Consider the following 57,671-nt stretch of genomic DNA (forward strand, 5'->3'; position numbering starts at 1 on the left):
CCGGTGTCGCAGACCACCAGTTCCTCCGAGGCGAGCGTGACGTGGCAGCCCTCCTGGTGGTGCCAGGACAGGTCCTGACGGGCGTCCGCCGGGTCCGGCCGGACCGGGACGTCGGCCAGGACCGCGGCCAGATCGGGATCCGCGACCACCCGGGCCCCGGGGTAGCTGTCGGCGTTGGCCAGTTCCTGGGCGCGCTCGGCCTGTTCCCGGTCGATGTGGCCGGTCCACAGCAGCGAGGCGGCCAGCACCGGAACGATCAGCGCCGCGGCGACCCCCGACGACCACGCGGGGGTGCGTCGGGCGACCGGGCGGGTGAAGCGGTCCAGGCCGCCCTCCACGAAGCGGTGGGTCAGCCAGGCCAGGAACAGGGAAGCCCCGAAGACGCCGAGGCCGCCGAGCGGTGTGGCCAGGGAACGCCCGGTGGCCTCCAGGTAGCAGACCAGGACCGGCCAGTGCCACAGGTAGAGGGAGTAGGAGAGCCTGCCGATCGCGGTGAGCGGTCCCCAGGTGAGCAGGCGGTCGGCGCCGTGCGGGCTGCCGGTGGTCCCGGCGAGGATCACCAACACGCCGGCACCGGTCGGCCACAGGGCGACGTAGCCGGGGAAGAGCGTGGACACCGAGAGGAGCAACCCGCAGGAGACCAGGGCGACCAGGCCGAACCACCCCAGGAACACCCGCAGGCGCAGCGGCAGCTTCACCCGGTGGACGACCAGGGCCAGGATCCCTCCCAGGGCCAGTTCCCAGAGGCGGGCGCCCGTGTCGAAGTAGGCCCAGGCCTGGTCGCGGGCGGTGACGGAGACCGAGTAGCTCAGGGACAGCGCGAACACCGCCGTGACCAGGGCCAGGACCGTCACACGGAACGGCAGCCGCAGCCGTGTGGCCGCCAACACCGCGAGGGTGACCAGGAGCGGCCACAGCAGGTAGAACTGCCCCTGGATGGACAGCGACCAGAAGTGCTGGACCGGACTGGGCGCCGCCTCCCTGGCCAGGTAGTCCACCGCCGCGTGGGCCAGGGCCCAGTTCTCGTGGTAGAGCGCGGCCGCGCGGACCTCGTCGAGGACGTCGCCCCAGCGGGAGCGGGGCAGCCACAGGTACGCCGCCGCCATGGTCGCCGCCAGGACCACCGCCATGGCGGGGACGAGGCGCCGGAACAGCCGGGCCCAGAAGGCCGCGAACCTGACGTGTCCCTCCCGTTCGACGCTCCGGACCAGGGAACCGGTGATCAGGAACCCGGTGAGCATCAGGAAGACGTCGACGCCTCCGGAGACCCGGCCGAGCCAGATGTGGTAGACGACCACCAGGAGGACGGCGACCGCGCGCAACCCCTCGATCTCGGGCCGGAACACACCGGCGCGGCCCTTGGCGCGCATGTCGTCGGGAAGGGACGGGAAGGAGGCGGCCCTCGCGGCGAGAGCCTTGGAAATGGACGTGTGCATGAGCGGCGGCGGCCTCGGAGTGCTAGGGAGACTGTGCGCCGAACGAGGCGTCTGAACGGGTTCCGTCACTCGAATTCGGCGCTGCATTTTCGCCGTTCCCGATGCCCGCCCGGTGAATGGCGGGCCAACTCCCGAACAACGTCCTCCGGCACACCCGTCGAGCGGGTCTCGGACAGCCCGGCCAGGTTAGGACGGTCGGATGCCGAACCCCGCCTCCGGCGCATTTCGGGAGGTTCATGAACAAGCGTGATGGTTTGTGCTTCGGGCGCGCGGGAAGGCTGGGGGAAGGCCTGAGCGGACGGGGGTGCGCCGGGCCCGTGTGTGTCGGCCCGGGCGGAGTCCGGGCCGTTCCACGGGACCTTCGGCGGTAGGCCCTCGGCGGCCGTTTATTCCCGGCGCCGAGTGTAAAGAGCCTGACATCGGGTGCTCGGCCGCCTGGCTGATAGCTTGCTGACTAGAGCGATCCCATCGCTGTAAGCCCGAAGATTCGCGTCATTTGGAAAGGTGCGTCAGAGATGTCTGCGCCATACTCGCTTCCCGAACTGCCCTACGACTACGCGGCCCTGGAGCCGTGGATCTCCGGTCAGATCATGGAGCTGCACCACGACAAGCACCACGCCAACTACGTCTCCGGCGCCAACACCGCGCTGGACAAGATGGCGGAAGCCCGTGAGGCCGGCGACTTCGGCACCGTGAACCTGCTCCAGAAGAACCTCGCGTTCAACCTGGGCGGCCACGTCAACCACTCGGTGTTCTGGAAGAACCTCTCCCCCGAGGGCGGCGACAAGCCCGAGGGCGAGCTGGGCGCGGCCATCGACGACCAGTTCGGTTCCTTCGACGCCTTCCGCGCGCACTTCAACGCCGCGGCCACCGGCATCCAGGGTTCGGGCTGGGCGATCCTGGCCTGGGACGCCCTGGGTCAGCGTCTGATCATCGAGCAGCTGTACGACCAGCAGGCCAACATCGCCATCGGCACGCAGCCGCTGCTCATGCTGGACATGTGGGAGCACGCCTTCTACCTCCAGTACAAGAACGTCAAGGGCGAGTACGTCAAGGCATTCTGGAACGTCGTCAACTGGGCCGACGTCCAGGAGCGCTTCGCCGAGGCCCGCAAGGTCCAGCTGGGCTAGTCATCCGTGCCCGCCGGTCGTCGACCGGTCGGGTGGGAACGGCGGAGGGCGGCACCGTGAGGTGCCGCCCTCGCTGCTGTCCGGGGTCCTCCAGCAGGTCAGACCACCAGGGCGTCGGGGTGGACCTGGACCGGCCCGTGCCGGTCCAGCTCTCGCCACGAGCGGACCAGGCGCCACACCAGTTCCTCCCGGGTGGCGCGGTCGTAGGCGAAGGGAAGCCGGAAGTACTCGTCGTGGCGGCCGTTCTCCGACGCCGACATCGCTGGTCCGGGGACCAGCTCCACACCGTGGGAGAGCGCGACCTGCGCGAAGGCGCGGGCACTGGTCCCGGGCAGGTGGACCCACAGTGCCGCGCCGCCCTCGGGGGTCCGCCACCGCCAGTCGGGCAGGTCCCGCCGCAGCAGGTGTTCCACGTGGGTCAGCGCCTCGCGGAGCTGGTCGGACCTCTCCTGGGCGAGCTGGGCGTACCGGTCGACCAGGCGTACGCCGACCGCCTGGTCGAGCAGAGGGCTCGCGAGGTCGGCCAGCACCTTGCGGCGGCTGAGCCGGAGCGCCATCTCGGCGGGGGCGCGCAGCCAGCCCAGGCGAAGACCCGCCCAACCCACCTTGGACAGGGAGTCGACGGTCACGACCTCCGCCCCGCGCGGGGCGTGGGCCGCCAGCGGCGCCGGCTCGTCGTCGGCCCGCAGCCCCGTGTACGCGCTGTCCTCCAGGATCGGCACCCCGTGGCGGGCCGACAGCTCCCCCAGTTCCCGACGGCGGGCCGCGGACATGAGTGTTCCGGTGGGGTTGTGGTACGAGGGCATCACGTAGAGCAGGTGCGGTGAGGTCTCCGCGAAGGCGCGGCGCACCCCGTTGGGGTCGATCCCCTGGTCATCCAGGGGGACGGGGTGGATCCGAGCGCCCCGGTCCCGGATGAGGTCGAGGCAGCCCGCGAAGCTGGGGTCCTCGGCCACCACCGGGGAACCCTGGCGCAGGTACAGCTGGGCGACCAGGGCGACGGCCTGGTGGGCGCCGGTGGTGACCACGATCTGGTCGGGGTGGGTGGGCAGGCCCTGCCGCTCGTAGTAGCGGGCGATCGCCTCGCGGAGGGCCGGGAGTCCGCGCGGGTGGTAGTTGCCCTCGGCCATGAGGGCGGGCAGGTCCTCGGCGGTGACCTCGCGGATGGCCCGTTCGACACCGGCCAGGCCGGGGGTGCGCAGGCACGAGGCGGAGATGAGGTTCTCGTCGGTGTGGAGGAGGTTGCGGTACACGGGGTTGCCGGTGCCGTTGGAGCTCCACCCGTCCGAGCGCACCGGCGCTCTCGACCCGCACACCCGGGTACCGCTGCCCTGACGACTCTCCAGGACCCCATCCGCTCGCAGGTGGTCGTAGGCGGAGACCACGGTGGTGCGGCTGACGCGCAGCGCGGAGGCCAGGCCGCGTTCGGAGGGCAGGCGCTCGCCGGGGACCAGGGTGCCCTGGTCGACCAGCCCGCGCAGGGCGTCGGACAACCGCCGGTGGAGGGCACCGTTCCCGGTGGACCAGGCGCCCAGGGAGTCCACCAGCTCGTCCGTGCGTCGAACAGGGTCCATTTTCGGCTCCATTGGCTCTCCTCGCTCACGCGTCGGACTTCGATACTGGCATCAGTTGCACCGAGTCCACCAGAGCCGGAGTGGACCTCGCTTCCGGGGTCCAGTGAGTCGGGAGGTCCCATGCGTACCCTCTTTCCCACCCAAACCGTCCACCGCACGGCCGCGCCCGTGAGAACCCGGAGGCACCGTGTGTCCCCGGCCCAGGGCGGGCGCGGTGCGGTCCTGGTGGAGTCCCGCACGCTGATCGGCGACCCCCGCCACCTGCCGGTGCTGGTCGCGGCGCTCCGCACCCTGGCCGAGGACCACTCGGGCCATCTCGGCGAGGTCCACTTCTCCGACGAGGGGACCGCCGTGCGCGTGGTGAACCGCTGGCGCTCCGCGGCCGACCTGCGCTCCTTCGTGGAGCGGGCCCACGACGACCTCCTCGTCCACCGGGCGGCGACCGGTCGTTTCCCCGAGGTGGAGCGGGCACTGTGGTGGTCCTGCTCCGCCACCGTGATCACGCCGGAGCAGGTCGAGGCGCGCACGGCCCACCTGCGCTCCCACGGCCCCGGGCCGCGGGCCTTCACCCTGGGCTCGCCGGTCCCCGCGCCCGAGCCGGACCCACGGGTCTGAGGGTGTCGGATGAGCGGTCGGGCCCGGGTGTGGGCCTTCGGGTCAGCCGAACCACCGACGAGACCGGGCCCGGCTGTCACGGTTGACGGCCGGGCCCGGTGATCCCTCCCGCGCGCCCCTCGTGGCGCGGGATCAGGCCGGGGTGGGGCCCGGGGTCGGAGCGAGCGGGGCGCCCATGGCGTGGTAGCCGCCGTCCACGTGCATGACCGTGCCGGTGACGGCGCGGGCGGCGGGCGACATCAGGAAGAGCGCGGGGCCCGCCACCACGGTGGTGTCCTTGGTGTCCCAGCCCAGCGGGGCGTGGCCCGACCAGGAGTCGGCGATCTGCGAGAAGCCCGGGATGGAACCGCCCGCGAGGGACTTGATCGGACCCGCGGAGATGGTGTTCACGCGGATGCCCTGCGGGCCCAGGTCGCGGGCGAGGTAGCGGGCGGAGTTCTCCAGGACCGCCTTGGCCGACCCCATCCAGTCGTAGACGGGCCAGGCGACGCTGGCGTCGAAGGTCAGGGAGACCACTCCGGCGCCCTCGGGCGCGTTGGCGAGGAGGTCGCGCAGGCCCACGGTGAGGGCGGCCAGCGAGTAGCCGGAGATGTGGATCGCCTTCGACACGTCCTCCCACTCGGTGTTGAGGAAGTTGCCGCCCAGGGCGGTCTCGGGCGCGAAGGCGATGGCGTGGAGCAGGCCGTCCACGTGGTCCCAGTGCTCACCGATCGCCTTGGCCGTGGCGGCGATCTGCGCGGGGTCGGTGACGTCCATGGGCAGGACCGCGACCGGCTCCTTGGGCAGCCGCTTGGCGATGCGCTCGCAGATGGAGAAGGCACGGCCGGGCGGGTTGGTCAGGATCACCTCGTGGCCCTGGTTCATGGCCTCCTCCGCGATCGCGTAGGCGATGGAGGACTGCGTGGTGATGCCGGTGATGAGCAGGTTCAAGGGGTCCCCTGGAAGGCGGTGTTCGGGCTGGCAGTGGCAACGTATCGGCGCGCGGCGGGGTGCGTCTGCCGTGGAACGGCACAAAGAATCGGCCGCGGCCTTGAAGGGGTCCGCCAGTGGAGGCGGCGGCGGGGCGGCTGCGGAGCGGCGCCGTACCGGTCCGCGCCGGGTCTCAGCGCCGCTCCAGCGGGGACCACGTGCCGCCGAGCCCCACGCCCAGGGATCGCCGGGCCACCGTGGTGAACGTGCCCGGGGCCAGGGCGCCCATGCCGGAGGGCAGGACGCCGGAGAGCGGTCCGGCCCCCATCTCGGGCAGGTCGGTGAGGTTGCAGCGCATGGCCAGGTCCGGATCGCGGGGCCAGGACCCCACCACGACCCCGGCGGGGACGAGTCCACGTGAACGCAGGGCCTCGGCGGTCAGGGCGGTCGCGTTGAGTGTGCCCAACCGGGGGTCGGCGACCAGCAGCACCGGGGCCGCCAGGAGTTCGGCCACGTCGGCCAGGGTCTCCCTGTCCTCGTTCAACCGGACCAGGAGCCCTCCGGCGCCCTCCACCAGCACGAGGTCGTGGCCGCGCGCGAGGTCGAGGGCGCGGTCAGCCACCTCCCAGGCAGCCGGGCCCACCCCTCCCGCGCGGGAGGCCGCCGTGGCGGGGGCGAGCGGTTCGGAGAAGCGGACCGTCTCGGCGGTCGTCGCCCCGGGGACCAGCCGCGCGACGGTGCGGGCGTCACCCTCCTCGTCGGGTCCCACCCCGGTCTGGACGGCCTTGAGCACGGCCACGCGGCGCCCCCGGGCCACCGCCAGTGCCGCGACGGCCGCCGTGGCCACGGTCTTGCCCACCTCGGTGCCGGTGCCGGTCACCACGAGAACGGACGTCACCGGTCCCCCTCCGTGTCAGTGCTCGCTCGCGAACCCGGGGGCTCGGCGCGCTCCTCGTCTTCGGGCCCCGGGGCCTCCTGCCCCAGTGAGGCCTCGGCCGCGGCGACCATCCCGGCGGCGATGTTCGCGACCTCCTCCTCCGTGCACACGTAGGGCGGCATCGCGTACACGTGCTGGCGGAAGGGGCGCAGCCACACCCCGGCAGAGACCGCCGCGCGAGTGGCCTCGCGCACGCGCACCGGACGGTCCAGTTCGACCACACCGATCGCGCCGAGCACCCGCACCTCCCGCACACCCGGCAGGCGCTCGGCCGGGGCCAGCCCCTCCCGGAGCCCGGCCCCGATCCGCGCCACGTCGCCCCGCCAGTCGCCCTCGGTGAGCAGTTCCACCGAGGCCAGCGCGGTGGCACAGGCGAGCGGGTTGCCCATGAACGTCGGCCCGTGCGCGAGCACCGGGACCTCTCCCCCGGCGATCCCCCGCGCCACCCGCCCCGTGCACAGGGTGGCGGCCAGGGTCATGTATCCGCCGGTGAGCGCCTTGCCCACGCACATGATGTCGGGGACCACCCTGGCGTGGTCGGCGGCGAACAACTCCCCGGTGCGCCCGAACCCGGTGGCGATCTCGTCGAACACGAGCAACAGCCCGTGCGCGTCCGCGATCCGTCGCAGTTCCCGCAGGTAGGCGGGGCTGTGGAACCGCATCCCGCCCGCGCCCTGGACGACGGGTTCGACGATGATCGCGGCCAGTTCCCCCGCGTGCTCCCGGGCCAGGTCCTCGAATCCGGCGACGTAGGCGGGGTCAGGCGGGGCGTCGAACCCCGCGGGCGGCTCGGGAGCGTGTACCTGACCGGGCAGGACGTCGCCCCACAGCGAGTGCATTCCGCCGTCGGGGTCGCACACGCTCATGGCGTGGAAGGTGTCGCCGTGGTAGCCGCCCCTCCAGGTGAGGAACCGGCGGCGGCCGGGGGAACCGGTGGACCGGTGGTACTGGAGGCACATCTTCATGGCGACCTCCACTGACACCGAACCGGAGTCGGAGAGGAAGACGTGGTCGAGGCCCTCGGGGGTGATCCGTACGAGCGTCTCGGCCAGCGCGGCGGCGGGCGCGTGGGTGAGCCCGCCGAACATCACGTGGCTGAACCGGTTCACCTGTGCGTGCACCGCCGCGTCCAGCCGCGGGTGGCGGTAGCCGTGGATGGACGACCACCAGGACGCCATGCCGTCAACGACCCGGTGGTGGCGGCCGTCCGACCACAGGTCCAGGTGGACGCCCCGGGCGCCGGTCACCACGTAGGGCGTCTCGGCGGCGGGCACCGTCGTGTACGGGTGCCACAGGTGCGTGCTGTCGGCGGCTCGGACCTGGGCGGGGTGGACCGTCTCGGTGCTGGTTCGCGACATGGTGACCCATTGTCGCGCCCGCGTGGGGACTGGCGCCCCGTACGAGTGAGCCAGGAATCCCCACCGAATCTTTGTGGGCTTTCACCGGTGACCGTGGAGCCGCGAACCGGCAGAGTCGTAGACGCCTCCCTGGCACCGCAAGGGACGGGTCGCCCCAGCGGGCTTGGCCGCCGCTGGGTCGACCCGCCAGGGCCCGCGTTGCCCGGACCGGCACCACGGCCACTTACCTCGCGCACAAGGCTTCTCCCCCGCCCCGTGTCCTCCCCGCCCCCTCACGCCCGGAGCCGCACCAGCCACCGCACCCACCACCGATCCCCGAGGAGCTCTCCTCCGCATGGAACGCCTCGACACCGCCACCCGCCCCACGCGCCGCCCATGGACCCTGCGCGCCACCAGTCCGCGTCCGGCCCCGGCGCCCCTGCCCGCGGGCCACCCCCTGGCCTGGTTGGACCGCGCCGCCGAGCGTCGGGCCAGCGCCGGGCTCACCCGTCGGACGGTGCCCCGCTCCTCATCGGACGACCTGCTGGACCTCGCGGGCAACGACTACCTCGGGCTCATGCGGCACCCCGCCGTGCTGGCGGCCGCCGCCGACGCCGTCCACACCTGGGGCGCGGGCGCCGGGGGTTCGCGTCTGGTCACCGGCGACACCGAACTCCACGCGGAGCTGGAACGCGAGCTGGCCGAGTTCCACGGGGCCGAGGCCGCCCTGGTGTTCTCCTCCGGGTACGCGGCCAACCTCGCGATGGTGGCGTCGCTCGTGGCCCCGGCCCCCGACGACGTCGAACCGCCGCTGGTGGTGTGCGACCAGTACAACCACGCCTCCCTCATCGACGCCACACGGCTGGCACGGGCGGCGGGGGCTCGCGTCGCGGTCTTCCGCCACCGCGACACCGACCACGCCGCCGAACTCCTCTCCGAGGGCCGGGGGCGGCGCCTGCTGCTCAGCGACACCGTGTTCTCCGTGGACGGCGACCTCACCGACGTCACCGCCCTGGCGGAGGCGGCGCGCGGTCACCAGGCGGCGCTGCTGCTGGACGACGCCCACGGGCTCGGTGTGCTCGGCCGGGGAGGACGCGGCGCCGTGGGCGGGACGGCGCTGGGCGCGGCCGACGACGTCGTGGTGTCGGTGACCCTGTCCAAGTCGCTCGGCGCCCAGGGCGGCGCGGTCCTGGGTTCTCGACGGGTGATCCGTCACCTCGTGGAGACGGCGCGGACCTTCGTGTTCGACACCGGTCTGGCCCCCGCCTCGGTGGGGGCGGCGCTGGCCGCCCTGCGCGTGCTGCGCGCCGAGCCCTGGCGGGCCGGGACCGTGCGGGCCCGTGCCCGTGAACTGGCCGAGGGCCTGCGCGAACGCGGGCTGGAGGTGAGCCAGCCGGACGCGGCCGTGGTGTCGGTTCTGGCCCGCTCCCCACAGGAGGCGCTGGCCTGGCGAACGGCCTGCCACGAGGCGGGTGTCCGAGTGGGCTGCTTCCGGCCGCCGTCGGTCCCGGACGGCCGGTCCCGGCTGCGTCTGACCACCCGCGCCACCCTGGACAAGACCGGTATCCGCCGTGTTCTCGACGTCATCGAGACAAACCGCCCCGGGTAGTCTGGCCTGTGGATCAGGGTGTGTCGGCCGAGCGCACCCCACTCGCCCCGCGACTCTGGGAGGCGGTAGTAGATCGTGTCAGCGCGTGATGGTGACCCCCGGGAGCCCCGGGAACCGGAGGGCCCGGAGGACCCCGCGAGGACCCCTGCCCACGGCAATCCCGTGACCGACTCCGAGTCGACCGGGCCCGAGAGCGTCGGCCCCGCGGCCGATCCCGAGTCGACCGATCCCGAGTCGACCGGCCCCGAGACGGCCGGGTCGGGGGCGACCGAGAGCGAGGAGAGCGGCCGGTACCGCCGACGCCGTCGTCGCCGCCGCGTCACCCTGGTCACCGTGTCCGTCCTGGTCCTGACCCTGGTGACGGTCCTGGCCGTGCCCACCAGCCGCGACGCCCTCATGCGCCTGTGGTGCGACACCACGAGCGGCGTGTGCCCCGGCGAACCCCTGCCTCCCATCACCGAGGACGAGGAGGAGGACTGGCGGGTCCGGTTGGAACCGGACGAGGCCGCGCTCTGGGGCAACTACGTCTCCCTGGGCGACTCCTACTCCTCCGGCGACGGTGCCGGAGAGTACGAGGAGGGCACGGCCGAACCCGGCGAGTGCTGGCGCTCCGAGCACGCCTACCCCAGGGTCATCGAGGAGGAGTTCTCCTTCGACGGCGCGCTGGGCTTCTACGCGTGCAGCAGCCACAAGGGCTCCGACATGCTCAGCCAGGTCGGCACCCCCGAGTCGCAGCTCGAACGCGTCACCGAACACACCTCGCTGGTCACGGTCGGGATCGGCGGCAACGACCTCGGTTTCATCCCCGTCCTGCGCACCTGCATCATGCGGATGCCGTTGTTGGAGCGGACCGCCTGCACGGACCAGGAGGACGAGGTCATCGAGCGGATGGACGCGTTCGAGGAGACGCTCACCGATGTGCTCGGCCAGATCCGCGACCGTGCCCCGGACGCCCGCGTGCTGGTCCTCGGATATCCCCGACTCTTCCCGGAGCAGCCGCCGGGCATGTACTACACGCTCTCGCAGAGCGACCAGCTGTGGCTGAACTCGGTGGCCCAGCGGTTCAACGACCGGATCAGGGACACCGCCTACCAGGTGGACGGCGACGTGTACGGGTCGCGACAGGTGGGCAGCGTCGAGTTCGTCAACGTCTTCACCGCGTTGAAGGGGCACGAGGTCAGCGAGGACGACGCATGGCTCAACGGGATCGTCCTCGGCCAGCTGGGTGAGGGCCTGCGCGTGGACCGGGCGAGCTTCCACCCCACGGCCCAGGGACAGCGCTCCATCGCCGAACGCGTGCGGCTCCAGATCGAGGAGGGGCCCGAACGGGTGCTGTACGCCTCCCGGGAGACCCTGGACAGGGTCGACGCCGACGTCCTGCACACCGAACTCGGCGGCCCCCTGGACCCGGTCAACGTCGTCCCCGACACCGACGAGACCGACGCGAACGAGGCCGACGCGAACGACGGCGAGGGGGACGGCAACGGTGCCGCCGAGGCCGGGGCCGGTTCCTGACCCTCGACCGACGCTGTCCGAACGCGGGGGTGCCCCGCCCCGGAGCGTTCCGGGGCGGGGCACCGCCGTTCCACCCTCACACGGGCGGGGGAACGGCCGCTGCTACCGCCGCTCCGCCCTGAGCTCGGCGAGGACCTCGCCGAACCGGTCCAGCCCCCAGTTGAGGTCGTCCTCGCTGATCACCAGCGGCGGAGACATCCGCACCGTCGAACCGTGGGTGTCCTTCACCAGCACACCGTGTTCGGCGAGCCGCTTGCACAGTTCCTTGCCCGAGGCCAGCGCGGGGTCGACGTCCACGCCCGCCCACAGGCCGATGCTGCGCGCCGACACCACACCCTCGCCGACGAACCCCTTCAGCCTGCGCCGGAGCACCTCGCCCAGCTTCCTGGCGTTCTCCAGGTAGGGACCCTCGGTCAGCATCCGGACGACCGTTTGGCCCACCGCCCCGGCGAGCGGGTTCCCACCGAAGGTGCTCCCGTGCTGCCCGGGCTGGATGACGCCGAGGACGTCCTCGTCCGCGACCATGGCCGACACCGGCAGGACTCCACCGCCGAGCGCCTTGCCGAACAGGTAGGCGTCCGGGACGACACCGGTGTGCTCGCAGGCTCGGATCGTGCCCGTGCGCCCGAGTCCCGACTGCACCTCGTCGGCGATGAACAGCACCCGGTTGGCGTCGCAGATCTCACGGATGCGGGGCAGGTAGTCGGGGGGCGGCACGATCACGCCCGCCTCGCCCTGCACCGGTTCGATGAGCACCGCCACCGTGGTCTCGTCGATGGCGTCCTCGACGGCCCGGGCGTCCCCGTAGGCCACTGAACGGAAGCCCGGCGTGTAGGGGCCGAAACCCGTCTTCGCCTCGGAGTCGGAGGAGAACGAGATGATCGTGGTGGTGCGGCCGTGGAAGTTGGCCCCGGCCACGACGATGGTCGCCTGGTTCTCCGGGACGCCCTTGACCTCGTAGCCCCACTTGCGGGCCACCTTGATGCCGGTCTCCACCGCCTCGGCACCGGTGTTCATCGGCAGGACCTTCTCCTTGCCGACCATGTCGGCGAGGGCGCTCACCCACGGGCCGAACTGGTCGTTGTAGAAGGCCCTGCTGGTCAGCGTCACCCTGTCGAGCTGGGCGTGCGCCGCCGCCAGGAGGTCCGGGTTGTGGTGGCCGAAGTTCATGGCCGAGTAGCCGGCCAGACAGTCGAGGTAACGCCTGCCCTCCACGTCGGTCACCCAGGCGCCTCGGCCCTCGGCGATCACGACGGGCAGGGGTGAGTAGTTGTGTGCGGACCTCGTCTGTGCGAGTTCGATGTGGTCCGCGCTGGAGAGTCCCTGTCCGCCGGGGTTTCCGGCGGAGTCCTGCTGTCCCAGATTCTGGGTGGTCATCTAAGTCGCTCCGATCACCATCGACCGATGTCAGACACTAGATACCCACCGTGGGGCCCTGTAGAGCCCCATGGCGGGATCTCCAAGAGTTGAGCAGATGATCCGGTGAGCCCACAAGGGGTGGTGAAGATCACCGGTCGGTGCCCGGGCCCGAAACCCCGCGGCCTCCCGGGCCGACACCCCCACTGAGCGGGAGCGGCCGGGCGGGGTCCGCTCCGGGGGTGACGGGGGACGGTTACGCAGGTGACGCGGTACACAGCCCCGACGGCGATCGGGTGAGGCCCCGACGGGTACGTTCGCTCGTAACCAGCCACAGCCGCCACGAGCGCCCCGCGCCGAGGACGGCCGTTCACGAACGTCAGGGAGGTCATCAGACGTGCCCCAACACGCGTCCCCGGACACCCCCTTCTCCCTTGCCAACCTGATGACGGCGGTGACCGACGCCGTCCCGGACCGGGTCGCGCTGGTCGCCGGACCCCGCCGCCTCACCTACCGCGCCCTGCTCGACCGTTCCACCCGGCTGGCCCGGCACCTGGTCACCACCGGTGTGCGCCCCGGGGAGAACGTCGCGATCCTGTCGTTCAACCGCGCGGAGTGGGTGGAGTCGTTCCTGGGCGTGCTGCGCGCGGGCGCGGTGCCGGTGAACGTCAACTACCGGTACGTGGCGGGCGAGCTCCGGCACGTGCTCTCGGACTCGCACGCGGTGGCGTTGATCGCCGAGGACTCCCTGGCCACGACTGTGGCGGCGGTCCGCTCAGACCTGCCGCGCCTTCGGCACGTGCTCCTGCTGGAGGACGGCGCGGAGCGCGACGCCTCGCTGGACGGCGCGGACTACGAGGAGGCGCTCGCCGCGCACGGCCCCGACTCCGAGCACGGCGCGGTGGAGTTGCCCGGGACCAGTGGTGACGACCACTACCTGCTGTACACCGGGGGCACCACCGGCTACCCCAAGGGCGTCCTGTGGCGCCAGGCGGACGTCTTCCGCGCCGCCGTGGAGCGGCGCGAACCGGGAGCCCCCCGCGCCGGGACCCCTCTGGACGTTGCCGGACGCGCCGCGCGCTGCTTCCCTCTGCGCATGCTCGTGCTGGGTCCGCTCATGCACGCGGCCGGGCAGTGGAACGCGCTGAGCATGCTGCTGTGCGGCAAGAGCGTGGTGCTGTCCACGGACCGCAGTTTCCGCGCGGACCGCGTGCTGGAGCTGGCGCACCGCGAGGGCGTGCACGCCGTTCAGCTGGTGGGCGACGCGATGGCCCGACCTCTGGCAAGGCACCTGCTCACCGAGCCGGACCTGTGTCCCGACCTCACTTCGGTGCGCTCCGGCGGAACCCCGCTCACCCCCTCGGTGCGCGGGCTGTGGCGGGCCTGGCGCGAGGACGTCGCCCTGGCCGACGCCTACGGCGGATCGGAGACGGGTGTGTGCGGTTCGGCCACCGCCCCCGACGAGCACACGAGCGTGGCGGACTCCACCGACCGGCGCAGTTTCACCATGGGTGGGAGCATCGCCGTGCTCGACGGCGCCCTGCGGCCGCTTCCGCCCGGGTCGGTCGAGGTCGGTCGGATCGCCCGGACCGGCCGGATCCCGCTGGGCTACTACAACGATCCGATCGCCACCGCGCGCACGTTCCCCACGGACGGTGAGGGGCGTCGCTGGGCACTGTCGGGTGACTACGGCACGCGGGCAGGCGACGGTTCCATCATGCTGTTGGGCAGGGGCAGCGTGGTGATCAACACCGCCGGGGAGAAGGTCTACCCCGAGGAGGTGGAGGCCGTGCTGAAGGCGCACCCCTCGGTGGAGGACGTGATCGTGGTGCCCGCCCCGGACGAGCGACTCGGGCAGAGGGTGACGGCGCTGGTGTCCCTGGCCTCCGGTTCCGCCCCGGACGAGGGTGCGCTGCGGGCGCACTGCCGGGTGCGTCTGGCCGGGTTCAAGGTGCCCCGGACCGTGCACTTCGTGGACCGCGTGCGGCGCACGGCGGTGGGCAAACAGGACTATCGCTGGGCCGCTTCGGTGGCCGGTGAGGACCCGTCCGCGCCCGCCGTTCCGAGCTCGCACCTGTCCGGTTCGCTCCGGAACTGATGCCGTGCTCCGCGGCCCCTTCGTCACGATCTGTTTTCGGACTAAGGACCGTGCGGGCTGATACCTGGCCAAAACCCCGGTTCTCGGGGCGCTCGGACGCCTTCACCCCGTCCGGCGCCGCTAGAATTGGCGCTGCCCGGCCCGGGGCCTGACGGCGCTCCTCCCCCATCGCACGGCCCGGGCGGCAAACATCCGCGCGGCCGGACATCGGACCGGTGGAGGTCGTCCCCGCGACCCGCGCGGTACAAGCACCCCTTTGACCCCGCCGGTCGAGCGCTCACGCGCGACCGGTGGCCCCATCAGGACGGAGGACGGCGCCCCCTCCCGGGAAGCTCCCGGGCCCGCGCCCGACAACATGGCCAAGTCAGTAGGCTCCTACATCTTCAACGCGGTGCGCGGCGGGGCCGTCGGCACCTCCGAGGCTCTGCCCGGCATCAGCGGCGGCACGGTCGCACTGATGGTCGGCCTCTACGACAAGCTGATCGGTGGCGCGGGCCACGTGGTCAGCGGCATCAAGCGCTACGTCACGGACGTGCCCCGGGGGCGTGGCAAGGAGCGGGCCCAGGAGCAGTTCCGCCAGGTGGACTGGAGCGTCCTCGTCCCCGCCCTCATCGGCATGGGCGTCGCACTCATCCTGGCCGCCATCTTCCTCGCCCCGCTGGTGGAGGTCTACGAGCAGTACGCCTACGCGCTGTTCTTCGGCCTGGTCCTGGCCTGCCTGTGGATCCCCTACACCGGTGCGGGCAAGAAGTGGAAGGCCTGGCACTACGGGGTCGCCCTCGTCTTCGCCGTGCTCGCCTTCCTGCTCACCGGACTGCCCGGCGCCAACCTGCCCACCCACCCGGTGATCGTCTTCTTCGCCGCGGCCGTCGCGATCTGCGCCCTGGTGCTGCCGGGCCTGTCGGGCTCGTTCATCCTGCTGACCCTGGGCCTGTACGAGCCGACCATGGCCGCCCTGCGCGGGGCCGACCTGCCCTACATCACGGTCTTCGTGCTCGGCATGATCACCGGCCTGGCCCTGTTCGTGAAGGTGCTCCAGTTCCTGCTGGAGAACCACCACCACATCACCCTCGTGGTGCTCACCGGTCTGATGGCCGGTTCGCTGCGTGCGCTGTGGCCGTGGCAGGACGAGAACCGCGACCTGCTTCCGATGACCGACGTCCCCGTGACGATCGCCTTCGCCGTCGGCGGCTTCGTGGTGGTCGTCGGCATGATCATCTGGGAGCAGCGCAAGCACGCCCAGCAGGCGCGGGTGGAGACCCACCACCACAACGTCACCGTCTGACCGCGCGCGGAGGGACGGTCCGCCCCGGCGGACCGTCCACTACAGTCGGAAACACCACAAACCAACAGTGATGCCGGGGCCGCGAGGCCCCGGTGGCGCGGGGTGCCGGAGAGACTCCTCCCGGCTGAGAGCACACCCGTCGAACCTGCCCTAGTTCGTACTAGCGAAGGAACGCCAATGAGCGCGTACAACGTCGTGTCCATCGCCGGAAGCGACCCCAGCGGGGGTGCCGGTGTCCAGGCCGACCTGAAGTCGTTCTCCGCCCACGGGGTCTTCGGGATGACCGTGGTGACGGCGTTGACCGCCCAGTCCACACGCGGGGTCACCGGGGTACACGGTGTCCCCGCGTCCTTCGTCACCGACCAGATGGACACCCTGTTCACCGACGCGACCGTGCACGCGGTCAAGGTGGGGATGCTGTCCACGTCCGAGGTCACCGAGGCCGTCGCGGCCGCCGTGGACCGCTACGAACTGCCGAACGTGGTCGTGGATCCCGTGATGGTGGCCAAGAGCGGTGACCGCCTCCTGGAGAGGTCGGCGATCGAGGCGCTGCGCACCGTCCTGCTGCCGCGCGCCGACCTTCTCACCCCCAACCTTCCCGAGGCCGCCGACCTGCTCGGCGAGACCGAGGCCACCAGCCTGAAGGAGATGCGCGGGCAGGCCGAACGCCTCCTCGAACTCGGTCCGCGCCGCGTCCTGCTCAAGGGCGGCCACCTGCCCGGTGAGGAGAGCGTCGACCTGCTGGTCGACGGGGTCTCGGAGCCGGTGGAGTTCCGGTCCGAACGCGTGGCCACCCGCAACACCCACGGCACCGGCTGCACCCTCTCCTCCTCGATCGCCGCCCTGCTCCCCCAGCGTCCGGACGCGGTGACCGCCGTGGCCGACGCCAAGGCCTACCTGACCGAGGCCCTGCGCCGCGCCGACGAGATCGACGCCGGCGGCGGCCAGGGGCCGGTGCACCACTTCCACGCCTGGTGGTAGCGGACCGGCGCCACGCGAAGGGGGGACCGGCCGTTGCGGCCGGTCCCCCCTTGTCGTCGGCCCGGGGACCCGTCCCCCGGCCGAGCGCGGACTACTTGTTGACGTCGTCCATGATCACGTCCGGGTTCCGCCACTCGGGGTGGCCGAAGAACTTCCGTGTCTCCGCGACCACCACCGGGGAGAGCAGGATCAGACCCACCAGGTTGGGCAGCGCCATCAGACCGTTGGCGATGTCGCTGAACAGCCAGACCGACTCGATGCTGGCGGTCGCGCCGACGTAGACGACCGCGATGAAGACCAGCCGGTAGGGCAGGACCAGGAAGCGCTTGCCCTTGGCCAGGTACACCATGCAGCGTTCACCGTAGTACGACCAGCCGAGGATGGTCGTGTACGCGAAGATCGCCACCGCGCAGGCGATGAAGACCACGCCGAAGGAGCCCAGGGCCGGGCTGAGCTGGCCCAGGCCCTGCTCCATCGAACCGGAGGTGAGCAGGACACCCTTGTTGTCCGGGTCGTACCCGGCGCTCTCGGGGGCGTTCCACAGGCCGGAGGTGATGATCATCAGGGCGGTCAGGGTGACCATGATGATCGTGTCGATGAAGGTCTGCGTCATCGACACCATGGCCTGCCGGACCGGCTGGGTGGTCTTGGCCGAGGCGGCGGCGATGGCGCCGGTGCCCAGACCGGACTCGTTGGAGAAGATGCCCCGGGCGACACCGGTGCGGATGACCAGCATGAGCGCGGCACCCGCGAATCCGCCCGCGGCGGAGGTCCCGGTGAACGCGTCGGTGAAGACGAGCTGGAAGGCGGGGAGCAGCTGGTCCCAGTTGATCATCAGGACCAGCAGGTTCATGAAGATGAACCCGATGATCATGAACGGCACGATCGCGGAGGCGAACCGGCCGATGCTCTTGATGCCGCCGAGGATGACGATGGCGACGAGGACCATCAGGACGACACCGATGATGCGGGGGTCGATGCCGGTGATGTTGTTGATGGAGCTGGAGACGGCCTCCGCCTGGGTGCCGTTGCCGATGCCGAAGGCGGCGATGGCGCCGAAGACCGCGAAGGCCCCGCCGAGGAAGACGCCGAGGCCGCCGGGCAGACCGTGGCGGAGGTAGTACATCGGGCCGCCGGCCTGCTCGCCCTTCTCGTCCCTGGTCCGGTACTTGACCCCCAGGAGCGCCTCGCTGTACTTGGTGGCCATGCCCACGAGGCCGGTGACCCACATCCAGAACAGGGCGCCCGGGCCGCCGATCCCGATGGCCAGACCGACACCGGCGATGTTGCCGACGCCGACGGTGGCCGCCAGGGCCGTGCTGAGCGCCTGGTAGTGCGAGATGTCGCCCTCGGCCTGGTCGTGGTCCTCCTTCCGCCGGACCAAGGCGAGCCAGAGCGCGTGGCCGAGCTTGGTGAACTGGAGCAGTCTCAACCTGACGGTCAGGAAGACACCGGTCAGGAGCAACAGGGGAATGAGGACGTACGGTCCCCAGATGATCTCCGACAGGACGCCGGCCATCTCTAGGAGGTGGTCCACTGAGGACCTCTCTTTCGGTGATTGCATGGGGTAGGGGGAACCAGCGGTGATGGGGGAACCAGGGCCCTCGGAAACACGTTGGAATCGGTGGGCACTACTCGGTATCGGGAAAGAATGGCACTGACGCGTAACAAACAAATCACGTGAGGTCAGAATGCGCGTTACGACTCATGAACGCACACTCGACCCTCCGATCGCGTCAGTCACAGGGGGCAACCGTTACCCCTGGCCCCCTCCCCCGTCCTCGCCCTCGGCCTCGGCCTGAGCCAGGGCGAGCCGACTGAGCACCGCGGCCGCGGCGTCGGGGTCCGCCCCCTGTCCCACGGCCACGCCGAGCAGGTAGGTCGTGAGCGGGGCCGCCGGTCGGGCCACGGAGTGCGCGGCGTCGCGCGCGAGGTCGAGGATCCGGTCGACGTCGGCCTTCTCAAGGGGATCGGTTCCCGCGAGGTCGAGTTCTGCGCGGACCAGCTCGGCCCATTCCACGAGTGTCACCACACGGCTCCTTGGGGTGTCGGTTCGGTCGGGTTCGGCGATCACGGCCATGGCGGGGTCACCCGTCGGTCAGTCGACCGTGCGGACGGCGTCATCACCTGATCGGCCAACCCGTGTCGGCCCTTCGGGCGGGGTTCTCCCGCCCGGCGGCCCGGGTTCACTCCCCGACCCTAGCGTCGGAGGCAGCCACCACTCGGCGTGACACATCGGCGTTGGGAGCCCCGCATGTCCCCCACACCCCCGCCCACCGTCCCCCGCCCTCCCCTGCGGGTGGCCATCGTGACCGAGTCCTTCCTCCCGCAGGTCAACGGGGTCACCAACTCCGTGTGCCGGATCAGCGAGCACCTGGCCGCCGAGGGCCACCAGGCGCTCGTGCTGGCCCCAGGGCACGGCCCCACGACGTACGCGGGCTTCCCAGTGGTGCGGACGCCCGCGCTGCCCCTGCCCGTGTACCGCGACTTCCCCATGGGCCTGCCCGTCCGGCGGACCATGACCGCGGCGATCCGCGCGTTCGCGCCCGACGTGCTGCACCTGGCCTCGCCCGCGCTCTTCGGGGCGACGGCGGTGGACGTGGCCCGCAGGTGGGCACTACCGACCGTGGCGGCGTTCCAGACCGACCTGCCCGGGTTCGCCGGACGTCACGGCCTGCCCGGTGCCCGGGCGCTGTGGCCCCTGCTCCACCGGGTCCACTCGGCTGTGGACCGCACGCTGGTGCCCTCCTCATCGACCATGGAGGCACTCTCCGGCCGGGGGTTCCCCCGGCTGGACCTGTGGCGGCGGGGCGTGGACACGGTGCGTTTCTCCCCCGACCACCGGTCCGAGGAGCTGCGCCGGAGGCTGGCCCCCGGCGGGGAGGCGATCGTGGGGTACGTGGGCCGTCTGTCCCGGGACAAGCGGGTGCACCTGTTGGGCCACCTGGCGAGGCTGCGGGGGATGCGGCTGGTGGTGGTCGGGGACGGCCCGGACCGCGCCCGGCTGCGCCGTCTGCTGCCGGACGCCGTGTTCACCGGGCAGCGGACCGGGGCGGACCTGTCACGGCTGTACGCGTCCCTGGACCTGTTCGTGCACACGGGCGCGGACGAGACCTTCTGCCAGGCCGTGCAGGAGGCGCTGGCCTCGGGCGTACCAGTGGTCGCCCCGGCTGCGGGCGGCCCCGTGGACCTGGTGGCCGACGGGCACAACGGGCTGTTGTACGGGCCGGACTCGGTCCGTGAGCTGCGCGTGGCCGTGGGCAGGTTGGCGCACAACCGCGAGGTGCGGGCCCGGATGGCGGCCGTGGCCCGGACCTCGGTGGCGCACCGCACGTGGCGGTCGGTCAACGAGGAACTGGTGGGCCACTACCGCGCGGTGATCGCTCCGAGCCACGAGCTGGCCGCCCGCCGCGACCGCGTGAAGGTGGGAAACGCCTGACCACCGTGCCGGAGAAGGCGGAACGGGACCCTCCCTGGGAGAGATAGGGAGGGTCCCGCCGGTGGTGACCGCCTCACCCCGTATAAGAGAGGCGGGCACGATCTGGGTGCGGACGCCCGGTCAGTGGACCGGCTGGGCGACCGCCATCGGTACCGGGATCACCGTGCTGGGCGCCTGGGCACCGGTGCCCGGTTCGGACAGCACCGACCCGAGGACCTCGGTGAGCCGGTCCAGGTGGGCCCGGATCCACGGCAGGGCGAGCGGGTTCTCCGCGGACAGCGCCGCGTACCGCTTGTCCTCGGTGTCCCCGTACAGGAGGCTGGTGGCCACCCGCATCCGCAGGGCGGCGGGGCTCTCGCCGAACTCGACGGCGGGCAGCACGCCCATGCCGTGCTGCTCCAGGAGGAGCCCGGTCAGCTCCGGACCGGTGGTCACCCCGTGCAGGGCGGACAGCCGCTCGCGGACCGGCTCGAAGTCCGGGTAGAGGTAGAAGGCGGCCCTGGGCGGCGAAACGAGGGCCCCGGCGCCGGTGAAGACGTCGGCGACGGCGCGGGCCACGATGCCGTGCAGGCGACGGCTGCGGTCCACGTGGTCACGCAGCTCGGCGGGCTCGGCGAAGGCGTGCGCGGCCGCCTGCTGGACGGGCGCGGCCGGGCTGGACCAGATCTCGCTGGCCACGCCCAGGAGGCCGCCGCGCAGACGGTGGCCGATCTCGGAGTCGGGCAGGCGCAGGACGCCGATCCGCCAGCCGCCGAGGGCCAGGTTCTTGCTGAGACCGGTGGAGATGACGGTGCGCTCGGGGGCGTACTCGGCGGGGCTGTGGACGTCGGCGCGGTCCTGGCCCCGTTCGTCCACGTGGACGAGGTCGCGGTAGATCTCGTCGGAGATGATCACGAGGTCGAGTTCGCGGGCGACCTCGGCGAGTCGACGCACGGTGTCGGCCTCGGCGACGGTGCCGGTCGGGTTGTCCGGGATGGTGACGATCACCGCGTTGACGGTGCGTCCCTGCTCACGGGCGTCGGTGACGGCCGCGTGCAGCAGGTCCGGCTGGGGTACCCCGCCCTGGCCGGTGGCGGTCGGCACCATCACGGGGCGCTGGCCCACGAGTCGGCTCTGCGCGGCGTAGCTGACCCAGCTCGGAGCGGCGATGGCGGTGTCCCCGCCGATCTCCAGGAGCAGGCTGTAGAGCAGCGGCTTGCTGCCCGGGCCCGCGATCACCAGGTCGGGGTCGGTGGGCAGGCCGCGACGGTTCCAGTAACCGGCGGCGGCCTCGCGCAGTTCGCTGGAACCGGCGACGGGTCCGTAGGAGTTGGCCGAGTTGCTCGCCGTGAGCTGGTCCCGCATGACCGGGTGCACCGGCAGACCGGCCTCACCGAACCCGAGCGGAAGCACGCGCACCCCTTGGCGGCGTTTGTCGTTGAGGGCTTCGTTCACGGCGAGGGTGGCGGACACAGTGACGGTCATGGATGACTCATCTCCGGCTTTTCGTTAGGCGCTGACCACCGGTTGAGCTGGGCTCTCGTCCAGCTGGTGGCCTCTCACCCAACAGCCTGCCCAGCTCACGCCATCAGTACAAGCGAGTCTTTTCGATGCTGAGCATAAGATGACCTAATGCTTGACCTTAGACGACTCCAGCTCCTCCGGGAGTTCAGCACGCGCGGCACCATCGCCGCGACCGCGCACGCCCTGGGATACACGCCTTCCGCGGTGTCCCAGCAGCTCGCCACACTCGAGCGCGAGACGGGGGTGGCTCTCCTGGACCGGTCCCCGCGCGGCGCCGAGCTGACCGACGCCGGGCAGTTGCTGGTCAACCAGGCCGAGGAGATCCTGGCCCTGGTCGAGGCCGCCGAGTCGGTGCTGGCCGAGCAGTCGAACATCGCCCTGGGCGTGGTGACGGTGACGGCCTTCCCGACCGCCGCCGTGGCCTTCGCGCCGTTGCTGGCCCCACCCCTGCGCGAGTACCAGGGCATGCAGCTGGTGCTGCGGCAGACCCTGCTGGCCACCGGCACCCAGAAGGTGCGCTCGCGCGAGGTGGACGTCGCCCTGGTCGACGACTGGTCGGGACAGCACCCGGGCCGTGGGCCGGACAGCGGCCTGCGCCACGTGCACCTGTTGCGGGACCCGATGGTGCTGGCGGTCCCGGAGGGCCACCGACTGGCCGACCCGGAGGTCCCGCTGGTGCTGGACCAGATGCTCAGCGAGTCGTGGATCGTGGCGCCGGAGGGTGAGCGTTCGCGCCACGGCACGGAGAAGCTGTTCGCCGAGGTCGGCGGGTTGCCAGCGGCGACATGGGAGTTCGAGGGACTGGGCACGATCCTCAGTCTGGTCTCCAGGGGGATCGGGATCGCGGCGGTCCCGGCTCTGGCCATGGTGGGCGCACCGGCGGGCCTGGTGTACCGGCGGTTCCCCTCCTCACCGGAGCGGCACGTGTACGCGGTGCTGCGCCCGGCCTCGCTGCGGCGCCCGGCCGTCCAGGTGACCCTGTCGGCGCTGCGGGAGGCCGCGCGCAGCGTGGAACGTGAGCTCAGCCCGGTCTTCCCGCGCGTCCAGGGCCCACGGTGACGAAGGCCCCGCGGGCGGACACACGGCCCGCCCCCTCAGGGGACGGGCCGTGTTCGATGTTCTCTCGGTCGCTTCCGGTGGCCCACGGGGGCACCGGTCACGGATCGCTGCTCCGTCTGCGCGCCTTGTCGATCCTGCGGCGGAGCTTGCGACAGACGTGGCGAGCTCGGTCACGGTCGTCGCGGGCGTTCCACCAGCGCGCGTAGGCTTCCAGTCTTCTTTTGCGCAGGGAGTCCAGCTCGGCCTCCATCCGGTTCACCCGGTGCTCCAGGTCGATGCGTTCTCTCTCGAACGACGACATGTCGCGCTCGTGGAAACCCGCCTCACGTTCGGCACTGGACAGCCGATCGTTGAGACCCTCAGTGACGTTTCCACCCCTGGCGATCCGGCTGGGGCCGGCCTGTCCGCTGATGCCTTCGAACCACACAGTTCTGGTCTTTCCTGTGGCGGCCCAAGATCACCGATCGCTACGCAAAGAATGCAGAAAGTGTTCAAAGTGGACTTTTGGGGTTGGCTCCCCTGGACACGACCCTCCGGGCTAGGCCACCATGACCCGCTCGGACTTCGCGTCGCCCTGGCCCCTCCCCTGGAGCCGCCGGTAGGCGGCCTCGAACCGCTCCAACGACCGGTGGTGGTCGTGCTCCAGGGCGATCTCCCTGCTGGCCCGCCCCAACTCCTCGCGCCGCAGATCCGAGCCGAGCACCGACAGCAGACGGTCGGCCAGGTGCACGTAGTTACCCGGCGGGAACAGGAATCCGTTGCGCCCCTCCTCCACCAGGTGCGGCAGCGCCATCGCGTCCGCGGCCACCACCGGCAGGCCCGTGGACATGGCCTCCAGGGTCGCGATGCTCTGGAGCTCCGCCACGCTCGCGATGGCGAACACGTCCGCCGCCGCGTAGACCAGCGGCAGTTCCTCATCCGGGACGAACCCCAGGAAGTACACCCGGTCCGCCACGCCCAGCTGGGCGGCGAGCGCGCGCAGCTCCCCCTCACGCTGTCCGGTCCCGGCCAGCACAAGCTGGGCGTCCCGCTCGGACGTGGTCAGGGCCAGTGCCCGGATCGTGTCGTCGATCCGCTTCTCCTCGTCCAGCCGCCCCACGAAGACCACGGTGTCCCTGTCGAGCAGGCCGAACCTGTCCCTGGCCGCCGCGCGGTCCCGGGCCCGGGGATGGAAGCGGTCGAGGTCGATCCCGCAGGAGATCGCCTCGATCCCGCGCGCGAACCCGCGCTCCCGCAGGAGTTCGGCGGCGCGGGGTGTCGGGGTGGTCACGTGGTCGGCCTCCGCCGCCACCCGGAGCATGTCCCGCCAGGCCAGGGAGCCGGCCGCGCGCTGCATCGGTCGCGGCACATGGGCGTGCGCGTACAGGTTGTCCGGCATGAAGTGGTTGGTCAGCACGACGGGGATGCCCGCCGACCGCCCCCGGCGCAGGGCCGAGCGGCTGAGGGTGAAGTGGCTCTGCGCGTGGACGACGTCGGGGTCCAGCCGCCACAGGAGGCGCGATATGTGTCCTCCCATGCCCAGGGGAACCGCCGCCCGCATGGAGGTCTGGAAGGGGATCGGTGCCGAGCGCAGACGGTGCTCGGTGACCTTCCCGTTGACGGTGACGTGGGGGTCGCCGTGTTCGGAGGGGCACACCACGTGCACACGGTGCCCGCGGTCGGCCAGGCCCTCCGCCAGGCGGTACGTGAAGTAGCCGGCGCCGTTGACGTCGGGCGGGTAGGTGTCCGAGGCGATCAGGACGCGCAGTGGACGGTTCGACTGTGCCATCTGGGAACTCCCTGTTTCAACGAGTGCGGCTGCTGGAGGTGGAGGAGGTCCCGGTGTCGCCCGGCGCCTCGTCCGCCTCGGGGTTGCGGTGGCGGGACCGGGCCAGGGTGACCGTCCCCGCGAAGGCGAGCAGGGCGAAGAGCACCGCCCCGATCTGTTCGATCGGGGTGTCCGGAGCGCCCTCGCCGAGCAGGATCGCGCCGATCCCGACACCGACCACCGGGTCGGCGATCAGCAGGGTCGCGTAGGCGGCGGCGAAGTGCCCGGTCCGGTAGGCGTTCTGGAGCAGGAGAGCGCCGAAGACCGCGGTGGTGACGGCCATGACGGTGAGCCAGCTGAGGAGGTTGACCGGGTCCGCCACCGCGTTGGAGGTGATCACGCGTGCCAGGCCCGAGGTCGTGCCGAGCGCCGCGCCGCCCGCCGCCGCGAGCAGAAGGGCGCGCAGGCCGCTGGGCAGCCAGTGCGCGGTCAGGAACACCAGTCCCCCGGCGGCGATCATGCCGCCGGACAGCCAAAGGGCGGTCTCGGTGGACATGACCGGCTGTTCGGAACCGTGCGGGAAGGTCATCAGCACGCCCACCAGGCCGACCATCACGGCGATCCCGGCCAGGATCTGCGCGACGCGGACCCGCTGCCGGTTGAACACGGCGGACAGCACGATGGCGAACAGCAAACCGGTGACACCGATCGGCTGGATGATGGTGAGCGGCGCCCCGCTGAGGGCGAGCAGGTGGAGGGAGGCCCCCAGAACGACCGCCCCGCTACCGAGGAGCCAGCGGGGTTGGCGCAGCAGGTGGAGGAGGAAGCCCGCCCGCGCGACCCTCTGCCCGGGGGCGCGCACGGCGTCGCGTTCCTGCAGGGCCGAGCCGAGGGCCAGGGCGAAGGCCCCGGCCACGGCCATGAGTACGTGCCAGGGCATCAGGCGCACCACCCCTTGGAGGCCGAACCCGTCTCCGGCGTTGCGCGCATCACCGCATCCCCCGTCACTCGGTACTCACCCGCGACTCCCTGGAAACCGGGCACGGGCAAAACAGTACGGAGGGACGGCGTGCTCCGGCGATAACGCCACCCCCCGTCTTTCTCGTAGTGTCGTCCCCACCTCTCGGGGACGGGCACGCACCCGTCACGCGCGTGTGTCACTCCCCCGGTTTCGGCACCGTCCAGTACCCGTTCTCCTCCCCTACCCGTCCCGCAAAAGCCGGGGGGTTAAGAGTCCTAGCGGGTCAAGAGTGGGTATTGGGTGGCGCGAATAGCCGAAGCCGCGCGGACCGATTGCCCGGGCCCCTGTGCCGCCGTTGCGGGACGTGACACTATGTCCGGGTATTGGTCTAGACCGGACAGGAGCAGTGCCGCGTGCCTGAGAATCCCCACCCCGATCCCCTTTCCCTGCTTCCCCGTCCCCGGGAGCTGACCACCGACGGTTCCGGTGGGCTCACCCTGACCTCCGCCACCCGGGTCTCCGCGGACCACGCCGCCCAGGGCACGCTCTCCTGGCTCCAGCGCGAACTCGGCGCGGCCACCGGTCTTCCCCTGGCCACCGGCGACGAGGAGGACGCCCAGATCCGGCTGAGCGTCGACCCGGGCGCGGGACTCGGTCGGGAGGGTTACCGCCTGATCATCGACTCAGAGGGCGCGATCGTGGTGGGCAACGAGCCCGCCGGGGTGTTCTACGGTGTGCAGACCCTGCGCCAGCTGCTGCCAACCGACGCCTACCGCACCACGGCCCTGGGCGGCGCCGAGTGGCGGCTGCCCGCGGTGAGCATCACCGACGCCCCGCGCTTCCAGTGGCGTGGCGCGATGCTCGACATCGCCCGCCACTTCCAGCCCAAGCGCGAGATCCTGCGTTTCATCGACCTGCTCGCGCTGCACAAGCTCAACGTGCTGCACCTGCACCTGACCGACGACCAGGGCTGGCGGGTCGAGATCCGCCGCTACCCGAAGCTGACCGAGGTGGCCTCCTGGCGCGCCGAGAGCCAGCTGGGCGCAACCAAGCCCGCGACGTTCGACAACCGCCCGCACGGCGGGTTCCTCACCCAGGACGACATCCGCGAGATCGTCGCCTACGCCGACGCCCGACACGTCGCGGTGGTCCCGGAGATCGACGTCCCGGGCCACTCGCAGGCGGCCATCCACGCCTACCCCGAGCTCGGCGAGGTCGGCGAGATCCCCGTCGGCACCCAGTGGGGCATCTTCGAGGAGATCCTCGGGGTCACCGACAACGTCCTGGAGTTCTACAAGAACGTCTTCGACGAGCTCATCGAGCTGTTCCCCAGCACCTACGTCCACGTGGGCGGGGACGAGGTCCCCAAGACCCAGTGGAAGAACAGCGCCTCCGCCCAGCAGCGGATCAGGGACGAGGGCCTGGCCGACGAGGACGAGCTCCAGAGCTGGTTCATCCGCCAGCTCGACGACCACCTCACCCAGCGCGGCCGACGCCTGCTGGGCTGGGACGAGATCCTGGAAGGCGGACTCGCGCCGGGCGCCACGGTGATGTCGTGGCGCGGCGAGGAGGGCGGCATCGCCGCGGCCCGCGCGGGCCACGACGTGATCATGGCTCCCACCGCCACCTCCTACCTGGACTACAAGCAGTCCGAGCGGCCGGACGAGCCGGTGCCGGTGGGCACGCTCCTGCGTCTGGAGGACGTGTACGCGGGCGACCCGGTCCCGGCGGACCTGTCCGAGGAGGAGGCCCGGCACGTCCTCGGTGGCCAGGTGAACCTGTGGAGCGAGCACATCGACAACGCCCGCAGGCTCGACTACATGGTCTTCCCCCGCCTGACCGCCTTCGCGGAGAAGGTGTGGACCGAGGGGGACCGCGACTTCGCCGAGTTCGAGCCGCGTCTGCGGCACCACCTCCGCAGGCTCGACGCGGCGGGTGTGGAGTACCGGCCCCTCGACGGCCCGCGCCCATGGCACACCCGCCCGGGTCTGTACGGCTGGGGCTACCAGCCCGGCCAGGAGGCCCCGGAGCAGGGTCACGCCGGAGCCTAGCCACCCCGCCGTCGGGGCCCGGTCCCCCCCCAAACCGGGCCCCGCGGCCCCCCCCCCCCCCCGCCGGGGGGCCGGTGCCCGCGCCCCCCCGCCCCCCACGGCCCGGTGTCAGAAGTACGTGGCGACGGCGTCGACCACGCGGTACTCGTCGTCGACCACCGGGATGACCTTCCAGCGGTCGAAGGCCGTGCACGGGTGGGAGATGCCGAAGGACACCAGGTCCCCGGGGCGCACCCCCAGGTCCCCGGGCACGTCCAGGTAGGCGTGGTGGTCGTTGAGGTTGGTGACCTCGACCCCCTCGGCACGGACCACCGAACCGTCACCCCGGCGCAGGACGCGCGGGACCGGGAAGCCCTGGTCGGAGTTGGCCTCGCGGCGGCCCATCCCGGCGATCGCCCGCCCCTCCTCCGGAGTGGAGGTGACCTGCGCCCACAGCTCCAGGGCCCCGGACAGGGCGTCGCCGCCCTCGGGCAGGCGGTTGTACGGCGTGGTCCGCCGGTACAGGCCGTCGTCGTGGGCGACGTAGGCCCCGCTGCGCAGGATCGGCGTGACGTCCTCGTGGCCGCCGATCTCCTCGGCGACCACGTCGAACCACGCGCTGCCGCCCACCGACAGGACCGGGCTCTCCAAGCCGTGTTCGGCGGTCAGGGAGGCGGCGTCACCGAGGAGGTCGCGCAGGAAACCCCGCACTCCCTCCGCGTCGCTCAGCGAACCCTCGTACCCCGCCACTCCGGCCAGTTCCAGACCCGGGGCCCGCACGACCTGCCGCGCGATCTCCAGCACCGCGTCGCGCGTGCGGCAACCCGTCCGGCCTCCGGGCGTGCCGCGCTCCACCATCACCCGCAAGGGTCGGCCGCCGTCGCTCCCCACCGCTTGGGCCGCCAGTTCGACCCCCTCGGAGGAGTCGACGTAGAAGAGGAACTCGAAGTCCGGGTCGGCGTCCTGCTCGGCCGCCGCCCAGATCAGGACCCGGGGGTCGAGTAGCTCGTTGGCCATGAGGACGCGCTCCACCCCGAACCGGCGGAAGTCCAGGACCTGGTTGGCGGTGGCGGCGGTGATCCCCCAGGCGCCCGCGTCGAGCTGGCGCTGGGTGAGCACGGGGGACATCGCGGTCTTGCCGTGGGGGGCGAACAGGAGTCCGTGGCGGCGCGTGAACTCGGCCAGCGCGATGATGTTGCGGTCCAGGGCAGAGGCGCGCAGCACCATGAGCGGCCAGGTGAAGGGGCCGGTGAACAGGTGGTCCCCGCGTGCGGCGAACTCGGCCAGGGTGACGGGTTCGCCCGGCCACCACAGGCCCTTGGTGCGCCAGTCGACGTGTTCCTGGGGAATGCACAGCCGGTCGCTCACAGTGGCCTCCGCTTCCTCTTCGGGTGGGTTCGCGACCGATCATCCCACCCTGGGGTGCCGGGGCACATCCCTCCGGGGCGGGGTTGACGAGCGCCAAGACGGCGGGACCCGCCCGGCGCGTGCCGGGCGGGTCCGTCGGTGTCGGGACCGGACGTCAGTCGGCTACCGGCGCTCCGACCGGCTCCGCCTCTTCCTCCCTGGTCCCGCCCGACCCGGCGAGAAAGTCCTCGATGGCCTTCTGGCCCCGGTCCGGGTAGTCCGTGATGAAGCCGTCCACGCCCATCGCCAGGACCCGCCCCATCACGCTGGGGTCGTTGATCGTGTAGGGCATGATCTCCATGCCCGCGTCGTGCACACGTCGGACGTAGGCCGCGTCGATGGTGGTGTGGTTCGGGTTGATCATGTGCGCCCAGTCGAACTCGGCGATCCGCGACTCCGGAACCTTGCCGAGCAGCGCGTGCGGCAGGGAGGGCAGGAGCTTCTTGGAGCGCTCCGTGAACTCCCAGTCGAAGCTCTGCACCACGATCCGGGACGGCTGGTCGGGCGCGTTGGGCAGCAGCCAGTGCGGGTGCCGTGCGAGTTCGTCGGAGATCCGGTTCTCGATGCCCGGGTACAGGGCTGGCTCCTTGACCTCCAGGAGCAGGTTCATACCGTGCCGCTCCAGGCGGTTCAGGGCCTGGCCGAGTTGCGGAACGCGCTCTCCGGCGAACGAGCCGTCGAAGGACGAGCCGGCGTCGAGGCGCCGGATCTCCGCGAGCGTGAAGTCGCCGACGTCGTAGGGCGCGCGGTTCGGGAAGACCTTGGCCACGTTGGTGGTGCGGTCGAGGCGGGTGTCGTGCATGAGGACCAGCTGGTCGTCGGACGTGAGCTGGACGTCCACCTCCACGGTCTCCGCACCGAGACGGTGGGCCGCGTCGATCGCAGCGATGGTGTTCTCGGGTGCGTGTCCGGAAGCACCTCGGTGGGCGACGGCGATGAGGGGGCGGGACTGTGACGGCTGGGACGGAAGAACACTGGCGCCGGGGCTCACCCGCTGCGCTGTGGCGGCCTTGGTGACCGTGACCGCCTCGGCGGTCGCGGCCGCGGGGACGGCGAGCGCTGGGCTCGATCCCATGGCCAACATGAGTGATACGGCTCCGACTACGAATCCGATGCGCTGGTGCACCGGGCCTCCCAAGTACGCGTGGACTGGCCGACTGCTACCTCAGGGTGAGTGCGTTTGGTGACCGGACGGTGACCATACGCGGAGCAGCCGGTGATCCGACGCCCATCTTCTGGTGGCGGCGCGCCCTTCGGGCAACGCGGAACCCCACTCATCAATCTCACCCTATGTAGGCAATTGATCGCTTCATGTCCGATTTTTGACTGTAAGCCCCCTCAGTAATCACCCAGGGTCCTGAGAACATCACGAGTAGTAGTCGATGGGAAGGAACCTTCATGCGCAAGCACCACACGAGGTGGGTCGCGCTCTTCAGTGCCGCCGCGATCTCGACGACGGGGCTGGTCGGCCTCTCCGGACCCGCGGCCGCGAACGACGCGGACGCGCCCACGCTCAGCTGGCCGGTCGTGAGACAGGGGGTGTCCACGTACGGCATCGACGGGTTCGAGATCACCTACCTGCCCGCCGGTCTGGAGCGGTACGGCATCAACGCCACGTCCACGACCGACCGCGTGGGCAACCGTCAGTCCCAGATCTCGTGGGTGCAGGGCCCGGACCAGCTGTACGGACGGGTCGCGGTGCTTCGCTCCGAACGCCTCCAGGATCTCGAGGACCTGCGCGAGAGCCGCTACAGCCACCTCTCCGAGAGCTCCCTGGAGGAGGTGGCGCCCGGCGGGGCCTTCGAGCACGGCGCGTACCTGTCCGAGGAGACCGGCGACCTGTTCTGGGTGGAGCGGCCGGGCGTGGCGGTGGCCACCCACCTCCAGCCGGAGCGCTGGGAGAGCGCGGAGCTGGTGAGGCTGGCCGAGGCCGTCATCGAGGAGTCGGCCCCACAGGAGTCCGGGGCCGAGGAGCCGACGGCCGAGGATGCCGACGTGGTCGCGGCCGAGGAGAGCGCCCCGGCCGAGGACGCCGCCGACGAGGTGGCCGAGGCAGCCCCCGCGGAGCCGGTCGAGGAGGCCCCGACCGAGGAAGCCCCGGTTGGGGAAGCCCTGGTCGAGGAGGTCCCGGTCGACCAGGTTCCGGCCGAGGAAGCACCCGCTGAGGAGGCTCCCGTGGACGAGGAGGTGGTCGACGGCGCCGAACTCGACGAGCTCACCCCGGTCGAGGAGGCTCCCGTGGAGCAGGCTCCGGTCCAGGAGGAGGCCCCCGCCGAGGAGGCTCCCGCCACGGAGAACACGGTCGACGAGGCCACCCCGGCCCAGGAGGGGACCGCGTCCCAGGACCAGAACCTCCCCGAGAACGCGTCCTCGCGTGAGGTCAGGACCTGCCTGACCGGGCACTTCGTCGACTTCGGCTCCGGCGAGACCCAGCTCGACCCCGCCCGGATGACCCGGACCAGCGGCGAGTTCGTCGAGCGGGCGCTGTCCGGTGCCGACCTCGGCGACGCCGAGCGCGACCGTCTGCTGGCCACGGTCTGGTACTACGGCCACGAGGACGACAAGGTGGCCGCCACCAAAGACTGCGCCAACCAGCTCGGGCTGGAGCGCAGCGAGGTCGAGGACGCCGTCGCGGAGGTCTCCGGGATCATCGCCGAGCTCGTCCGTGAGGCCAACGAGAGCGTGTCCAGCTCGATGGACGAGGTCCGCAGGACCAGCGGTCAGGCCGCCGAGGTCCAGCCGGTGACGGACCCGGTGGGCGCCGAGGAATGGGCCGAACTGTGGGACTCCCTGCCGTGGTCCATTCCGGTGGAGAATTCCTGAGCCTCACTGCCTGACCTGCGATGACCGAAGCCCGGTCGCGGCACCGTACGTGGTCGCGGCCGGGCTTCGGTCATGCCCGGACCCGGGTTGCCCACACCCCCTTGGCCGCGACCGACAACCAAGGTCCCGAACCCCTGATCATCCGACATCCCGGTCCATCCCATGCTGTACCGTCACCCACGTTCGGCCGGTTCCACCGAGACCCGGTCGGCGCCCCGTCCTCCGCCCCGGAGCGACACCCCAGACGGGCGGCGAACCCGCCCTCCCCCGTCCGCAGGAGGACAGCGCACATGTCCGGATTCACCACCCGACCCCAGCTCCGCGGCGACTTCGGGATGGTCGCCTCCACCCACTGGCTGGCCAGTGCCACCGGCATGTCCGTCCTGGAACGCGGTGGCAACGCCTTCGACGCGGCGGTCGCGGCGGGCTTCACCCTCCAGGTCGTCGAACCCCACCTGAACGGCCCCGGCGGCGAGGTTCCCGTCATCTTCCAGGCCCGGGGCGGGTCCCCGCGCGTACTGTGCGGTCAGGGCGTCTCCCCCGCCGACGCCACCATCGGGGCCTTCGAGGGCCTGGGCCTGGACCGCGTGCCCGGCAGCGGTGTCCTCGCCGCCACCGTCCCCGGCGCCTTCGACGCCTGGATGCAACTGCTGCGCGACCACGGCACCGTGTCCGTCCGCGAGGTCCTGGACCACGCCATCGGTCTGGCCGAGCGCGGCTACCCCGTCCTGGGCCGGATCGCCACCGCCCTCGAAGCGCTCACCCCGGTGTTCTCCCGGCACTGGGCGGGCTCGGCCTCCGTCTACCTACCGCACGGCACCGCCCCGGCCGCCGGAACACGGCTGCGCAACCCGGCGCTCGCCGCCACATACAGACGTGTGGTCGCCGAGTCCGAGGCGGCGGGCGGCGACCGCGAGGCCCAGATCGAGGCGGCGCGCCGCTCCTGGTACCGGGGCTTCGTCGCGGAGGCGATCGGCGCCTTCCTCGCCGGTCCCGTCCCCAACAGTCACGGCGAGCCCGAGCAAGCCCTGCTGAGCGCGCAGGACATGGCCGACTGGAGCGCCACCTACGAGGACACCGTCAGCACCCCCTACGGCTCCCACACCGTGCACAAGACCGGACCCTGGGGGCAGGGGCCCGTCATGCTCCAGCAGCTGCGCATGGCCGAGGCCGCAGGGGTCGGCACCGACGCGCGCAGGGGGGTGAGCGCGGACTTCGTGCACCGGAGCACCGAGATCGCCAAACTCGCCTTCGCCGACCGTGAGGGTTGGTACGGCGACCCGGACTTCACCGACGTCCCGCTCAAGGAACTCCTCAGCTCCGACTACGCCGCCGAACGCGTGCGGGGGATCGACGGGGAGCGCGCCAACCTGGAGCCGCGCCCCGGAGCGCCGGGGGGCCGCGTCCCCTTCGAGGCACCGGTGTACCTGCCCGGGCAGACGCCGGGCGACCGCACCACCGGCGAGCCCACCGTGCGCGACGCCGCCGGACAGACCCCCGCCGACCTGCGCGGCGACACCTGCCACGTGGACGTGGTGGACGCCGACGGCAACATGGTCTCCGCGACCCCCAGCGGCGGTTGGTTCAGCAGCTCGCCGCTCATTCCGGAACTCGGGTTCCCGCTCGGCACCCGGGCGCAGATGTTCTGGCTCGACCCGGCCTCGCCCAACGCGCTCTCACCGCGCCGCCGCCCCCGCACCACCCTCTCCCCCACCCTGGTGACCCGCGAGGACGGTGAGGCGGTGCTGGCCATCGGCACCCCCGGCGGTGACCAGCAGGACCAGTGGACGACCACCGCGCTGCTGCGGGTGCTCAACGGCGTGGACGACCTCCAGGAGGCCCTGGACACCCCCATGTTCCACACCAACGCGTTCCCCAGCTCCTTCCACCCCCGTGAGACCGTGCCCGGCGACCTGGTGGTGGAGCCGGGGGTGGGCGACGGGGTCGTCGACGAGCTGCGGCGTCGCGGGCACCGGGTCCAGGTGGCCCAGGAGTGGTCCCTGGGCCGTCTGGCGGCGGTCGCCCGCGACCCGGAGAGCGGCGAGCTGCGCGCGGCCGCCGACCCCCGGGGCGCGCAGGGGTACGCCGCGGGGCGCTGACCCGGGGCAGACGAAAGCGCACGGATAGCCCCCTCCTGCTGGAATTCGCCTGGACGGAAGGGGGCTTTGTCATGGGCTGGGGCTAGTGGCATGGCTTGACCGGCTCTTGCCAAATCGGTCGGTCACTGCTTATGTAGACCTGTGCGGCGGGACACCCGGCCTGCGAGGCTGCGGACTCCGCCACAACTCCATACCACCCCAAGGGCCGACCACCGCTGTCTCCCCCTCCCTCAGCGGCGGCCCTGTCCCCCCTCCTAACCGAGGCCTGCCTTCCCCTCCCGGCGGTTTTTCGGACATGGAGAAGGAAGGGCCGTGGTGCCACCGCCCCGGTGGCGCCACGGCCCTTTCCCGTATCCGGACCGGCGGTCAGGTACTCACGCGCACCGCGCCCGCGTAGTTGGCGGTCCGTACCGGGGTGACGCGCACGTCCAGGCCGGTACGCGGCGCCTCCAGCATCTGGCCGTCGCCGAGGTAGATCGCCACGTGCGAGATGTAGTCGGGCGCGGTGGGGTCCGAACGCCAGAACAGCAGGTCGCCGCGTTCGAGGTCGTCCCACTCCACGCGCTCTCCCGCGTTCCACTGGTCGTGGGTGACGCGCGGAATGGACACGCCCTCCTCCCGGAACGCCCACTGGAGCAGACCGGAGCAGTCGAAGCCGACGTCGGGGGTGGTCCCGCCCCACACGTAGGGGACGCCCAGCTGGGTCTCGGCGTTCGCGATGACCTGCTCGATCACCGAGGAGGGGACGGCGTCGCCGTCGACCAGGGGTTCGGGGGCGTCGGCGACCAGCTGGAGGGATGCGTCCTCACCGAGGATCTCCTCCAGCTCATCGTGAAGCTCCCACAGGTCGGCGTCCGGGGCGGAGACGACCAGGGCGTTGCCCTCGGGCATGCCCAGTTCGCGAGCGAGCTCACGGGAGACGAGGGCGTCGATCCCGGCGATGCCGGAGGTGGCGTGGGTCCACACCTCCAGGGGAACCTCACCGTTGCCGCCCGCGAGGGTGATCTGGCCGCCGACGTCGAGTTCGCGTTCGGTGCCCACGTCCTTGGACAGCGCGACATGGCCCTCGGCGACCCCCTGCCAGATCTCGTCGGACTCGGCGGAGGGCCGGGGAGCGTGGTTGCGGAAGCTGGAGGGGTTGACTCCCAGCAGGGAGGTGGGTTGGCCGTCGACCTCCACCCGCGCGGCGTCGACGGTCAGGACGTTCTTCACACCGTCGATGTCGCGGACCGCGTCGACGACCTCACGGGGGAGCTTCTCGGGGGCGACCGCGAAGTACTCCACGGAGCGCGCCTCACGGAAGGGCGCCACGTAGGTGTCGCGCCTGAGTTCGGCGACGTCGGCGACGTCCGGGCTGGGATGGGGGGTTTCGGTCTGGGAATCGGCCGCGCGGGGCGCGGAGCCGCTGGGGACGGCGTTCTCGGGGGAGAGCTGCTCGGCGAGGGGAGGCCGGTCCTGGACTACGGGGTCGGCCATCGCGGGGCTGGCCCCGAAGGCCGTGAAGGCGACCGCGAAGGCGGCCGTGGTACCCGCACATGTTCTGAGACGGTTCCGCACGGGGATCGATCACCCTTTCTGGGACCGCGGCGGGCGGGGGAAGCGCTGCGGCGCACGGCCTTAGATGACATGGTCCGGTCCAAGAATGGGCGTACCCGGTCGCGTTTGCAAGACGCCCACGCCGTCCGATACCGGACGTCCACCTATCAGCCGCTTGTCCGTTCCTTGCGGATATCGCGCCTTACGGCGGGTCGTCACAGGTCTGCATAACAGTCCGTAACCGACACGGTGAGGGGGAAGCGAACCGGGGTCTCTCCGAAGAGGATCTCCCGGGTCCGGACCTGGGCGCGGTCGATCGCGCGGAGCGTCTCGGCCGCGCGGTGCTCGGGGACGTGCAGGACGACCTCGTCATGGACGAAGAAGACGATCCCGCCGCCGTCGGGGGTCGCGGGGAGTTCCTGGCGAAGCGCGGCGAGCAGGACCAGCGCCCACTCGGCGGCGGTGGCCTGGACGACGAAGTTGCGGGTGAACCGGCCGTGCGCGCGGCGTCTTCGGTCACCGTCCGTCGCGGCTACTGTGGCCGACCAGTCGTGCGGGGCGGGCGAGGTGCGGCCCAACCACGAACGGACGATCCCGCCGCCCTCCCCGGTGCGGGCCGCGGCGTCCACGTACTCCAGGGCGCGCGGGTAGAGGCGGCGCATGGTGGCCAGGAGCGGCGCCGCGTCGCCGGACGTCTGCCCGTACATGGCGGCGAGCAGTCCGATCTTCGCGCGTTCGCGGTCGTCGCCCACGTGCACGGCCAGCCGGGTGTACAGGTCCTCCTCGGCCGCGGCGGCCGCGAGGGCGGTGTCCCCGGACACGGCGGCGAGCACGCGGGGTTCGAGCTGTCCGGCGTCGGCGCGGACCAGGACCCAGCCCGGGTCGGCCCGCACGGCCCGGCGGACCGACTTGGGGATCTGGAGGGCGCCGCCGCCCCGGGAGGCCCAGCGCCCGGAGACCACGCCACCCACCACGTAGTCGGGCTGGAAACGACCCAGCCGTGGGCCGTCCCCGCCCTCGCGGGGCAGTTCACGCACCCAGGTCTCCAGCCACGACCATCCGTTGGCGGAGTACAGGCGGGCGAGCTCCTTGTAGCGCAGCAGCAGCGGCACGAGCGGGTGGTCCACCGCCTCCAGGACCCAGGAGCGGGTGGACTCCACGGGGTGTCCGATCCAGGCCATCGCCCTGAGGACCTGGGCGGGCGAGTCCGGGTTGACCTCGTGACCGACGACCTCCCCGATCCGCGTGACCAGGTCGGCGAGGACCGCCGGGCGCTCGCCCGTGCGCGGACGCGGGCCGAGGATCTCGGTGAGCACCTGGTCGTGGACGTCCGGGCGCCAGGGCAGGCCGTCGTGGCTCATCTCCACCGCCGCCAGGGCGCCAGCGGACTCGACCGCGATCAGCAGGGCCATCCGCCCCGGTTCGGGCAGCGCCGCGACGCGTCCCCGCTGGTCGTCGTGGACCTCCGCCAGGGCGGCGAGCCGGTCGGTTCCGGGCGGAAGCGTGGAGCGGTCGGCCTCGAACAGCGCGGGCTGCGCGGCGGTCCCCTCCCCGAGCGGGCGCACCGGGTCGTCGGGGACCGCCAGGTCGTGCAGGCGGGCCCAGGCGGCGCCCAGGGAGTGGGGTTCGGAGTGGCGGGCCCCGTAGCCGAGCAGGAGGGCCTCGGTCAGCCCGACGTCGTGGCACCGGGCCACGCGCACCCCGGCACGGACCAGGTCGGGGTAGACGTCACCGGTGTCCGCCCAGACCCACCGGACGGACGCGGCCGCGGTGCGGTCTCCCACGCCCTCTCCGGTACCGGTCTCCCAGGCACCCTCGCGTCCCGCACCGTCCTGCTCGGTGCGACCCTCCTCGGAACGGGACTCCTCGACTGAGCGCACGGCGGCCGCGAGGTCCCGCACGCGGCGCGGCGGAGCGGCCGCGCCGCCCTCCCCGAGCTCCCGCAGCCACCCACCGCCCTCGCCGTCGGCGACCACCGCGATCCGCATGTGCCCAGTGTCCCCCCGGAGACCGACAATCGGCGGGCCGCCGCACGGGCCACCGGGGGGTGCGACCGCTAGCTTCCGGGGCGCACCACGTTGTCCAGGGGTTCCCCGGCGGACCAACGGGCCAACTGCGCGTCCATGAAGGCCCGGGCACGCGGGTAGAAGGCGGCGGAACCACCGGCCACGTGCGGGGTCAGGTACACGCCGGGGGCGTCCCACAGCGGGTGGTCGACCGGGAGCGGTTCGGGGTCGGTGACGTCCAGGGCCGCTCGGACCCGGCCGTTCTGGGCGAGCAGGGCGTCGGTGTCCATCACGGCGCCCCGACCGACGTTGACCACCAGGGCGTCGTCACGCAGCAGGGCGAACTCGTCCGCGCCGAACAGGCCCCTCGTCCGCTCGGTGAGCGGGGTGACGATGACGACCACGTCCGCCTTCGGCAGCAGGGCGGGCAGCTCGTCCACCCCGTGCACGTCCTCGTCCGGGCGGGCCCGGCTGGCCACCCGCACCACCTCGGTCTCGAAGGGCAGCAGCCGCCGCTCGATCGCCTGGCCGATGCTGCCGTAGCCGATGATCACCACCCGGGAGTCGGCGAGGGAACGCTGCGGGACCGAACCCCAGCGGTGTTCGCGCTGGTCTATCGCCCATCGAGGCAGGTCGCGCTGTGAGGCGAGGATGAGCGCGAGCGTGTGCTCGGCCGTGCTGGCGTCGTGCAGTCCCCGCCCGTTGCAGAGGGTGACGTGGTCGGGCAGGAGGTCGAGTACCTGCTCGTACCCCGCCGACACCAGCTGCACCACGCTGAGTTCGGGCATCCGCGCGATCATGTCCAGCCGCTCGTCCACGCCCTGGGTGGAGGGCGCGTAGGGCACCTGGTAGAAGGTGACGTCCTCCAGCCCCTCGTCGGGGGCCGGACCCCCGGTGTAGAGGTCGACGTGGAGTGATCGGGGCGCGTTGTCCCGGTTCTGCTCCCACTGCACCAGTGCTCGGCCGCCCATGTCGCGCGCCCTCCTTCTGCTCGGTCCGTGTCACCCGACACCCTAGGGGCTCACCCCGGCGGGGGACCGAGGGCGGGTACCCGGTCCGGCCCCGGTCAGGCCCGATGGTCCCGTACGGCCACGGAACCGAAGCGGGAGAGCTCGTAGCAGGCGACCGCGGCCGCGGCGGTGACGTTGAGCGAGTCGACGTCGCGGTCGGCCATCGGGATGTGCACGCGCGAGGTGGCCCGCTCCAGCCAACGGGCGGACAGACCGTCGCCCTCGGTGCCGAGCAGCAACCCCACCCTGGCGTCGGGTGCCAGGGCGTCCATGGCCTCGCGGAGCGGCAGCGAACCCTCTCCGGGGGTGAGGGCCATCAGATCGAAACCGGCCTCGCGCAGGGTGTCCAGACCGCCGTACCAGTCGTCGAGGCGGGTGTAGGGCAGGGTGAAGACGGCTCCCATAGACACCTTCACGGACCTGCGGTAGAGCGGGTCCGCGCAGCGGGGAGCCAGCACCACGGCGTCCACACCCAGGCCAGCGGCGCTGCGGAAGATCGCGCCGACGTTGGTGTGGTCCACCAGGTCCTCCAGCACGACGATGCTGCGGGCACCGGCCAGGACCTCGTCGAGCGCGGGCAGGGGCGCGCGGTGGTAGGCGGCCAGGGCGCCCCGGTGCAGGTCGAAGCCGACCAGCCGCTCCGCGGTCTCCTCACTCACCACGTACAACGGGGCACCGGAGTCGGAGACCAGGTCGTCCAGGGCGGCGGCCCGTCGCTCCGTGAGCAGGAAGCTGCGGGGGACGAACCCGGCGGTGGCGGCGCGGCGGATCACCTTGTCGCCCTCGGCCATGAACAGGCCGTGCTCGGTCTCCAGGTGGCGGCGCAGGTTGACGTCGCGCAGCCGTGTGTAGTCGGCCAGACGCGGGTCGGCGGGGTCACTGACCCTGATGACATCCATGGTCAGCGATTATCCCGTGTGGCTCCGGGTGGGTCAGCCGATCTGGTCGGTGACGGCGCGCAGGCGCTGCCAGCGGGCCTCCTCGCAGGAGCCCTTGCGGGAGAGTGTGGTGTCGATCTCCTCGCCCTCCCAGGTGCCCTCGATCGCCGCTTCCTGCGGGCCGTACACCTTGTCCGTGCAGACGGTGCCCGAGCGGACCTCGGTGAACAACTGGTCCCCAGTGGCGGTCCCCTCGGACCCCTCCTCGTCCGTCCCGGACTCGGAATCGGACTCGGCGGCGGTCGGGTCCCCAGTCGACTCGGCGGTGGCCTCGGCCATCACGGCGCAGGGCTCGGGGTCGACGGCCAGGTCGCCGGTGCAGTTCAGCGTCTGCACCCAGGCCAGGCCCCGGTCGCTGACGTTGATACGCAGGTGGCCGACGGGACCGTCGAGGTCGGTCGACTCCTCCTCGGGTTCGATGACGCTCCCGAGCACCTCCGGGGTGGTGACGTTCGTGGTCTCCACTGCCTGCGGCGGCAGCATCGAGGGGGCGACCAGCACTGCGTAGGCCACCGCTCCGGTGCAGCACGCTCCGGCGAGCAGCACGGTGCCGAGGCTGCCTCGGTTCCGACGGTCACTGTGCGAATGGGACATGCCATAACCCTCGGGGGTCGGTTGGTCACGGGGGACGACCGCCACGCGCGAAGCCCCGTTTCGGGGGCGTCGGCCAAACGGGCGCCAAGTATCGGTCAAGCGAATACCGGGCAATGGTAGCCGGGAGTGCGTACTGGTACCCGACCGGCGCCGTAACAAAGCGATCACCGCGCGCACGGGGGCGCTGCGTACGGGGCCGGCTGTGAGCCGGACCACCCCTGTCCCTTCCACTCGCGCGTTACCAACGAGTAAGGTCCTGGGAGGAATCGTTCGTGTGCCACCGGTCGGTCGATCACATCCACACTGTGTGACGCCCTCCGCCCCGCGTTGGTTCTCACAGATCCCACCGCGGGTGCTGGCGCCGACCCCGCGACCGCCCCCTGAAGACCGGCCCGGGAGGCTCCAGAGCCGGGACCGGAGACAGCCACACCCCCGGAGTGCCCGTGTCCACTGGACGCCATCGTCACCCCTCCCCGACCGCCGCCAACACCCGCAGGGTCGTGCGGTCGCCGCTGGGGATCACCGCGATCGTCGTCGCCCTCATCGCCCTCGCGGCGATCGCCGTGCCGGTCACCATGAACGCCCTGGGCTGCGGCGAGACGCGCTACCTGCGCGTCTCGACCACCCAGAGCGTCGCCCCGGTGATGCGCGCGGCGGCGACGGAGTTCAACGCGGACCGGCCCAGCTACGGCGGCGAGTGCGTGTTCGCGCAGGTCGACGAGATCGCGCCGCACCGGATCATGGCGGCGCTGACCGGTGGCCAGCCCGGTGACTCCACGATCGCCCCGCACGTGTGGGTGCCCGAGTCCTCCGCCTGGGTCGAGCTGGCCAGGGTCTCCGACGGCGGCGCCCACGGCATCGAGACCGACCCGCCCTCCCTGGCCAGCTCGCCCGTCGTGCTCGCCGCTCCCCCCGACACCGAGGGCATGCCGGACCAGGACGACGCGAGCTGGACCATGCTGCTGCCCGACGAACGCGACCCGGACCGCCCCGTGGTGATGGTCGATCCCAACCGGGGCGCCGACGGCATGACGGTGATGCGCGCGGTCCGCGAGCACCTGGGCTCCGGGGACGCCGCCGACACCGCCATGACCGACTTCGTGCGCGACGTCCAGCTGGACAGCGCCTTCGGCGAGATCGACCTGACCAACGTCTTCACCGGCTCCGCCGCCTCCAACGACCGGGTCGACCCGGTGATCGCCGTTCCCGAGCAGGCAGTGGTGGCCTACAACGACCGCCGCGCGGACTCGGCCCCCTCACTCCAGGCGCACTACGTCAGCGACGGCACGGTCAACCTGGACTACCCGTACGTCACCACCACCGAGGACGCGGAGCTCCGGGCGGCCGCCGCGGACCTGTACGAGGTGGTCCGGAGCACCGAGTACCGCGAGCGCCTGCGCGAGCTGGGCTTTCGCGACCCGAGCGGGGAGGCCGCCCCCGCGTTGGCCGAGCGGTCCGGGATCATCGCGGAGCAGCCACCCGCCGGGGACGACCTGACCGGCGACGCCCTGCTGGCCTCGGTCACCGACTGGAACCGGCTCTCCATGCCGTCCCGGACGCTGGTTCTGGCCGACGCCTCCCAGAACATGGCGGACGACCTCAACGGCGGGCCGCAGCGGATCGAGGTGGCCAAGCAGGCGGCGCTGATGGGTCTGGGCCTGTTCCCCGACGAGACGGACATGGGCCTGTGGCTGATGTCGGAGGAGTTCGGAGACGACGGCCGCGACCGGGCCGCGGACATGCACCCGCTGGGCGCTGGCGACGACGGCGGTGTCACCCGCCGCCAGGAGATGGTGAAGGTCGCCGAGGAGCTGGAGGTGGAGGGCGGCGGATCCCGTCTGTACGACAACATCCTGGCCGCCTACGACGAGGTGCAGGACAACTACGACGAGGACAGGATCAACAGCGTCATCCTGCTGACCGCCGGTCAGGACGAGGGGTCCAGCGACCTCTCCCACCAGGAGTTGGTCGCCGCCCTCCAGGACCGGTTCGACCCCCAGCGGCCGGTCACGATGTTCGTCATCGCCTTCGGTGAGCAGGCGGACGGCCCGGAGCTGACGCAGATCGCGCGCGCGACCAGCGGATCGTCCTTCGTGACCGAGGACCCGGACGAGATCGGCGACATCTTCCTCAGCTCGATCTCCCGGCGGCTGTGCGTCCCCAACTGCGACAACTGAGCCCCGCCCCGGGTCCCGTCTGCGTGGTTCGGGGCGTTGAGTAACGTTCCCACAGGTAACACACGGAAGGTCGCCCGACTCAGGAATTCGGCCGGTACACAAGGATTCGCCCGCTTCGCGAACGACGGGCGCCCGACACCCCTGTACGACTCATCCCCCTGTACGAACACCTCGTCCGTACACCACCTCGTGAGGAAAGCTGTGGGACGTCACCGCGGAAAGTACGCAGAAGGACCCTCCGACCGGAGCAGACGGCGCCGGGGGCGCGGCAGTGCCGTCGCCGCCCTCGCCGCCGCGATGGTGATCGTGGTTGGTCTCGCCGTGGCGGGCGTGTACATGTTCGGGCAGGGCGACGGCTGCGGCAGCTCCGACATCGAACTGAACGTGGCGGTCAGCCCGGAGCTGGCGCCCGCCCTGGCCGACCTCGCCGGCGACTTCAACGACGAGGAGCACACCGTCGACAACCACTGTGTGCGGGCCAGCGTGCGCGAGGCCGACTCGGCCGACGTCGCCTTCCAGATCACCGGCTCCGGCGCCACCACCGGCGACACCGACTCCCACGTGTGGATCCCGGACTCCTCCGTGTGGCCGCGCCTGGTGCAGAGCCAGGCCGGGGACGCCGTCATCACCGAGACCGGCACCTCCGTGGCCCGCAGCCCCCTGGTCGTGGCCGAACTCGCCGAGTACGCCGACGACCAGGAGGAGACCACCTGGACGGACGTGGTCCCCACCGGCGCGCCCGGCGAGGAGACCGACCGGGTCGTCCGCGTGGTCGACCCGACCCGCAGCTCCAGCGGACTGGCGACCCTCTACCTTCTGAACGGCGCCCTGGAGGAGGCGAGCCCCGACGCGGACACCTTCAACGCGCAGATGACCGCCGCGCTCCAGGCCCTGCACCGAGGCACCTCCGCGGACGAGGACTCCGCCTTCCTGGCTCTGAGCGGAGGCAACGCCGAGGCCCCGCCCGTGATGGTGATGTCCGAACAGGCCGTGTGGCGCTACAACACGGCCCACACCGACGCCGCCGCGCAGCCCAGCTACCTCGACGACGGCACCTACTTCCTCGACTACCCCTACATCGTGCGCAGCGAGGACAGCGAGATCACGCGCGCCGCCGAGGTGTTCCGCGCCTCGGTGCGCTCCGAGGCGGCGGCCGAACGTCTCCTCGACGAGGGGTTCCGCGGACCCGAGGGAGAGCTCGACGGCGGGGTACTGACCGAGGACGCCGGGTTCCGCGCCGAGCAGCCCACCGAGCTGCCCGCGCCCTCGGAGGGCTCCATCACGGAGCTGACCCGCTTCTGGAACCAGCTGAAGATGGACTCCCGCGTGCTGACCATCGTCGACGTCTCCGGATCGATGCTGGCCGAGGTGCCCGGCACCGGACTGACCCGTATGCAGGTGGCCGGGGCCGCCTCCGCCGAGGGCCTCCAGATGTTCTCCGACAGCTCCGAGCTGGGCCTGTGGGAGTTCTCGACCAACGTCAACAACAACCTCCACTACCAGGAGGTCGCCCCGATCCGGGAGCTCCAGGCCACCGACGACTCAGGGAGCGAGCACCGGGACGTGCTGGGCGCCGCCCTCCAGGCCATGCAGCCGCTCCCCGAGGGCGACACCGCGCTTTACGAGACCTACCTGGCCGCCTACCAGGAGATGTCGCGCACCTACCGCCCCGACCGCACCAACGTGATCCTCATGCTCACCGACGGGGACAACGACAACCCCGGGGGCATGGAGCTCGACGAGCTGATGTCGCAGCTCGAGTCCATGTCCAGCCCCTCGCGCCCCATCCCGATCATCACGATCGCCTTCGGCCCGGACGTGCGGAACCTGGAGCCGCTCCAGCGGATCGCCGCCGCCACCGGGGGCGCCGCGTACATGACCGAGGACCCGACGGAGATCGGGGACATCTTCCTCCAGGCCTTCTCCCTGCGCATCGTGACCGAGGAGGAGGAAGAGTAGGAGCCCGGAACGGAAGGTGACATGAACCTGTCCACCCACGGCGGGCTATGGACTTCTCACCCCCGGTGGCGTACCACAGGAAGGGCCCGGATTCGGGGACCCGTCGCCCCCTGCGCCCGAATCGACGGGCCGAGGACCCACCGCGGTCGGATTGGGGAGTGCCATGGCGAAGGCGTGGATGGCCGGTGCCGAGAGGATCGACGGCGCGACAGCACGGACGGCCGCGGGGGTCGGTGCTCCCCGTGCCGTCTGGACGGTGACCGGAACGGACCCCGACGTGTGGTCGGCGCGCGAGGAGGCGCTCCGACTGGTCCACGAGGACAGAGCCGCGCACCTGGTGTGGAACCCGCGTGACGGAGGGGTGGCCCAGGCCCTGGCCGCCACCCGGCGAAGCCCGCTCCCCCTGGGCCGGACCGCGCGCTTCGACCGGTTCCTGGACCACGGCGACGAGGGGCGGGTCTGCATCGTGGTCGCCGTGGTGTCCCTGGAACGGGAGCCGTTCACCGACGGACCGCTGCTCGGCCTGGAGCCGATCCTGGAGTGGCTGGAGTCGTGGGGTGTGCCCAGGACCTGGCCCGCGGGACCGCCTGGTCTGTGGAGCAGCCCCGAGGATCGGACCCGCGTGTGGTCCAGGGGAGGGCACTTCGGCCACGACCAGGTCCCGGGCTCGCTGTCGACCGCGCCGGGCCGGGTGAACCCCGAGCACGTGCTGACCCCGGGTGCCCACCCCACCCTCGAACCACAACCCTCCGTGACCACATAGGCACACAAACGGAACCCCAAAAGCACCAAAACCCCACCACCCCGGAGAATCGGATACCACTGGTTAAGTACAGCTCCAAAACCCCTTAGTCTGTCGCCCATGGGTGGATCTATCGAGCCGGGTTGGTACGCCGACCCGCAGGGCGACGCGCAGACGCTCAGATGGTGGAACGGTGACGAGTGGACACGGCATACCCGTTCTCTCAGCGAACTCCAGGGCGCCGCCGACGGCTCCGACGAGGAAGCCACCACCAACCTGGGCCAGGACGGGGGTTCGCCCCTGTCCGACGACGACGAGGGAACGGTCCGGCTGGGGACGAGCGCCCCGACGCCGGTCGACGACGATCCGAGCACCATGCGGATCGACCCCTCGTGGGCCCAGCAGCACACCCCCGCCGCGCCCCAGCCCCCGGCCGACGAGGACCCCAGCACCGTACGGATCACCCCCTCCTGGCAACAGGGGGCCTCCCCCCAGCAGCAGCCGTCGCAGCCCTCCCCCACCCCGGTCGGCGACGAGCCCAGCACCATGCGCATCGACCCCTCCTGGGCGCGCCAGTCCCCCGCCGCGCCCTCGATCGACGACGAGGCGACCGCCGACATGGGCGGCGCCACGATGCGGGTGAACCCCTCCGACCTGCCCGGTTCCGAGGACGAGCTGCCCACCGCGGACCTCACCAACGACGAGATCCCCACGGCCGACCTGACCGGCAACAGTGACACACCCCGCACAGCGGTCTTCGATCCCAGCTCCGGCGGGGAAGCCCCCCGCACAGCGGTCTTCGACCCCGGGTCCGGCGGAGAGGCCCCCCGCACCGCCGTGTTCACACCCGGCGGCGACGGATCCCCCGGCGGGACCGCCGTCTTCGACCCGAACGACCCGATGTTCTCCGGCGCCGCCGGGGACGACGACCCCAGGGGCGGCAAGTTCAAGGGCTTCCTGGGCAACCTCAAGGAGGGGTGGGCCGACCTCTCCGAGGAGCGCAAGGAGCAGCGCCGCAGCGCCGAGGAGGAGGCCGCCAAGAAGCGCGAGGAGGAGCGGGTCCTGCGCGAGGCCGAGGCCAGGAAGCAGGCCGAGGAGGAGCGCAAGCGAGCCGAGGAGGCCGCCAGGAACGCGCCCGCCGCACCCCCCGCCGACAGCCCCCAGTCCGCCGCTGTACCGCCGGTCGGCTGGACCCCGCAGAACCCGGGGCAGCCGCAGCCCCCGTCGGGCCCCCAGCCGGGCTTCGGCGCCCAGCCTCCGTCCGGCCCGCAGCCCGGCGCCTTCCCCGGCCACCGGCCGCCGACCGGCCCCCAGCAGTCGGGACCGAACCAGCCGCCGTCCGGCGCCCAGCAGGGCTTCCCCCCACCCGGGCCGCAGCAGGGCTACCCGGCGTCCGGCCCGCAGCAGGGCTTTCCCCCGCCCCAGCAGCAGTTCGGCCCGCCCGGCGGGTACCCGCCGCAGAACCGGCCCCCCATGCCGCCACAGGGCCCGCCGCCCCAGCAGTTCGGTCCGCCGCCCGGCGGCCCCGGCCCGCGCCGCCCCATGCCCGGTCACGGCGGCCCGCCTCACGGCGGCGCCCCGTGGGGCCCACCGCCCCCCGGCGGTCCGCACGGCAACCCGTACGGCGGTCCGTACGGTGCGCCTCCCCCGCCGCCCAAGCCCCCCAGGAAGAAGGGCGGCTGTGGCTGCGGTTGCTTCTTCTTCATCCTCATCACCCTGATCGTGCTGGTGATGCTCTACCTCCAGTTCTGGGACGTGTGGGACTGGATGTACGACATCTTCGACGTGGGTCTGCCCCAGGGCGGATCCGACCCGTTCGTCTGGGACTGACGTCCGACGGGGGCGGTGGGCCAGTGGCCCACCGCCCCCGTCCGCGTCCACAACCCCTAAGCTGACCGGTATGAATGACAGTTTGGTGTGGATCGACTGCGAGATGACCGGCCTCGACTTCGAGAACGACGCGCTGATCGAGGTGGCCTGTCTGATCACCGACGGTGAGCTGAACATCCTCGACGAGGGTGTGGACGTCGTGATCAAGCCCCCGCAGGAGGCCCTGGACCGGATGGGCGACTTCGTCCGGAACATGCACACCACGTCGGGGCTCCTCGACGAGCTGGACAAGGGTGTGACCCTCCAGGAGGCGGAGGACCGCGTGCTGGAGCACATCCGCCAGTACGTCACCGAGCCCCGCAAGGCCCCCCTGTGCGGCAACTCGATCGCCACCGACCGCACGTTCATCGCCCGGGACATGCGCCGGATCGACGACTTCCTGCACTACCGGATGGTGGACGTCTCCTCCATCAAGGAGCTCCTGCGCCGCTGGTACCCCCGCGTGTACTACGCGAGCCCGGAGAAGAACGGCGGCCACCGCGCCCTCGCCGACATCACCGAGAGCATCCGCGAGCTGCGGTACTTCCGCGCGGCGGCCTTCGTCCCGGAGCCCGGCCCGAACTCGGCCACGGCCCGCGCCATCGCCGCCGAGGTCGTCGCCGACGGCACCGGCCTGAAGGCACGTGACGCGGCTCTCCAGGACCCCAAGCCGGGAAACTGATCGAAGCACTCCCCGGAGTCCGCTAAGCTTTCATACGTACGCAGGGCCGAGAGGTCAGGCGCACGTGGTGGGTGTAGCTCAGCCGGTAGAGCACTTGGTTGTGGTCCAAGAAGTCGCGGGTTCAAGTCCCGTCACTCACCCCAGAGGCTCAAGCCCCTGACCAGCGAAGAAATTCGCAGGGTCAGGGGCTTTTGCGTGTCCGGGGGTGCACCGCACCCGAGCCGACCAACGCGAACTCCACCTGGCCCCAGCTGCTCACATCGCTATCCGCCAGGGGCAAGGGCGTGGGGGGCGGGCCGACCGGGGCGGCGAAAAACGGGCGGGTACGCTGCTGATCGGGGAAGGCCCCGGACTTCACCGAGATGGATTCTCTGCTCGACCGCGCTCTCGCGGCGCGCGTCCGCGATCCCGGCGAACAGTGAGGTGAACGGCCATGGACAAGCCGCTTGGGAAAGACTCGTTCTCGTTGCTGTACAGGACGGGATTCCGCATCAACTACGCGCTCCTACAGGTCATGGGCCCGGCGGCCCTCAGCCCCGAGGCCGATCCCAGGCTCCGCGCGAAGAGGGAATACGAGCGTCGGCGTGAACTCCACCGGGCGTGGAAGGCGCACCAGCGGTCCGTGTAGCACGACCGCGCAAGAGGCGTTCGCCGATGCCAAGCCCCTCGCGAGACAACAGGGGCGCAGCTTGAGATTTCCACCTGTGTCCTCGGGCGGCTCGTTGAGCCGACCGAGGATTCTGGCTTTCAGGCAGACGACAGGCCCTGCTCCGCGCCCGGGCACTGCTTCACTACCGGAGCTGATCGCCGTGTGGGGCGGAGAAGGTGCGGACGAGGTGAGCAGGGCCGGCAGCCGGTCAGTGGAAGAAGCCGATGATTCCGTGTCCGCGACTGGCTGCGGTGCGGATCCAGCCCAGGACCGAGGTGACCGCCTCACGCATGTACGGGTCCTCGATCTCCGCGATCTGTGCCGGGGTCACCGCACGTGCCTGCTCGTCCGCCAGACTCACGGACTTGGCGGACCAGGAGTCGCCGTCGTCCTGGTCGCCCGCCAGGTACTCGACCCGCACCTCGTTCACGCCGAGGCCCGAGAGGGTCTCGTCCACCTCTCCGAGCCACCAGTACTTCACCGGGTAGAAGCAGGCGTTGTGGAGGAAGGTGCCGTACATCTCGCACTGCGAACGCACCGTCTCGGAGGCGGGGCGGGAGATCTTGTCGAGGTCGACGCTGAAGGCCATCAGTCCTGAACTCATGCCCCGAACGATACGGAGCCCCTACGACAGAAGGGGCGTACGGCGTGGAGACGGGGATGGCGGTCCTCTCCGTGTGAGACTGGCGTTCTCGTCGGCCCGGGCGCGGCCGTCGGAGAGGAGCCAGCGTGAAGATCACCCTCACCCAGTTCGTCTCCCTCGACGGTGTCAGCCAGGGGCCCGGCTCGGCCGACGAGGACACCTCCGACGGCTTCACCCGGGGCGGGTGGTTCGTGCCCTTCATGGACGCGGCGTTCGTGCGGACCGCCTCGGAGTGGCTCGACCACGCGGACGGGCTGCTGTTCGGCCGACGCACGTATGAGGCGTTCGCGCGTGACTGGCCGCGGATCACCGAACCCGACCCGTTCACGGTCAGGTTGAACTCGCTTCCCAAGTACGTCGTGAGCTCCACCCTGGAGGAGGGCTCCTGGGACCCCACCACCTTGCTGGGTGGGGACCCGGTCGCGGCCGTGGGCAGGTTGAGGGATCGGCCCGGCCGCGAGGTGCAGATCCACGGCAGCGCCCGGCTCGGCGGCTTTCTTGTGGCTTCGGGTCTGGTCGACACGCTTCGCCTGGTCGTGGCGCCCACCGTGGTGGGTGAGGGCCGGAGACTGTTCACGCACCCCTCTGGGAGTACCGGGTTCCGGTTGGTCGGGCGGGACCACACCCCGTCGGGGTTGGTCCTGCTGGAGTACGCCTCCACCGGGGCGGCGCCGCTGGCGGACTACGAGGGTCTGGACTCACTGACCCAGTAGCCGGACAACGGGCGGTTTCTGGCACGCGAACGTCCGCGGTGGCCCGAAGCACGTCTGTGTGGCACCCAAGCACACAGGTGACAACGGGCCTCCGCGGCTTCCCGAGGCAGCACCCCACCGGTGCTGCGTCGGGCACGTCCGGTATGCGGGACGACCGCCTCTCCGACTGGCGTGGAGCCGGACTGTCCGCCGCGAACGGCCACTGCGCCGTGTGGCCGGTGCGCGGACGGTACGGACTCCTCTGCCGCTCGGGAGCTCCCCCACCATGGTGCTCCCCAACGGGCTGGCCGCCGACGCGTTCCTCCGCCCAACGAGGTGACTCGTCGGAGGAGAGGGGTGTCGTCCTTGCTCAACCGATTCCCTCGGTCGCCCAACCGGGGGTCAGTCGTCGATCGGCGTGCCGGGTGGGGGTCCCCGAGCCAGGGTCGTGGTCCCCCACCGATGGTCATCGGTCGTGCGGTCCGCCCGTTCCGCCCACGGGGTACGGATCCGCTCGCCGCCGCTCCTGGGCGGGTCGTCGGGCAGGGGGCCTCGGATCAGGAGGTCGGTGGTTCCCACCAGGACGGTGGGAGGCTGTGCCGGGTTCGAGGGGTCCTCGCCCGGGAGGGTGCCGTCGTCGAGTGGCGCCGCCGCCTCGGAGGGCTCGATGGGAGCGATGCCCCGGGCCGGTGCGGGGCCGTGGTCGACCACCAGTACCGGCGGGGTGTCCTCGACGTCGAAGCGGCGCCAGGCGGTGTTCCCGGACTCGTCCGCCGCCCCGAGCCGCAGGTGCAGGTGGCGTTCTCCGTTGTCCAGGGCCCGCTGGTAGGCCTCGGTCAGGTCGAACTCCACGCCGCCGTGCAGCGGACAGGCCGCGTGCCCGCCCCGCACGTTCCGGGTGTCGAGCAGCCCCTGGGACTCCGGCTGTTCGTTCCAGGTGGTGTCCTCGTCGAACGGGTCGACCCGGTGCAACTCCACTGCGGAGTCGCTTTCACAGTCGTAGGACCACGCCACCTCGGTACGCAGGACTGCGGATTCCAGCAGAGAATCGGAACCGAGTTCCACCGGGAATCGGAAAAAGGCTCTACGAGTGTAGACCCGATCCCACGCGAGCCGCCCGGTACCCACGCTTCCGGTTTCGGTCCCACTGGAAGGTTGGCCCGGAAACGCGCGGTCCACGTGGGTCCACAGCGAACTCCCGGCCTCAATTCGGCCACCGTCGTCGCGCGCGGTTTCGGAAGGGTTCACAGGGGAGGTGACGTCGCTCCGGTCGCGCGATTGTCCCATGGCCGGGGTGGCTCCGAAGACACTGGAGTCCGGAGCACTTCCCTCGACAGTGGGGGGCTTCTCGTCAGCAGCGACGGGGGCGCCCACCCCCAGCGAGAGAACCAGGGCGTAGGTCGCACAGGCCGCCGTCGCGCGGGTCAGGGTACGACGCATCACGGTTAGTGCCTACACATTCCAACTACGACCGAAAGCAATTCCGGCGAGGCATCGTGCCGCGCCTTCAACTAAGAGGAATTTACCAAATTCACACCGCACCAGACAAACAACGGGGATATACAGGCGGACCAAAACCACCATTACCCCACAAGACAAACGAGGGCCACTGGAGGCCGCTCCCGGGGCCGGGAGCGCCTTCGTTTTCCGCCGCCACTCATTCGGAACCAACCAAAATAGGAATCGTTTCAAACCGAAAATCGAGGGCGTTCGACCGCTCCACCGCTCCCCGGATCGGGACGCCGTTGCAGATCCGCACGGAACCGCCCCCGCCGCCCAGCATGGGCGTCATGCGATCCGAAACCGGGGGCTCCTCTCCCTCCCGGGAGTTCTGGGACCAGCAGTACAGCGACGAGAGTCCTTCGACGCCCCCTCCCCAGCTCAGCGCTGCCTTCGTCGCGCTCGCGGGAGAACTGGCGCTCGTACCGGCTCAGCGCCGAAGAGCGCCCCGGGCCCTCGAACTCGCGTGCGGACGCGGCGGGGACGCCCTGTGGCTGGCCGCGCGGGGGTGGTGGGTCACAGCGGTGGACGTCTCGGAACACGTGCTCGACGTCCTGGCCGAGCGGTCCCGGCTGGCCGGGATCGAGGAACGCCTCGACGTGGAGGCCCACGACCTGGCGTCCTCCGCGCCCGACACCGGCCCCGTCGACCTCGTCCACGCCAACTACTTCCACGCCACGACCGGCCTCGCCAGACACGAGGTCCTGCGCGCGTCCGCGCGGTCGGTCCGCGACGAGGGGATCCTGCTCGTCGTCGACCACGGTTCGAGTGCGCCCTGGTCATGGCACGACGACCATCCGACCGCGGACGATCCTGTGGCGTTCGCTCGGCCTCGGGCCGGAGTGGACCGCCGTCGTGGTCGAACAACGCACACGACGCGTGCACGGACCCGAAGGCCGCTCCGCGACGGTGGTCGACAACGTGGTGGCGGCACGCCTCCAGTCGGGGACGACTCCGAGAACCGAACGGGTGTGATCGCCCACACCGCCACGAAGGGAGCACCATGCCCGCCCGGTCACGACGCGACCGCCCACCGCCCAGGACCGGGCCCGGTGAGAAGGAGGTCCTCACCGGATTCCTGGCTGCGCGAAAGCGCCCTGACCAAGGTCGAGGGGGCGCCGGAGGAACACGTGCGCGCCCCTGGCGTGGCCTCGGGGACCCACCTTCGCGGCCTGATCGCGCACCTGACCCGCGTCGAGCGCCGCGGGTTCCTCGGTGAGGAGACCGTCGACTGGGCGGCGACGTTCCATATCGGTCCGGACCGTACCACCGAGGAGGTGCTCCAGGGCTACCGCGACGCCGTCGCCGCCGCGAACAGGGCCATCGCCGCCTGCGAGGACCTCGGCCGACCCGCGCACGAACGGCCTCCGGGGCAGTCCCGGGCCATCGATGCGGTGGGCGCTGGCGCGCATGATCGAGGAGACCGGTCGTCACGCCGGGCACCTCGACATCCTCCGCGAGAGGATCGACGGCCGGACCGGCCGCTGATCCCCTTCCGGAACGGGAACAGCCCTCGTCCCGGCCGGTGCGGGCTCGCGCCAGCCGGGACGCCCTCGCGACCCGTCAGTCGTCGAGGACCTCGCCCGGCAGGCGGGTCGACGGACCGGTGTAGCCAGCCAGGACCGTACGCGGGAGAGGACCCTTGATCCTCGCCCCGCTGTTGCTCTCCTCCCAGGCGTGCGCCAGGATCCCGACCGACCGCGAGAGGACGAAGAGTCCGCGCGCCAGTTCGGCTTCGAAGCCGAGACAGGCGTAGACGACGGCCGTGGCGCCGTCGATGTTCATGGGCACGGGCCTGCCCCTGCGCCCCTCCAAGGCCTTCTCCAAGGCCAGCGCGGACTCCAGTGGACCGGCGTCGACGATGCCGTCGCGCACCGCCTCCCGCACCATCCCCAGGAGGGGGTCCCTGCGCGGGTCCCTGGGGTGGAAACGGTGCCCGAAGCCGGGGACGTAGCCGCCCCTCTCCCGGTACTCGGCCACGATCGCCTCGGCCACGTCGTCGGCGTCGGTTCCTTCGGAGCGCAGTTCGGCCATCCTGTTGAGGAGGGCGACGCACTGCTGCCCCGCGCCTCCGTGCACGTCCCCCAGGAGGTTGACGCCGCTGGCGACCGCGTTGTTGAGCCCCAGCCCGCAGGTGGCGGCCATCCGCGCGGCCGCGATGGAGGGCGCCTGGGGGCCGTGGTCGACCCCGGCCACCAGCGCGGACTCGAGCATGCGGGACTGGGCTGGCTCGGGCAGTTCCCCCCTGAGCATGAGCCAGACCACCTCGACGAACCCATGGCGGCCGATGACGTCCTGCACGGGGTAGCCGCGCAGTTCGATCTCACCGGGGGCGATGCGTGTCAGGGAGGTCGACCACCAGTCGCCGATCTCCTCGTGGGTCATGCTCGGGGTGTCCGGAGCGTTCACACCACACCCGCCTCTCTGAGCGCGTTGACCTCGCTCTGTTCGTAACCGGCCTCGCGGAGGACCTGATCGGTGTGTTCGCCAAGGAGCGGTGGAGAGCGGTCGGGACCCAGGGAGGTCCCGTCCACGTGCACACCGCTGCCAAGGACGTGCAGTTCACGGTCGTCCTGGCCGGGGAAAGCAAGCGTGCGGACCAGGCCCCGGTGCTCGACGTGTTCGAGTTCGAGGGCTTCGCGGACGCTGAGCACACGGGCCGCGGGCACCCCGGCGTCGGAGAGGACCGTCTCCCAGTCCGCCGCGCTCCGACCCGCCAGACGCTCCTCGAGTTCACCGCGCAGCGCGACCCGGTGGGCCTTGCGGTTCTCCCGTGTGGCGAAGCGGGGGTCGGCCACGAGTTCGGAGGCCTGGAGGAGGCGGCACAGGGTCTCGAACTGCTCCTGCTTGTTGGCCGCGATGTTGAGCGTGCCCTCGCCGGTGGTGAAGGTGCCGGACGGGGCGGCGGTGGCGTTCTCGTTGCCGATGCGGGAGGGCTCCACTCCCGCCGAGAGGTAGTTGGAGACGCCCCAGCCCATGGCGGTGATGGCGGTCTCCAGCATCGAGACGTCGAGACGGGTGCCCTCGCCCGTGCGTTCACGTCGCACCAGGGCGCTGCCGACCGCGAACGCGGCGGCCAGTCCGCCCAGGACGTCGGCGATGGGGAACCCTGCTCGGAGGGGGCCGGTCTCCTCGGTCCCGGTGGCGTCCATCATGCCGGACAGCCCCTGGATGATCTGGTCGTAGGCGGGCCGGTCGCTCAGCGGACCGTCGGAGCCGAACCCGGACACGGAGCAGTACACCAGGCCGGGATTGAGTTCGCGCAGGGTCTCCCAGTCGAAGCCCAGGCGTTCCATGACCCCCGGGCGGAAGTTCTCCAACAGCACGTCCGAGTCGCTCACCAGGGTGCGCATGACCTGGCGCCCCGCGTCCGACTTGAGGTTCAGGGTCAGTGACCGCTTCCCTGCGTTCTGGGCGAGGAAGGACGCTCCCACACGCTCGTCGTTGAGTTCCGAGGAGGCTCCGAGCTGTCGTGCGAGGTCGCCCGCGCCGGGCACCTCCACCTTCACGACGTCCGCCCCCATCAGGGAGAGCTGGTACCCGGCGTAGGGTCCGGCCAGCACGTTGGTCAGGTCCAGGACGCGGACCCCCGCCAGGGGGAGGGCGTCACGCGCGGCTGTCGCGGGGCTCATCCGTTCTCCTTGTCGTCGCTCGCCACGTTCTCCGACCCCGGGTCGAACCCGATCCGGCCGATGCGTTCCGCCGCCTCGCGCACCGCACCGCTGAAGGCTCGGACGGAGGCCTCGGTGAAGCGGGCGGTGGGCCCGCCGACCGCGAGTGCGGCGACGGGTGCCGGACCTCCGGCGGCCCCATGGACGGGAGCCGCGACCCCGGAGGCGCCGTGTTCGCGTTCGCCGTGACTGACCGAGTACCCCCGGCTCCGGGCCTCGGCGATCTCGGTGAGCAGGCGGTCGAGGTACTGCGGTCCGTGAGGGGAGGCCGCGGCGACCCTCCTGACCACCGACTCCGGGGCTCCGCCCAGGAGCACCTTGCTGGCCGCCCCGCCCCAGAGGGGCATCTCGTCACCGGTGTTCACGACGTGGCGGAGCCGTTGGGGACCCTCCTCCTGTGCGACGCAGACACGAACGGTGTCCGCGCGCACGTAGAGGTTGACGGTCTCGGAGGTCTCGACGGTGAGGTCCCGCATGATCACGCGGATCGACTCGGGCACCTGCCAGACGGCGTGGGCCAGGCGCGCCCAGCGCAGCAGTCCCGGTCCGGCTCCGACGCGGCCGTCCGATCCGGACCAGAGCAACCCGCGTTGTTCGAGGGTTCCGACCAGGCGGAGGACGGTGGTCTTGGCCAGCCCGGTCAGTTCCACCAGCTCACGCGTGGTGTAGCGCTGGTTCCTCTCGTCATAGAGGTCCAGCAGGTCGAGCGCGCGCACCACGCTGCGCACTCCCCCTTCGGTGTCCCCGGCCATCACCCTCCCGTCGTGGTCCACCTGGTGGACTCATTGGACTACTAGATGGTCTTAATGAGGGTCAGGCTAACCCACGGACACAGGAACCGCCAGGGGCACCCGGGAAACCGGTTCACCCAACGCAGGACCTCTGCCCAGGCAGAACACACCCCAACTGGCGTGACGACTTCGTTAAGGAAAGATTTCCCGGACGCATTGACACACCCCCGAGTGATTTGCATCATTCTCTGAGCCAACCAGCGGCCCATTAGGTCCACCTGGTGGACCACTGGGGTCGAGAGGGAGTGAGAATGGACAAGCAGCGCACCCTGCGTGCGGTGGGGGCCGTGTGCGCGACCCTCGTCGTGGGTGCCGCCGCGGCGAACGCCGCGCTCTCGCAGACGCACGACTCCGAGGCCCGCGCCCGGGTGGACATCGTGGTACCCGCCGACCCGGGCGGCGGCTGGGACCTCGTCGCACGGGAGGCGCAGCACGCGATGCGTCTGAACGACGTCGTGGCCAACACCCAGGTCGTGAACCTGCCCGGCGCCGGTGGCACGATCGGCCTCGCCCAGACGGTGCGGCGCGAGGGCGAGGCGACCACCCTGATGACCACCGGGACCGTCATGATCGGCGGCATCATCGTCAACGACTCCGCCCAGACACTGGAGGACGTCGTACCCATCGCCCGGGTGGCGGACGACTACGAGGTCTTCGTGGTCCGTGACGACTCACCGCTCCAGGACATGAACGACCTGATCGAGGCCTGGGAGGAGGACCCCGGAGCGGTGGCCGTGGGCGGCGGTTCGCTCGGGGGCACCGACCACCTGCTCGCCGGGCTCGCCGCCCAGTCACAGGGCCTGCGTCCGACCGACGTCAACTACATCCCCTTCGCGGGCGGCGCCCAGGCGCTCACCTCCCTTCTTTCAGGAAGCATCGACGTGGGCGTCTCGGGCTACAACGAGTTCAGCGACCAGGTGGAGACGGGAAGCCTTCGGGTCCTCGGCGTCTCGGCCCACGAACGGGTGACCGGTCTGGAAGAGCACCCCACCCTCCCCGAACAGGGCGTGGACGCCGTGCTCCCCAACTGGAGGGGCTTCATGGCACCGCCCGGGATCACCGAGGAGGAACGCGCGGAGCTGACGGCCATCGTCGAGGAGATGGTCGCCACCCCCGAGTGGCAGGACACCCTCGAACGCAACCGGTGGGACGACACCTTCCAGTCCGGCCCGGAGTTCGAGGCCTTCCTGGACGAAGAGATCACACGTATCACCGAAGTCACCAAGGACCTGGGGCTGTCATGAACCCACTGAGAGAACCAGCGCCGCCCGCGTCACCGCGGACGGCGACCTCCCACCCGGCCCGCTCCTGGTTGCGGGGGCGCAGCGAGGTCTTCGTCGGCCTGCTCGTCGTCGGGGTCGGTGTCTTCCTCGCGGCGCAGACCATGGCCATGCACGTCCCGGACACCTCCACCGGGCCCGGCCCCCAGCTCTTCCCGGGGCTGGTGTCCGGACTGATGGTGGTGCTCGGAGCGCTGCTGGTCGTCCAGGTCGCCCGTGACCCGGCCGTTCCTCCGGCCAACGGCGACAACGGCGCGGAGAGCGCGGGGATCGTCGGTGACCTGGTCGAGGGCCAGGAGGACCGGCGCACCGCGACCCACAGTGACTGGCGCACGGTCGGCCTCGTGCTGGGTTCGGTCATCGCCTTCACCCTGTTGCTGCAACCCCTGGGCTGGCTGCTGTCCGGCGCCCTGCTGTTCTTCGGTGTCAGCACGGCGTTCGGAGGCAGGCGCTCACTGTTCGAGGCGGCGGTCGCGCTGGTCTACTCGGCGGTCGTGCAACTCGCGTTCGTCGCGGGCCTGGGTCTGAACCTCCCCTCGGGGATCCTGGGCGGGGTGCTCTGACATGGACACACTCGTACTCCTCGGCGGCGGGTTCGCCGCCGCCCTGACCCCCGAGAACCTGTTGTGGGCCTTCGTCGGCGTGGTCCTCGGCACGGCGGTCGGAGTCCTGCCCGGCCTGGGCTCGGCGATGGCCGTGGCCCTCCTGCTCCCGGTCACGTTCAAGCTCGACCCCACGGGCGCCTTCATCATGTTCACCGCCGTCTACTACGGCGGGCTCTTCGGCGACTCCACCACGTCCATCCTGATGAACACGCCGGGCAACAGCTCGGCCATCGCCACCGCGATCGAGGGCCACAGGATGGCGCTGCGCGGCAAGGCCTCCCAGGCACTGGCGACCTCCGCGATCGGGGCGTTCCTCGGCGCGGTGGTCTCCACGGCCGTGGTCGCGTTCTTCTCCGGTGTCATCATCGACATCGCCCTGCGGTTCGGCCCCGCCGAGTACTTCGCCCTGGCGGTCTTCGCCTTCGTGGCGACCTCTGCCGTCGTCGCCCAGTCCATGATCCGCGGTCTCATCGCCCT

Annotated in this window: 47 protein-coding genes, 1 tRNA gene, 1 pseudogene and 1 riboswitch (2 of these 50 cut by a window edge); of the genes and pseudogenes, 25 read left to right on the forward strand and 24 right to left on the reverse strand. The window is 71.4% G+C overall.

The window, feature by feature from the left end; translation table 11 throughout:
* A protein-coding gene (locus KBX21_RS17145) for an acyltransferase family protein (protein WP_210842512.1) crosses the window boundary here: on the reverse strand, positions 1-1,436 show its 5' portion. It extends 637 nt beyond the left edge of the window; the window shows 1,436 of its 2,073 coding nt (coding positions 1-1,436); the start codon lies at positions 1,434-1,436; its stop codon lies beyond the left edge, outside the window.
* A gap of 515 nt (positions 1,437-1,951) precedes the next feature.
* Here KBX21_RS17145 and KBX21_RS17150 point away from each other — a divergent pair.
* Entirely contained in the window at positions 1,952-2,566 is a 615-nt protein-coding gene (locus KBX21_RS17150) for a superoxide dismutase (RefSeq protein ID WP_017543865.1), read from the forward strand.
* A gap of 98 nt (positions 2,567-2,664) precedes the next feature.
* Here KBX21_RS17150 and KBX21_RS17155 read toward each other — a convergent pair whose 3' ends face one another.
* Positions 2,665-4,140: a PLP-dependent aminotransferase family protein gene (locus KBX21_RS17155; RefSeq protein ID WP_082206739.1), complete on the reverse strand. Its 1,476-nt coding sequence runs from the start codon at positions 4,138-4,140 to the stop codon at positions 2,665-2,667.
* 189 nt (positions 4,141-4,329) lie between these two features.
* Here KBX21_RS17155 and KBX21_RS17160 point away from each other — a divergent pair, with 189 nt between their 5' ends.
* Positions 4,330-4,755: a DUF3291 domain-containing protein gene (locus KBX21_RS17160; protein WP_307869226.1), complete on the forward strand. Its 426-nt coding sequence runs from the start codon at positions 4,330-4,332 to the stop codon at positions 4,753-4,755.
* Positions 4,756-4,887: 132 nt separating this feature from the next.
* Here the strand turns inward: KBX21_RS17160 and fabI are convergent, their stop codons facing one another.
* The 3 genes from fabI to KBX21_RS17175 form a co-directional block, all read right to left on the reverse strand.
* Positions 4,888-5,685, reverse strand: a complete 798-nt coding sequence (gene fabI, locus KBX21_RS17165) for an enoyl-ACP reductase FabI (protein ID WP_017543862.1) — start codon at positions 5,683-5,685, stop codon at positions 4,888-4,890.
* A gap of 172 nt (positions 5,686-5,857) precedes the next feature.
* A complete protein-coding gene (gene bioD, locus KBX21_RS17170) occupies positions 5,858-6,562 on the reverse strand; it encodes a dethiobiotin synthase (RefSeq protein ID WP_210842513.1) in 705 nt (234 codons plus the stop codon).
* Positions 6,559-7,959, reverse strand: a complete 1,401-nt coding sequence (locus tag KBX21_RS17175; protein ID WP_210842514.1) for an adenosylmethionine--8-amino-7-oxononanoate transaminase — start codon at positions 7,957-7,959, stop codon at positions 6,559-6,561. Before KBX21_RS17175 ends, bioD begins: the two co-directional genes overlap by 4 nt.
* 334 nt (positions 7,960-8,293) lie before the next feature.
* Here KBX21_RS17175 and KBX21_RS17180 point away from each other — a divergent pair, with 334 nt between their 5' ends.
* Together KBX21_RS17180 and KBX21_RS17185 are read left to right on the forward strand one after the other, a co-directional pair.
* Positions 8,294-9,547 (forward strand): 8-amino-7-oxononanoate synthase, encoded by a 1,254-nt coding sequence (locus KBX21_RS17180; protein ID WP_210842515.1) that lies wholly within the window; start codon positions 8,294-8,296, stop codon positions 9,545-9,547.
* Positions 9,548-9,622: 75 nt separating this feature from the next.
* Complete coding sequence (locus KBX21_RS17185) at positions 9,623-11,062, forward strand: SGNH/GDSL hydrolase family protein (protein ID WP_210842516.1); 1,440 nt, start codon at positions 9,623-9,625, stop codon at positions 11,060-11,062.
* 102 nt (positions 11,063-11,164) lie between these two features.
* Here KBX21_RS17185 and rocD read toward each other — a convergent pair whose 3' ends face one another.
* The gene (gene rocD / locus KBX21_RS17190) at positions 11,165-12,439 is read right to left on the reverse strand and encodes an ornithine--oxo-acid transaminase (RefSeq protein WP_049578049.1); all 1,275 of its coding nucleotides are present in this window, start codon (positions 12,437-12,439) and stop codon (positions 11,165-11,167) included.
* A 376-nt stretch (positions 12,440-12,815) separates the two neighbouring features.
* Here rocD and KBX21_RS17195 point away from each other — a divergent pair, with 376 nt between their 5' ends.
* The 3 genes from KBX21_RS17195 to thiD all read left to right on the forward strand — a co-directional run bounded on the left by KBX21_RS17195 (position 12,816) and on the right by thiD (position 16,782).
* The gene (locus KBX21_RS17195) at positions 12,816-14,516 is read left to right on the forward strand and encodes an acyl-CoA synthetase (RefSeq protein WP_210842517.1); all 1,701 of its coding nucleotides are present in this window, start codon (positions 12,816-12,818) and stop codon (positions 14,514-14,516) included.
* Between the two features lie 355 nt (positions 14,517-14,871).
* A complete protein-coding gene (locus KBX21_RS17200; RefSeq protein ID WP_049578078.1) occupies positions 14,872-15,801 on the forward strand; it encodes a DUF368 domain-containing protein in 930 nt (309 codons plus the stop codon).
* Positions 15,802-15,889: 88 nt separating this feature from the next.
* Positions 15,890-15,990: riboswitch (TPP riboswitch) on the forward strand.
* The gene (gene thiD / locus KBX21_RS17205; RefSeq protein ID WP_210842518.1) at positions 15,979-16,782 is read left to right on the forward strand and encodes a bifunctional hydroxymethylpyrimidine kinase/phosphomethylpyrimidine kinase; all 804 of its coding nucleotides are present in this window, start codon (positions 15,979-15,981) and stop codon (positions 16,780-16,782) included. Its footprint overlaps the riboswitch before it by 12 nt.
* A gap of 91 nt (positions 16,783-16,873) precedes the next feature.
* On the opposite strand, the gene KBX21_RS17210 is transcribed toward thiD, so the two are convergent.
* Together KBX21_RS17210 and KBX21_RS17215 are read right to left on the reverse strand one after the other, a co-directional pair.
* The gene (locus tag KBX21_RS17210; protein ID WP_049578057.1) at positions 16,874-18,319 is read right to left on the reverse strand and encodes a sodium:alanine symporter family protein; all 1,446 of its coding nucleotides are present in this window, start codon (positions 18,317-18,319) and stop codon (positions 16,874-16,876) included.
* Between the two features lie 219 nt (positions 18,320-18,538).
* Positions 18,539-18,811, reverse strand: a complete 273-nt coding sequence (locus tag KBX21_RS17215) for a DUF6457 domain-containing protein (RefSeq protein WP_049578081.1) — start codon at positions 18,809-18,811, stop codon at positions 18,539-18,541.
* 225 nt (positions 18,812-19,036) lie between these two features.
* Here KBX21_RS17215 and KBX21_RS17220 point away from each other — a divergent pair, with 225 nt between their 5' ends.
* Entirely contained in the window at positions 19,037-20,221 is a 1,185-nt protein-coding gene (locus KBX21_RS17220) for a glycosyltransferase family 1 protein (protein WP_247665891.1), read from the forward strand.
* A 120-nt stretch (positions 20,222-20,341) separates the two neighbouring features.
* On the opposite strand, the gene KBX21_RS17225 is transcribed toward KBX21_RS17220, so the two are convergent.
* Positions 20,342-21,685, reverse strand: coding sequence for a pyridoxal phosphate-dependent aminotransferase (locus KBX21_RS17225; RefSeq protein ID WP_210842519.1), 1,344 nt, complete (start codon positions 21,683-21,685; stop codon positions 20,342-20,344).
* Between the two features lie 147 nt (positions 21,686-21,832).
* Here KBX21_RS17225 and KBX21_RS17230 point away from each other — a divergent pair, with 147 nt between their 5' ends.
* Positions 21,833-22,783 carry a LysR family transcriptional regulator gene (locus tag KBX21_RS17230; RefSeq protein ID WP_049578061.1) on the forward strand — a complete coding sequence of 317 codons (951 nt, stop codon included), beginning with the start codon at positions 21,833-21,835 and terminating at the stop codon, positions 22,781-22,783.
* 97 nt (positions 22,784-22,880) lie between these two features.
* Here the strand turns inward: KBX21_RS17230 and KBX21_RS17235 are convergent, their stop codons facing one another.
* From KBX21_RS17235 to KBX21_RS17245, 3 genes are all read right to left on the reverse strand, one after another.
* The gene (locus KBX21_RS17235; protein WP_049578062.1) at positions 22,881-23,210 is read right to left on the reverse strand and encodes a hypothetical protein; all 330 of its coding nucleotides are present in this window, start codon (positions 23,208-23,210) and stop codon (positions 22,881-22,883) included.
* 111 nt (positions 23,211-23,321) lie between these two features.
* Positions 23,322-24,551, reverse strand: coding sequence for a glycosyltransferase (locus tag KBX21_RS17240; RefSeq protein WP_210842520.1), 1,230 nt, complete (start codon positions 24,549-24,551; stop codon positions 23,322-23,324).
* Between the two features lie 16 nt (positions 24,552-24,567).
* Positions 24,568-25,470, reverse strand: coding sequence for a DMT family transporter (locus KBX21_RS17245; protein ID WP_210842521.1), 903 nt, complete (start codon positions 25,468-25,470; stop codon positions 24,568-24,570).
* A gap of 434 nt (positions 25,471-25,904) precedes the next feature.
* Here KBX21_RS17245 and KBX21_RS17250 point away from each other — a divergent pair, with 434 nt between their 5' ends.
* Positions 25,905-27,542, forward strand: coding sequence for a beta-N-acetylhexosaminidase (locus KBX21_RS17250; RefSeq protein WP_210842522.1), 1,638 nt, complete (start codon positions 25,905-25,907; stop codon positions 27,540-27,542).
* 108 nt (positions 27,543-27,650) lie between these two features.
* Here the strand turns inward: KBX21_RS17250 and KBX21_RS17255 are convergent, their stop codons facing one another.
* Positions 27,651-28,889, reverse strand: a complete 1,239-nt coding sequence (locus KBX21_RS17255) for an alanine racemase (RefSeq protein WP_210842523.1) — start codon at positions 28,887-28,889, stop codon at positions 27,651-27,653.
* 154 nt (positions 28,890-29,043) lie between these two features.
* The gene (locus KBX21_RS17260) at positions 29,044-30,012 is read right to left on the reverse strand and encodes a glycerophosphodiester phosphodiesterase family protein (RefSeq protein WP_049578069.1); all 969 of its coding nucleotides are present in this window, start codon (positions 30,010-30,012) and stop codon (positions 29,044-29,046) included.
* Positions 30,013-30,326: 314 nt separating this feature from the next.
* Between KBX21_RS17260 and KBX21_RS17265 the strand changes: the two genes are divergently transcribed.
* The gene (locus KBX21_RS17265) at positions 30,327-31,751 is read left to right on the forward strand and encodes a hypothetical protein (RefSeq protein WP_210842524.1); all 1,425 of its coding nucleotides are present in this window, start codon (positions 30,327-30,329) and stop codon (positions 31,749-31,751) included.
* Positions 31,752-32,041: 290 nt separating this feature from the next.
* On the forward strand, positions 32,042-33,850 hold the full coding sequence (locus KBX21_RS17270) for a gamma-glutamyltransferase family protein (protein WP_210842525.1): 1,809 nt from the start codon (positions 32,042-32,044) through the stop codon (positions 33,848-33,850).
* A gap of 366 nt (positions 33,851-34,216) precedes the next feature.
* Here KBX21_RS17270 and KBX21_RS17275 read toward each other — a convergent pair whose 3' ends face one another.
* The 5 genes from KBX21_RS17275 to KBX21_RS17295 all read right to left on the reverse strand — a co-directional run bounded on the left by KBX21_RS17275 (position 34,217) and on the right by KBX21_RS17295 (position 39,934).
* Positions 34,217-35,407, reverse strand: a complete 1,191-nt coding sequence (locus KBX21_RS17275; RefSeq protein WP_049579459.1) for a C40 family peptidase — start codon at positions 35,405-35,407, stop codon at positions 34,217-34,219.
* A gap of 194 nt (positions 35,408-35,601) precedes the next feature.
* Entirely contained in the window at positions 35,602-37,374 is a 1,773-nt protein-coding gene (locus KBX21_RS17280) for a bifunctional 3'-5' exonuclease/DNA polymerase (RefSeq protein ID WP_210842526.1), read from the reverse strand.
* Between the two features lie 68 nt (positions 37,375-37,442).
* A complete protein-coding gene (locus KBX21_RS17285) occupies positions 37,443-38,363 on the reverse strand; it encodes a 2-hydroxyacid dehydrogenase (RefSeq protein WP_049579463.1) in 921 nt (306 codons plus the stop codon).
* Positions 38,364-38,458: 95 nt separating this feature from the next.
* Positions 38,459-39,301 carry an RNA methyltransferase gene (locus KBX21_RS17290; RefSeq protein ID WP_049579465.1) on the reverse strand — a complete coding sequence of 281 codons (843 nt, stop codon included), beginning with the start codon at positions 39,299-39,301 and terminating at the stop codon, positions 38,459-38,461.
* A gap of 33 nt (positions 39,302-39,334) precedes the next feature.
* Positions 39,335-39,934, reverse strand: a complete 600-nt coding sequence (locus tag KBX21_RS17295) for a hypothetical protein (protein WP_210842527.1) — start codon at positions 39,932-39,934, stop codon at positions 39,335-39,337.
* Positions 39,935-40,377: 443 nt separating this feature from the next.
* Between KBX21_RS17295 and KBX21_RS17300 the strand changes: the two genes are divergently transcribed.
* The 7 genes from KBX21_RS17300 (at position 40,378) to KBX21_RS17330 (ending at position 47,991) form a co-directional block, all read left to right on the forward strand.
* Positions 40,378-42,111 carry a substrate-binding domain-containing protein gene (locus tag KBX21_RS17300; RefSeq protein WP_049579469.1) on the forward strand — a complete coding sequence of 578 codons (1,734 nt, stop codon included), beginning with the start codon at positions 40,378-40,380 and terminating at the stop codon, positions 42,109-42,111.
* Positions 42,112-42,312: 201 nt separating this feature from the next.
* Positions 42,313-44,070, forward strand: coding sequence for a substrate-binding and VWA domain-containing protein (locus KBX21_RS17305; protein WP_210842528.1), 1,758 nt, complete (start codon positions 42,313-42,315; stop codon positions 44,068-44,070).
* A 163-nt stretch (positions 44,071-44,233) separates the two neighbouring features.
* On the forward strand, positions 44,234-44,833 hold the full coding sequence (locus KBX21_RS17310) for a hypothetical protein (RefSeq protein WP_210842529.1): 600 nt from the start codon (positions 44,234-44,236) through the stop codon (positions 44,831-44,833).
* Between the two features lie 99 nt (positions 44,834-44,932).
* Positions 44,933-46,642 carry a DUF2510 domain-containing protein gene (locus tag KBX21_RS17315; RefSeq protein ID WP_210842530.1) on the forward strand — a complete coding sequence of 570 codons (1,710 nt, stop codon included), beginning with the start codon at positions 44,933-44,935 and terminating at the stop codon, positions 46,640-46,642.
* Between the two features lie 70 nt (positions 46,643-46,712).
* A complete protein-coding gene (orn, locus tag KBX21_RS17320) occupies positions 46,713-47,363 on the forward strand; it encodes an oligoribonuclease (RefSeq protein WP_049576348.1) in 651 nt (216 codons plus the stop codon).
* A gap of 67 nt (positions 47,364-47,430) precedes the next feature.
* Positions 47,431-47,506 (forward strand) — tRNA-His (locus KBX21_RS17325).
* A gap of 290 nt (positions 47,507-47,796) precedes the next feature.
* On the forward strand, positions 47,797-47,991 hold the full coding sequence (locus KBX21_RS17330) for a hypothetical protein (protein WP_049574616.1): 195 nt from the start codon (positions 47,797-47,799) through the stop codon (positions 47,989-47,991).
* A 229-nt stretch (positions 47,992-48,220) separates the two neighbouring features.
* Here the strand turns inward: KBX21_RS17330 and KBX21_RS17335 are convergent, their stop codons facing one another.
* Positions 48,221-48,616 carry a hypothetical protein gene (locus tag KBX21_RS17335; RefSeq protein ID WP_234004000.1) on the reverse strand — a complete coding sequence of 132 codons (396 nt, stop codon included), beginning with the start codon at positions 48,614-48,616 and terminating at the stop codon, positions 48,221-48,223.
* 125 nt (positions 48,617-48,741) lie between these two features.
* Here KBX21_RS17335 and KBX21_RS17340 point away from each other — a divergent pair, with 125 nt between their 5' ends.
* Complete coding sequence (locus tag KBX21_RS17340) at positions 48,742-49,368, forward strand: dihydrofolate reductase family protein (protein ID WP_210842531.1); 627 nt, start codon at positions 48,742-48,744, stop codon at positions 49,366-49,368.
* 381 nt (positions 49,369-49,749) lie between these two features.
* Here the strand turns inward: KBX21_RS17340 and KBX21_RS17345 are convergent, their stop codons facing one another.
* Complete coding sequence (locus KBX21_RS17345; RefSeq protein WP_210842536.1) at positions 49,750-50,787, reverse strand: DNRLRE domain-containing protein; 1,038 nt, start codon at positions 50,785-50,787, stop codon at positions 49,750-49,752.
* 350 nt (positions 50,788-51,137) lie between these two features.
* Here KBX21_RS17345 and KBX21_RS27130 point away from each other — a divergent pair.
* Together KBX21_RS27130 and KBX21_RS27135 are read left to right on the forward strand one after the other, a co-directional pair.
* Positions 51,138-52,148: pseudogene (locus KBX21_RS27130) on the forward strand (methyltransferase domain-containing protein); the annotation flags it as partial.
* A 109-nt stretch (positions 52,149-52,257) separates the two neighbouring features.
* A complete protein-coding gene (locus tag KBX21_RS27135) occupies positions 52,258-52,335 on the forward strand; it encodes a DUF664 domain-containing protein (RefSeq protein ID WP_255352578.1) in 78 nt (25 codons plus the stop codon).
* A gap of 75 nt (positions 52,336-52,410) precedes the next feature.
* Here KBX21_RS27135 and KBX21_RS17360 read toward each other — a convergent pair whose 3' ends face one another.
* Genes KBX21_RS17360 through KBX21_RS17370 form a run of 3 tightly spaced genes read right to left on the reverse strand, consistent with a single transcriptional unit; the run spans position 52,411 to position 55,291 of the window.
* On the reverse strand, positions 52,411-53,256 hold the full coding sequence (locus KBX21_RS17360) for a citryl-CoA lyase (RefSeq protein ID WP_307869228.1): 846 nt from the start codon (positions 53,254-53,256) through the stop codon (positions 52,411-52,413).
* On the reverse strand, positions 53,253-54,479 hold the full coding sequence (locus tag KBX21_RS17365) for a CaiB/BaiF CoA-transferase family protein (protein ID WP_049574593.1): 1,227 nt from the start codon (positions 54,477-54,479) through the stop codon (positions 53,253-53,255). The genes KBX21_RS17360 and KBX21_RS17365 overlap by 4 nt, the downstream gene beginning before the upstream one ends.
* On the reverse strand, positions 54,476-55,291 hold the full coding sequence (locus KBX21_RS17370) for an IclR family transcriptional regulator (protein WP_234003998.1): 816 nt from the start codon (positions 55,289-55,291) through the stop codon (positions 54,476-54,478). Before KBX21_RS17370 ends, KBX21_RS17365 begins: the two co-directional genes overlap by 4 nt.
* A gap of 269 nt (positions 55,292-55,560) precedes the next feature.
* Here KBX21_RS17370 and KBX21_RS17375 point away from each other — a divergent pair, with 269 nt between their 5' ends.
* The 3 genes in view from KBX21_RS17375 to KBX21_RS17385 are tightly spaced (at most 1 nt apart) and all read left to right on the forward strand, a layout consistent with a single transcriptional unit that may run on beyond the window.
* Positions 55,561-56,553 (forward strand): tripartite tricarboxylate transporter substrate binding protein, encoded by a 993-nt coding sequence (locus KBX21_RS17375; RefSeq protein WP_210842532.1) that lies wholly within the window; start codon positions 55,561-55,563, stop codon positions 56,551-56,553.
* Complete coding sequence (locus KBX21_RS17380) at positions 56,550-57,152, forward strand: tripartite tricarboxylate transporter TctB family protein (RefSeq protein ID WP_247665892.1); 603 nt, start codon at positions 56,550-56,552, stop codon at positions 57,150-57,152. Before KBX21_RS17375 ends, KBX21_RS17380 begins: the two co-directional genes overlap by 4 nt.
* A gap of 1 nt (position 57,153) precedes the next feature.
* Positions 57,154-57,671, forward strand: the beginning of a protein-coding gene (locus tag KBX21_RS17385; protein ID WP_210842533.1) for a tripartite tricarboxylate transporter permease. It continues 1,033 nt past the right edge of the window; the window shows 518 of its 1,551 coding nt (coding positions 1-518); it begins with the start codon at positions 57,154-57,156; the stop codon falls past the right edge of the window.

Source organism: Nocardiopsis sp. B62 (assembly GCF_018070675.1).
Classification (GTDB): domain Bacteria; phylum Actinomycetota; class Actinomycetes; order Streptosporangiales; family Streptosporangiaceae; genus Nocardiopsis; species Nocardiopsis prasina.

Coding starts and splice junctions, on each gene's coding strand:
- KBX21_RS17150 (WP_017543865.1), top strand. CDS start 1,952: ATGTCTGCGCCATACTCGCTTCCCGAACTGCCCTACGACTACGCGGCC.
- KBX21_RS17155 (WP_082206739.1), bottom strand. CDS start 4,140: ATGGACCCTGTTCGACGCACGGACGAGCTGGTGGACTCCCTGGGCGCC.
- KBX21_RS17175 (WP_210842514.1), bottom strand. CDS start 7,959: ATGTCGCGAACCAGCACCGAGACGGTCCACCCCGCCCAGGTCCGAGCC.
- KBX21_RS17180 (WP_210842515.1), top strand. CDS start 8,294: ATGGAACGCCTCGACACCGCCACCCGCCCCACGCGCCGCCCATGGACC.
- rocD (WP_049578049.1), bottom strand. CDS start 12,439: ATGACCACCCAGAATCTGGGACAGCAGGACTCCGCCGGAAACCCCGGC.
- KBX21_RS17200 (WP_049578078.1), top strand. CDS start 14,872: ATGGCCAAGTCAGTAGGCTCCTACATCTTCAACGCGGTGCGCGGCGGG.
- thiD (WP_210842518.1), top strand. CDS start 15,979: ATGAGCGCGTACAACGTCGTGTCCATCGCCGGAAGCGACCCCAGCGGG.
- KBX21_RS17220 (WP_247665891.1), top strand. CDS start 19,037: ATGTCCCCCACACCCCCGCCCACCGTCCCCCGCCCTCCCCTGCGGGTG.
- KBX21_RS17225 (WP_210842519.1), bottom strand. CDS start 21,685: ATGACCGTCACTGTGTCCGCCACCCTCGCCGTGAACGAAGCCCTCAAC.
- KBX21_RS17230 (WP_049578061.1), top strand. CDS start 21,833: ATGCTTGACCTTAGACGACTCCAGCTCCTCCGGGAGTTCAGCACGCGC.
- KBX21_RS17240 (WP_210842520.1), bottom strand. CDS start 24,551: ATGGCACAGTCGAACCGTCCACTGCGCGTCCTGATCGCCTCGGACACC.
- KBX21_RS17245 (WP_210842521.1), bottom strand. CDS start 25,470: ATGCCCTGGCACGTACTCATGGCCGTGGCCGGGGCCTTCGCCCTGGCC.
- KBX21_RS17260 (WP_049578069.1), bottom strand. CDS start 30,012: ATGTTGGCCATGGGATCGAGCCCAGCGCTCGCCGTCCCCGCGGCCGCG.
- KBX21_RS17265 (WP_210842524.1), top strand. CDS start 30,327: ATGCGCAAGCACCACACGAGGTGGGTCGCGCTCTTCAGTGCCGCCGCG.
- KBX21_RS17270 (WP_210842525.1), top strand. CDS start 32,042: ATGTCCGGATTCACCACCCGACCCCAGCTCCGCGGCGACTTCGGGATG.
- KBX21_RS17280 (WP_210842526.1), bottom strand. CDS start 37,374: ATGCGGATCGCGGTGGTCGCCGACGGCGAGGGCGGTGGGTGGCTGCGG.
- KBX21_RS17285 (WP_049579463.1), bottom strand. CDS start 38,363: ATGGGCGGCCGAGCACTGGTGCAGTGGGAGCAGAACCGGGACAACGCG.
- KBX21_RS17290 (WP_049579465.1), bottom strand. CDS start 39,301: ATGGATGTCATCAGGGTCAGTGACCCCGCCGACCCGCGTCTGGCCGAC.
- KBX21_RS17295 (WP_210842527.1), bottom strand. CDS start 39,934: ATGTCCCATTCGCACAGTGACCGTCGGAACCGAGGCAGCCTCGGCACC.
- KBX21_RS17310 (WP_210842529.1), top strand. CDS start 44,234: ATGGCGAAGGCGTGGATGGCCGGTGCCGAGAGGATCGACGGCGCGACA.
- KBX21_RS17315 (WP_210842530.1), top strand. CDS start 44,933: ATGGGTGGATCTATCGAGCCGGGTTGGTACGCCGACCCGCAGGGCGAC.
- orn (WP_049576348.1), top strand. CDS start 46,713: ATGAATGACAGTTTGGTGTGGATCGACTGCGAGATGACCGGCCTCGAC.
- KBX21_RS17330 (WP_049574616.1), top strand. CDS start 47,797: ATGGACAAGCCGCTTGGGAAAGACTCGTTCTCGTTGCTGTACAGGACG.
- KBX21_RS17335 (WP_234004000.1), bottom strand. CDS start 48,616: ATGAGTTCAGGACTGATGGCCTTCAGCGTCGACCTCGACAAGATCTCC.
- KBX21_RS17345 (WP_210842536.1), bottom strand. CDS start 50,787: ATGCGTCGTACCCTGACCCGCGCGACGGCGGCCTGTGCGACCTACGCC.
- KBX21_RS27135 (WP_255352578.1), top strand. CDS start 52,258: ATGATCGAGGAGACCGGTCGTCACGCCGGGCACCTCGACATCCTCCGC.
- KBX21_RS17365 (WP_049574593.1), bottom strand. CDS start 54,479: ATGAGCCCCGCGACAGCCGCGCGTGACGCCCTCCCCCTGGCGGGGGTC.
- KBX21_RS17375 (WP_210842532.1), top strand. CDS start 55,561: ATGGACAAGCAGCGCACCCTGCGTGCGGTGGGGGCCGTGTGCGCGACC.
- KBX21_RS17380 (WP_247665892.1), top strand. CDS start 56,550: ATGAACCCACTGAGAGAACCAGCGCCGCCCGCGTCACCGCGGACGGCG.